Origin of the sequence: Dyella telluris (assembly GCF_014297575.1) — a bacterium.
Taxonomy (GTDB): Bacteria; Pseudomonadota; Gammaproteobacteria; order Xanthomonadales; family Rhodanobacteraceae; genus Dyella; species Dyella telluris.
The window spans coordinates 1,710,303-1,767,973 of sequence record NZ_CP060412.1; the positions used below are offsets into that span (position 1 = coordinate 1,710,303).

48 protein-coding genes (2 of these 48 cut by a window edge) are annotated in these 57,671 nt (G+C 65.2%); 30 read left to right on the plus strand and 18 right to left on the minus strand.

The window, feature by feature from the left end; genetic code table 11:
• A protein-coding gene (locus H8F01_RS07815) for an energy transducer TonB (protein WP_187058432.1) crosses the window boundary here: on the minus strand, window positions 1-652 show its 5' portion. 209 nt of this gene lie to the left of the window's left edge; 652 of the gene's 861 nt are visible here — the first part of the coding sequence; it begins with the start codon at window positions 650-652; the stop codon falls past the left edge of the window.
• A 184-nt stretch (window positions 653-836) separates the two neighbouring features.
• Here H8F01_RS07815 and folE point away from each other — a divergent pair, with 184 nt between their 5' ends.
• The 20 genes from folE (at window position 837) to H8F01_RS07915 (ending at window position 25,181) form a co-directional block, all read left to right on the plus strand.
• Window positions 837-1,439 (plus strand): GTP cyclohydrolase I FolE, encoded by a 603-nt coding sequence (folE, locus tag H8F01_RS07820; protein WP_187058433.1) that lies wholly within the window; start codon window positions 837-839, stop codon window positions 1,437-1,439.
• A gap of 7 nt (window positions 1,440-1,446) precedes the next feature.
• A complete protein-coding gene (locus H8F01_RS07825; RefSeq protein ID WP_187058434.1) occupies window positions 1,447-2,748 on the plus strand; it encodes a hypothetical protein in 1,302 nt (433 codons plus the stop codon).
• Entirely contained in the window at window positions 2,741-3,487 is a 747-nt protein-coding gene (locus H8F01_RS07830) for a hypothetical protein (protein WP_187058435.1), read from the plus strand. Before H8F01_RS07825 ends, H8F01_RS07830 begins: the two co-directional genes overlap by 8 nt.
• Window positions 3,480-6,272 (plus strand): AAA family ATPase, encoded by a 2,793-nt coding sequence (locus H8F01_RS07835; protein ID WP_187058436.1) that lies wholly within the window; start codon window positions 3,480-3,482, stop codon window positions 6,270-6,272. The genes H8F01_RS07830 and H8F01_RS07835 overlap by 8 nt, the downstream gene beginning before the upstream one ends.
• Window positions 6,269-6,616 carry an EF-hand domain-containing protein gene (locus H8F01_RS07840; protein WP_187058437.1) on the plus strand — a complete coding sequence of 116 codons (348 nt, stop codon included), beginning with the start codon at window positions 6,269-6,271 and terminating at the stop codon, window positions 6,614-6,616. Before H8F01_RS07835 ends, H8F01_RS07840 begins: the two co-directional genes overlap by 4 nt.
• A 190-nt stretch (window positions 6,617-6,806) precedes the next feature.
• Window positions 6,807-8,156, plus strand: a complete 1,350-nt coding sequence (locus tag H8F01_RS07845; RefSeq protein ID WP_187058438.1) for a TCR/Tet family MFS transporter — start codon at window positions 6,807-6,809, stop codon at window positions 8,154-8,156.
• A complete protein-coding gene (locus H8F01_RS07850; RefSeq protein ID WP_187058439.1) occupies window positions 8,153-8,659 on the plus strand; it encodes a DUF1993 domain-containing protein in 507 nt (168 codons plus the stop codon). Before H8F01_RS07845 ends, H8F01_RS07850 begins: the two co-directional genes overlap by 4 nt.
• An 83-nt stretch (window positions 8,660-8,742) precedes the next feature.
• Window positions 8,743-9,333 carry an NUDIX domain-containing protein gene (locus H8F01_RS07855; protein ID WP_187058440.1) on the plus strand — a complete coding sequence of 197 codons (591 nt, stop codon included), beginning with the start codon at window positions 8,743-8,745 and terminating at the stop codon, window positions 9,331-9,333.
• 62 nt (window positions 9,334-9,395) lie between these two features.
• Window positions 9,396-10,049, plus strand: a complete 654-nt coding sequence (locus H8F01_RS07860; protein ID WP_187058441.1) for a DsbA family oxidoreductase — start codon at window positions 9,396-9,398, stop codon at window positions 10,047-10,049.
• A gap of 141 nt (window positions 10,050-10,190) precedes the next feature.
• Complete coding sequence (locus H8F01_RS07865) at window positions 10,191-11,825, plus strand: NAD(P)/FAD-dependent oxidoreductase (protein WP_187058442.1); 1,635 nt, start codon at window positions 10,191-10,193, stop codon at window positions 11,823-11,825.
• A 464-nt stretch (window positions 11,826-12,289) separates the two neighbouring features.
• Window positions 12,290-15,133 (plus strand): TonB-dependent receptor domain-containing protein, encoded by a 2,844-nt coding sequence (locus H8F01_RS07870; RefSeq protein ID WP_187058443.1) that lies wholly within the window; start codon window positions 12,290-12,292, stop codon window positions 15,131-15,133.
• A gap of 234 nt (window positions 15,134-15,367) precedes the next feature.
• Entirely contained in the window at window positions 15,368-15,574 is a 207-nt protein-coding gene (locus H8F01_RS07875) for a hypothetical protein (protein ID WP_187058444.1), read from the plus strand.
• Window positions 15,575-16,027: 453 nt separating this feature from the next.
• Window positions 16,028-18,931 carry a TonB-dependent receptor domain-containing protein gene (locus tag H8F01_RS07880; protein WP_187058445.1) on the plus strand — a complete coding sequence of 968 codons (2,904 nt, stop codon included), beginning with the start codon at window positions 16,028-16,030 and terminating at the stop codon, window positions 18,929-18,931.
• Between the two features lie 254 nt (window positions 18,932-19,185).
• Window positions 19,186-19,806: a ParB-like protein gene (locus H8F01_RS07885; protein WP_187058446.1), complete on the plus strand. Its 621-nt coding sequence runs from the start codon at window positions 19,186-19,188 to the stop codon at window positions 19,804-19,806.
• 571 nt (window positions 19,807-20,377) lie between these two features.
• On the plus strand, window positions 20,378-22,480 hold the full coding sequence (dinG, locus tag H8F01_RS07890) for an ATP-dependent DNA helicase DinG (protein ID WP_187059208.1): 2,103 nt from the start codon (window positions 20,378-20,380) through the stop codon (window positions 22,478-22,480).
• A complete protein-coding gene (locus H8F01_RS07895; RefSeq protein ID WP_187058447.1) occupies window positions 22,477-23,031 on the plus strand; it encodes a HutD/Ves family protein in 555 nt (184 codons plus the stop codon). The genes dinG and H8F01_RS07895 overlap by 4 nt, the downstream gene beginning before the upstream one ends.
• 195 nt (window positions 23,032-23,226) lie before the next feature.
• Complete coding sequence (locus H8F01_RS07900) at window positions 23,227-23,805, plus strand: NnrU family protein (RefSeq protein WP_187058448.1); 579 nt, start codon at window positions 23,227-23,229, stop codon at window positions 23,803-23,805.
• Between the two features lie 80 nt (window positions 23,806-23,885).
• Window positions 23,886-24,083: a hypothetical protein gene (locus H8F01_RS07905; RefSeq protein ID WP_187058449.1), complete on the plus strand. Its 198-nt coding sequence runs from the start codon at window positions 23,886-23,888 to the stop codon at window positions 24,081-24,083.
• On the plus strand, window positions 24,084-24,677 hold the full coding sequence (locus H8F01_RS07910; protein WP_187058450.1) for a DUF938 domain-containing protein: 594 nt from the start codon (window positions 24,084-24,086) through the stop codon (window positions 24,675-24,677). It abuts the gene before it with no gap.
• Window positions 24,678-24,758: 81 nt separating this feature from the next.
• Complete coding sequence (locus tag H8F01_RS07915) at window positions 24,759-25,181, plus strand: YchJ family protein (RefSeq protein ID WP_222615734.1); 423 nt, start codon at window positions 24,759-24,761, stop codon at window positions 25,179-25,181.
• Window positions 25,182-25,295: 114 nt separating this feature from the next.
• On the opposite strand, the gene H8F01_RS07920 is transcribed toward H8F01_RS07915, so the two are convergent.
• The 3 genes from H8F01_RS07920 to H8F01_RS07930 form a co-directional block, all read right to left on the minus strand.
• On the minus strand, window positions 25,296-26,057 hold the full coding sequence (locus tag H8F01_RS07920) for an NRDE family protein (protein ID WP_187058451.1): 762 nt from the start codon (window positions 26,055-26,057) through the stop codon (window positions 25,296-25,298).
• Between the two features lie 75 nt (window positions 26,058-26,132).
• Window positions 26,133-27,002, minus strand: coding sequence for a methylglyoxal synthase (locus H8F01_RS07925; RefSeq protein ID WP_187058452.1), 870 nt, complete (start codon window positions 27,000-27,002; stop codon window positions 26,133-26,135).
• A gap of 14 nt (window positions 27,003-27,016) precedes the next feature.
• A complete protein-coding gene (locus H8F01_RS07930; RefSeq protein ID WP_222615735.1) occupies window positions 27,017-27,832 on the minus strand; it encodes a helix-turn-helix transcriptional regulator in 816 nt (271 codons plus the stop codon).
• A gap of 77 nt (window positions 27,833-27,909) precedes the next feature.
• Between H8F01_RS07930 and H8F01_RS07935 the strand changes: the two genes are divergently transcribed.
• Window positions 27,910-28,668 (plus strand): class I SAM-dependent methyltransferase, encoded by a 759-nt coding sequence (locus tag H8F01_RS07935; RefSeq protein ID WP_187058454.1) that lies wholly within the window; start codon window positions 27,910-27,912, stop codon window positions 28,666-28,668.
• Between the two features lie 100 nt (window positions 28,669-28,768).
• Here the strand turns inward: H8F01_RS07935 and H8F01_RS07940 are convergent, their stop codons facing one another.
• Together H8F01_RS07940 and gltB are read right to left on the minus strand one after the other, a co-directional pair.
• The gene (locus H8F01_RS07940; protein WP_187058455.1) at window positions 28,769-30,208 is read right to left on the minus strand and encodes an FAD-dependent oxidoreductase; all 1,440 of its coding nucleotides are present in this window, start codon (window positions 30,206-30,208) and stop codon (window positions 28,769-28,771) included.
• A complete protein-coding gene (gene gltB, locus H8F01_RS07945) occupies window positions 30,205-34,647 on the minus strand; it encodes a glutamate synthase large subunit (RefSeq protein ID WP_187058456.1) in 4,443 nt (1,480 codons plus the stop codon). The genes H8F01_RS07940 and gltB overlap by 4 nt, the downstream gene beginning before the upstream one ends.
• Before the next feature lie 365 nt (window positions 34,648-35,012).
• On the opposite strand from gltB, the gene H8F01_RS07950 reads away from it, so the two are divergent.
• Window positions 35,013-36,212, plus strand: a complete 1,200-nt coding sequence (locus H8F01_RS07950) for a murein hydrolase activator EnvC family protein (protein WP_187058457.1) — start codon at window positions 35,013-35,015, stop codon at window positions 36,210-36,212.
• Between the two features lie 142 nt (window positions 36,213-36,354).
• Complete coding sequence (locus H8F01_RS07955; protein WP_187058458.1) at window positions 36,355-37,731, plus strand: S41 family peptidase; 1,377 nt, start codon at window positions 36,355-36,357, stop codon at window positions 37,729-37,731.
• A gap of 1,289 nt (window positions 37,732-39,020) precedes the next feature.
• Here the strand turns inward: H8F01_RS07955 and H8F01_RS07960 are convergent.
• The 5 genes from H8F01_RS07960 to H8F01_RS07980 all read right to left on the minus strand — a co-directional run bounded on the left by H8F01_RS07960 (window position 39,021) and on the right by H8F01_RS07980 (window position 41,636).
• Window positions 39,021-39,497: a cupin domain-containing protein gene (locus H8F01_RS07960; RefSeq protein WP_187058459.1), complete on the minus strand. Its 477-nt coding sequence runs from the start codon at window positions 39,495-39,497 to the stop codon at window positions 39,021-39,023.
• Entirely contained in the window at window positions 39,494-40,258 is a 765-nt protein-coding gene (gene tatC, locus H8F01_RS07965) for a twin-arginine translocase subunit TatC (protein ID WP_187058460.1), read from the minus strand. The genes H8F01_RS07960 and tatC overlap by 4 nt, the downstream gene beginning before the upstream one ends.
• Window positions 40,245-40,637 (minus strand): Sec-independent protein translocase protein TatB, encoded by a 393-nt coding sequence (gene tatB, locus H8F01_RS07970; protein WP_187058461.1) that lies wholly within the window; start codon window positions 40,635-40,637, stop codon window positions 40,245-40,247. The genes tatC and tatB overlap by 14 nt, the downstream gene beginning before the upstream one ends.
• Window positions 40,638-40,652: 15 nt before the next feature.
• Window positions 40,653-40,880, minus strand: a complete 228-nt coding sequence (gene tatA / locus H8F01_RS07975) for a Sec-independent protein translocase subunit TatA (RefSeq protein ID WP_187058462.1) — start codon at window positions 40,878-40,880, stop codon at window positions 40,653-40,655.
• Window positions 40,881-40,946: 66 nt separating this feature from the next.
• Window positions 40,947-41,636, minus strand: coding sequence for a lipid-binding SYLF domain-containing protein (locus H8F01_RS07980; RefSeq protein ID WP_187058463.1), 690 nt, complete (start codon window positions 41,634-41,636; stop codon window positions 40,947-40,949).
• A 109-nt stretch (window positions 41,637-41,745) separates the two neighbouring features.
• Between H8F01_RS07980 and hemH the strand changes: the two genes are divergently transcribed.
• The 4 genes from hemH to H8F01_RS08000 all read left to right on the plus strand — a co-directional run bounded on the left by hemH (window position 41,746) and on the right by H8F01_RS08000 (window position 46,453).
• Window positions 41,746-42,810 (plus strand): ferrochelatase, encoded by a 1,065-nt coding sequence (gene hemH, locus H8F01_RS07985; RefSeq protein ID WP_187058464.1) that lies wholly within the window; start codon window positions 41,746-41,748, stop codon window positions 42,808-42,810.
• Window positions 42,807-43,664, plus strand: a complete 858-nt coding sequence (locus tag H8F01_RS07990; protein WP_187058465.1) for an alpha/beta fold hydrolase — start codon at window positions 42,807-42,809, stop codon at window positions 43,662-43,664. The genes hemH and H8F01_RS07990 overlap by 4 nt, the downstream gene beginning before the upstream one ends.
• Window positions 43,665-43,708: 44 nt before the next feature.
• Window positions 43,709-44,506, plus strand: coding sequence for a helix-turn-helix transcriptional regulator (locus H8F01_RS07995; RefSeq protein ID WP_187058466.1), 798 nt, complete (start codon window positions 43,709-43,711; stop codon window positions 44,504-44,506).
• 72 nt (window positions 44,507-44,578) lie between these two features.
• Complete coding sequence (locus H8F01_RS08000; protein WP_187058467.1) at window positions 44,579-46,453, plus strand: aspartyl protease family protein; 1,875 nt, start codon at window positions 44,579-44,581, stop codon at window positions 46,451-46,453.
• Window positions 46,454-46,545: 92 nt separating this feature from the next.
• On the opposite strand, the gene H8F01_RS08005 is transcribed toward H8F01_RS08000, so the two are convergent.
• The 7 genes from H8F01_RS08005 to H8F01_RS08035 form a co-directional block, all read right to left on the minus strand.
• Window positions 46,546-47,001, minus strand: coding sequence for an REP-associated tyrosine transposase (locus H8F01_RS08005; protein WP_187058468.1), 456 nt, complete (start codon window positions 46,999-47,001; stop codon window positions 46,546-46,548).
• A 98-nt stretch (window positions 47,002-47,099) separates the two neighbouring features.
• A complete protein-coding gene (locus H8F01_RS08010) occupies window positions 47,100-48,803 on the minus strand; it encodes a dipeptidyl-peptidase 3 family protein (RefSeq protein ID WP_187058469.1) in 1,704 nt (567 codons plus the stop codon).
• A gap of 160 nt (window positions 48,804-48,963) precedes the next feature.
• Complete coding sequence (locus H8F01_RS08015) at window positions 48,964-50,172, minus strand: ABC transporter permease (protein ID WP_187058470.1); 1,209 nt, start codon at window positions 50,170-50,172, stop codon at window positions 48,964-48,966.
• Window positions 50,169-50,903: an ABC transporter ATP-binding protein gene (locus H8F01_RS08020; protein ID WP_187058471.1), complete on the minus strand. Its 735-nt coding sequence runs from the start codon at window positions 50,901-50,903 to the stop codon at window positions 50,169-50,171. The genes H8F01_RS08015 and H8F01_RS08020 overlap by 4 nt, the downstream gene beginning before the upstream one ends.
• Complete coding sequence (locus tag H8F01_RS08025; protein ID WP_187058472.1) at window positions 50,900-52,486, minus strand: alpha/beta hydrolase; 1,587 nt, start codon at window positions 52,484-52,486, stop codon at window positions 50,900-50,902. The genes H8F01_RS08020 and H8F01_RS08025 overlap by 4 nt, the downstream gene beginning before the upstream one ends.
• 12 nt (window positions 52,487-52,498) lie before the next feature.
• Entirely contained in the window at window positions 52,499-52,735 is a 237-nt protein-coding gene (locus H8F01_RS08030) for a helix-turn-helix transcriptional regulator (RefSeq protein ID WP_187058473.1), read from the minus strand.
• Window positions 52,732-53,343 (minus strand): hypothetical protein, encoded by a 612-nt coding sequence (locus H8F01_RS08035; protein WP_187058474.1) that lies wholly within the window; start codon window positions 53,341-53,343, stop codon window positions 52,732-52,734. The genes H8F01_RS08030 and H8F01_RS08035 overlap by 4 nt, the downstream gene beginning before the upstream one ends.
• Window positions 53,344-53,810: 467 nt before the next feature.
• On the opposite strand from H8F01_RS08035, the gene H8F01_RS08040 reads away from it, so the two are divergent.
• The 3 genes from H8F01_RS08040 to H8F01_RS08050 form a co-directional block, all read left to right on the plus strand.
• Complete coding sequence (locus H8F01_RS08040) at window positions 53,811-54,377, plus strand: fimbrial protein (protein WP_187058475.1); 567 nt, start codon at window positions 53,811-53,813, stop codon at window positions 54,375-54,377.
• 71 nt (window positions 54,378-54,448) lie between these two features.
• Window positions 54,449-55,204 carry a fimbrial biogenesis chaperone gene (locus tag H8F01_RS08045; protein WP_187058476.1) on the plus strand — a complete coding sequence of 252 codons (756 nt, stop codon included), beginning with the start codon at window positions 54,449-54,451 and terminating at the stop codon, window positions 55,202-55,204.
• A protein-coding gene (locus H8F01_RS08050; protein WP_187058477.1) for a fimbria/pilus outer membrane usher protein crosses the window boundary here: on the plus strand, window positions 55,201-57,671 show its 5' portion. Its footprint extends 343 nt past the window's final position; the window shows 2,471 of its 2,814 coding nt (coding positions 1-2,471); it begins with the start codon at window positions 55,201-55,203; its stop codon lies beyond the right edge, outside the window. The genes H8F01_RS08045 and H8F01_RS08050 overlap by 4 nt, the downstream gene beginning before the upstream one ends.

Sequence of the window (57,671 nt, forward strand, 5' to 3'; positions counted from 1 at the left end):
CCCGCGCCACCCAGTACGGGTTGTCCACTTCAGGACCCTTGGTGGGCAGGTTGAAGGTCCACTGCCGCGCTGCCGCCAGCGACGCATCGGCCAGCAGCTTGCGGTAACGGACCATGCCCGCTTCGCGGTCGTACTGGTCCAGGTTCACCTGCTCGGCGATGGCCTCCTGCACGGTGCCGTCGCGGCCGATGCGCAGCACCAGGTACACCGTGCCGCTCACGCGCGCATTGATGGCTTCCCTGGGATAGGCCGGCGGCGAGCGATCCTTGCCGGATACCTGGTAACCAAGCTCTCCCGGCGTGCCGAACGAGGCGCCCTGCACCGCCACCGCGAACTGGCCGTCGCCGACGGGCTTGGCCACCACGCGCAGGTTCATCTTGGTCTTCACCACATCCTGGGACGGCCCGGAGAGGTGGAACACCCACGCGTTCACCGTCTTGCCGACCACGTCGACCACGCTCGGCGGCAGTTTCTCGGGCGTGTCCAGCGCATAGCCGTGCAGCGAACCGTCGGGATTCACCTCCACCGTGCCGGTCACCACCATGCCGGCCTCGGCTGTCTTGCGGACGTCCTGGGCCGTGCCTGCCTGCGCGATGCCTGCCATGCAGGCCAACAACCAACCGGACATCCAGACCATCGAGATACGCTTCATAACCCCTCCTTGTCGCAGCGTGAACGGAGTCTAGCCGGGCCCTGGGGTCCGCTTGAAGTCCCGGTCGGAACGGCGCCCCGATCACAAACCCCTGATCCGGTTGGCCTCAAGGGCCTATGCGGGGCCAAAGCTTGACGGGGGCGTTACACTGACGCGTCAGCAAGCCGTACCCGAAGGAACCCGCATGAGCGAGCGTCAAGATCCCACCGAAGTCACCCGCGAACAGGCCGAGGAAGCCGTGCGCATCCTGTTGCGCTGGTCGGGCGAGGATCCCGGTCGCGAAGGCCTGCTCGATACGCCCAAGCGCGTGGTGAAGGCGTACAAGGACTGGTTCTCCGGCTACGACATCGACCCGGGCGAGTACCTGCGTCGCACCTTCGAGGAAGTGGCCGGCTACGACGAGATGGTCGTGCTGCGCGACATCGAGTTCGAAAGCCACTGCGAGCACCACATGGCGCCCATCATCGGCCGCGCCCACGTGGGCTATCTGCCGACCAACCGCGTGGTGGGCATCAGCAAGCTGGCGCGCGTGGTGGATGCCTATGCCCGCCGCTTCCAGGTGCAGGAGAAGCTCACCGCGCAGATCGCTCAGTGCATCCAGGAAAACCTGCACCCGGCCGGCGTGGCCGTGGTGATCGATGCCAGCCACGAGTGCATGACCACCCGCGGCGTGCACAAGCGCGGCGTGTCGATGGTGACCAGCCAGATGCTGGGCGCGTTCCGCGACGACGCACGCACGCGTTCGGAGTTCCTGCAGTTCATCGGCATCCACGGCGCTGGCCGTTGATCGCTTGATGCAGGGAATCGAAACGCAGGACGCCGACGAGCGCCTGCAAGACGTACTTCGCGAAGGCATCACCGCCGAGGATCTCCCGGCGGCGTTTCCGTTGCTGCGCGGCCGTTCGCTGCTGCGCGCTTTCAGCGCCCTGTTCCACGGCGGCGAAACCCAGGTGCTGCTGCGCCTGCTGGTGTTGCGCACGCTGGGCGCACGCGCCCATGCGCCGGAGTGGACGCCCGCCGAGATCCGCGACCAGCTTGCCTTTGTCGAGCCGGTGAAGCTGGAAACGGTGGTGCAGCGCCTGAAGGAACACGAGCTGCTCATCTGGGACAACGAAACGCTGCGCTATCGCGTGAGCCCGCTGGGCCGCAAGGCGCTGGCTGCCGTGTCCACGCTGCTGGAGTTCGAGCGCGACGACGAAGACGGCCTCGGCTACATCACCGCACAGCTTGCCGCGGGCCAGGCGGTGGGGCGCATCTCCGCCGATGAGCTCGGCCATCTGCTGTCGCGCCTGTCCGAGCTGAAGGAAGACTTCGACCGCGCCGTGCTGTCCGGCTCCGAACACCGCATCCGCCGCGCGGCGCAGCGGCTCGACGCGGTGTGGACGTGGGTGGAGAAAGGCACGGAAGTGGTCAGCGCCATCGCTGACAGCGAGGACCTGGACGTGGCCACGCATCGCCTCGCGCAGGCCGTGGGCCGCGCGCAGAGCGCGCTGCTGCGACAGGCCGGCGTGTTCCAGCGCGAGCTCAACAAGATCGACCAGCATCGCGTGCACTTGGGTCGTACCGGCCTGTCCTCGTCCGACCTGGTGGCCTGGCTGCGTTCGCTCACACCCGACGCACTCGCCCAGCATGCGGACGAAGCCGCGCAGCTGCCGGTGCAGCCACCGTTCCTTCAGGACCAGATCGCGCTGGACGTGGCCGAGTACGAACTGCTGGAGCGCGAACGCGCCGCCGCGGAAAGCACCGAACTCCCGGATGCCGAAAACAACCCCACCACGCACGACCTGCCCATCGACGACGAAGACCTCTCGCCGCTGCTGGCATGGCATGGCGAACTGGCCACGCTGGCGGACCCGATGGAACTCAGCGACGCCCTGCGCGGCGACGACTACGCGCTGAGCGCGTATCGCCTCTCGCTGCTGGGCCTGGTCGGCGATCCGGAATCGTCTGCGCTGCAAGGGCCCACGGCGGATCTCGCCCGCCTGCCGCTGACGCTGGAGATCGAACCGCGCCTGGTCGACCCGGGCCTGGCATCCATCGCGCTGGTCAGCGCGGGACGCCTGCATCCTCGCAAGGATAAAAAAGATCATGCATGACGAAACCGCCGCGCTGGTAGCGCGCCTGTTGTCCCAGCGCTGGCTGCCTCGCCACGACACGCAGGCACGCAAGGCGCTGCTCGACGAAGCCTTCCGCGAAGAACTGGACCGCCGCCTCGCCGCGGTGGGCCTGGAACTGCGCGAACACCCCTACTCCGCCTATATCGGCGTGGCCGTGGCGCGCGCCAACGAGAAGCACGTGTTCGGCGGCAGCGACAGCTGGATCTCCAACACGCTGCAGCTCGATCGCGATGCGATCGCCTTGCTGGTGGTGCTGTGGGCGTTGATCGTGCTGCCCAAGCGCCAGCGCCAGCTCGAACGCCAGCAGGCCGAGGCGGATGCCTCGCAGACGCTGATGTTCGCGGAGGCCAAACCGATTTCGCGCGATGCTTCGCTGTCGCCCATCGTGGCCGAACGCACCCTGCTCGCCGACTTCGGCGACAAGCTGGGCGGCAAGACGCGCGTGAACTTCAACCTTGGCCTGCTCTCGCGCCACGGCTTCATCGTGCGCCGCAAGGGCGAGCTGGCGGAAGGTCCACTGCTGGACCTGGTGTTCGACTACGAACGCACCGCGCGACGCATCCTCGACGGCGCCCTGAGCGACCTGCTTGCCGGCCTGACGCCGCGCGACGATCTGGGTAGCGACGATGACATGTCCGACGAAGACGGCATGTACGACGACGCCGATGGCGACGTGAATGAAATCAGTGACGACAGCGAAGTGACCCACGATGTTTGATTTCCGCAGCCTCGAAGTCATCCACTGGGACTACTGGCAGCGCTTCAGCCTGCCGCTGGATACCAACATCGTCACCGTGGTCGGCCCCAACGGTTCGGGCAAGACCACCCTGCTCGATGCACTGCGCACGCTGCTCACCATCGACTGCGCAGGCAACCGCGACTACAAGAGCTATCTGCGCCACAACGGCAAGCCGTTCGCGTGGCTGCGCGCTCGCGTAGGCAACATCCCGGGGCCGCGCGGCGAACGTCCGTTCTTCCCCATCATGGACAGCGAAGTGACGCTGGCCGTGCGCATCCAGAAGAAGGGTGGCGAATGGCAGCGCCAGTACGCCGTGATGGGCGGCGACGTCAGCGTGGACGAGATCGAGGCGCGCAACGACTTCCTTGGCCTGCGCGAATACCGCGTGCGGCTGGAAGGCGCCGGCCTGTCGCAGGCGATCCGTCGCGTGCTGACGCTGGAACAAGGTGCCACCGACAAGCTCTGCCAGTTGCCGCCCAAAGCGTTGCTTGACCTGGTTTTCGACGTGTTCGGCGACAAGACCGTGCTGGAGGATTACCAGCGCGCGCGCAACGAACAGGCCGAGGCCGACCGCGAACTCCACGGCCTGGAGCACCAGCTCTCGCTGATCGGCGTGAGCCTGCAGGAAGCCGAAGGCCGCGTTCGCTCGTGGCAGGAATGGGATGCACTGAAGCACGAGCATGCCGACCTGGTAGCCGAGACGCTGCCGCGCACCGAACTGGCCGACCTGCACAACGCCATCCGTGGCGCGCGCCCTCAGCTGTTGGGTCTCAAGCGCAAGTGTCGCGACCTTTCCGCGCGCGACGTCGAACTGCAGCTGGGCCTGCAATCGCTGGATGCCAACGAAGAATCGCTGCGCGGCGACCAGCACGTGGCCGACCAGGGTCGCCAGCAGGCGAAGCAGCAGCTTGATGATGCCCGCCGCGCGGAAACCGAAAACGCTACCTTGCTCAAGCAGGAAGCGCATCTGCGCAAGCTGGTCGCCGAGCAGGATGGCGCAGACCACGAGAAGCAGGGCAAGCAGCTGGTAGAGGCACGCAGCCAGCTTGGCCGGCTGCAGAACGATGAAGCCCGCCTGCGCGAGCAGCTGTCCACGCTGACCGCTCAGCTCGCCGCCTGGCGTCGTGGCCAGCGCTACACGCCGGAATTCGAGCAGTCGTTCCGCCGTGCGCTGGACGACGCCAACATCGGCCACAGCATGCTCAGCGAAATCGTCGAGATCAGCGAACCGCGCTGGCAGGCGGCGGTGGAAGCGGTGCTCGCCGGCTATCGCCACGTGGTGTTGCTGGATCATCCACGCGACCGCGAGGCAGCGTGGCGCCTGGGCGAGGAACACCGCTACAAGCACTTCGTGGTCGCCGAACGCGCACCAACGACGGCACCCACGCGCGGCTCGCTGCTGGAAGTGGTGGATTTCACCGCGCCCGCACCGGAATGGCTGCTTCGCCAGCTCGACCGCATCCGCCGCGTGGAAGACGTGGCCGATGGCGCGAAGCTGGGCAAGGAACAGGACTGGATCACGCCGCAGGGCTACTTCCGCGAACGTCGCGGCGGCCGCCACCTGGGCGTGGACGATGTCTACTTTGGCAGCGCCGCGCGCGAGCGCCAGCTGCGCGAGGGCGAGGACAAGCTGCAGCAGATCGAGAAGCAGCTGCGCGCCATCGGCGACAAGCGCAAGAGCTGGCAGGAACAGGCCAGCGATGCCGAGAGCCTGCTGCGCGGCGCCAACGCCAGCGGCCAGCTGGCCGACCGCGCCGACGAATTTGCCGCCGCGCACGAAGCCCAGTCCGCCTTGCAGGATGACGTGCAGCGCTGCGCCGACAGCTATGCCGCGGCCGAAGCCCACTACGAAGCCGTCCGCGAAAAGCGCCAGCAGAACTCGCGCCAGCGCGACAACGAAGCCCGCGAACATCGCCAGGCACAGCAACAACTGGCTGACAGCGCGCGCCAGTTCGCCCAGTTCCGCAACGAACAGGTCGACCGCCTGAAGGCTTTCCGCCACAAGCGCAGCCACGTGCGACCGCTGCATCGTACGCGCAGCGCCATGCTGGAGCTGCGCGAGCGCTACGAATCGCCCGCCGCCGTGCGCCGCGAGATCGACCGCATCGAACGCCGCATCAACGAAGGCCACTGGGAAACCGACGACGCCGTGCTGCCGCTGCGCGACAAGTACGCCAACGACCACGACGGCCTGAAGGACGACCTGCAGCGCCGCCGCGTGCACCTGGAGCGTGCCGCGCGCATCACCACGGAGGCACGCGGTGCGTATCTCAACGTGCTGCGCAATACGGTGAAGCGCTACGCGCGCAACCTGAAGGTGCTGGCGGACCTGGCCGGCATCGGTGTGGAAACGGATCTGCCGGAGCTTTCCAACGAGGATCTGGCACTGGCGCAGGCCGGCCTCAACGTGCGCTTCGAGTTCGACAAGAAGGGCTGGATCGGCATGGACGACGGCGAAGCCTCCGGCGGCCAGCAGGTGATGAAGTCGCTGCTGTTGCTGGTGGCGCTGATGCGCGACGAGGATAGACCCGGCGGCTTCGTGTTCATCGACGAGCCGTTCGCGCACCTGGACATCTTCAACATCGACAAGGTGGGCGCCTTCCTCAAGTCCACCCGCGCCCAGTACATTCTGACCACTCCGGCCACGCACAACATCAACGTGTTCCAGCCCAGCGACCTCACCCTGGTCACCAGCAAGCGACGCCCCGGCGCCACGTGGGCGCAGCCGCTGGCCGTGTTGCGTCGGCGTACCGAGGCCGCATGATCATGCGCCGGCCCATCCGTTCCGTGATGCTGGCCGGCCTGTGGTGCATGCCGATGCTGGCGTGGGCGCAGGCCACGCCAGCGGAGTACCTGCACGAGTTCGACACCGATGGCGACGGCCGGGTGAGCGAAGCGGAATACGTCGCGCATCTCAGTGAAGGCTTCCACCGTCTCGACCTCAATGGCGACGGCATACTCGAAGCTGACGAACTGCCCGGCGGGCACGGCAAGCCCATCACCCTCAAGCAGTACCAGGACAACCTGCGCCGGCAGTTCCACAAGCTGGACCGCAACCACGACGGTTACCTGGATGCCCGCGAGCTGACGCAGCCGCCGCAGGGTTGATCGTCCCTCAGCCACCTTGTAGGAGCGCACTTGTGCGCGACCGCGGCGTCACCCAGCCGCCTCGCCAGCGGGCTGTCGCGCACAAGTGCGCTCCTACATGGACTCGGGGAGCCCTTGAAGCTCTACCGCACTGCACACACACCGTCACCTGTAATCGGCTATCGTGCGCCTCTTGCCGTCGGTCACGTCCATGGATCAGACACTTCATCCCGAGCTGCACCCGCGTCGCCGCGCCGCACTGGCGTTCATCTTCGTCACCGTGGTGCTGGACATGCTGGCCTTCGGCATCGTCATCCCGGTGCTGCCGCATCTGATCGAGCAGCTCGCCGGTGGCGGCATCTCCAATGCGGCATGGTGGGTGGGCGTGTTCAGCACGGTGTTCGCCATCGTGCAGTTCGCCTTTTCGCCGGTGCAGGGTGCGCTGTCGGACCGCTTCGGACGGCGCCCGGTCATTCTGATTTCCAACGCGGGACTGGCCATCGACTTCTTCGTGCTGGCGATGGCGCCCACGTTGTGGCTGCTGTTCGTGGCGCGCGTGGTGCTGGGCATGACGGCGGCCAGCTTCACCACGGCCAATGCCTACATTGCCGACATCACGCCGAAGGAAAAGCGCGCGGCGGCCTACGGCATTCTTGGCAGCGCATTCGGCCTGGGCTTCATCATCGGCCCGGGCCTGGGCGGTTTCCTTGGTGATATCCACCTGCGCCTGCCGTTCTGGGTGGCGGGTTCCCTGGCCGCCTGCAATTTCCTGTATGGCCTGTTCGTACTGCCCGAGTCACTGCCAAAGGAACGCCGCACGCCGAAGTTCGAGCTGCACAGCGCGCACCCGCTCGGCTCGCTGAAGCTGCTCATGCGCTATCCGCTGGTGCTGCGGCTGGCCGTGGTGATGTTCCTGGTGTTCCTGTCGCACTACGTGCTGCAGACCACCTTCGTGCTTTACGCGGACTACCGCTACCAATGGGGCCCGCGTGCCGTGGGTTACGTGCTGATGCTGGTGGGTGCCTGCGATGGCCTGGTGCAGGCCGTGCTCACGCGCAAGCTGGCACCCATCTTCGGCGAGCGCCGGCTGATGCTGGCCGGCATGCTGTGCGGCATCGGCTCGTTCCTGGTGATGGGCCTGGCCGACACCGGCTGGGTCTTCCTGCTCGGCATCCCGCTGATGGCGCTGTGGGGCTTGTCTCAGCCGCCTATCCAGTCGCTGATGACGCACGAGGTGGATCCTCACGAACAGGGCCGCCTGCAGGGCGCCATCGCCAGCCTGCAGAGTTTCGCCGGCATCTTCGGGCCATTCCTGTTCGCGCAGGTGTTTTCGTATTCGATTTCGCCGGCATCGCCCTTCCACCTGCCCGGCCTGGCCTTCGTGCTGTCCGCGGTGTTGCTGGCCATCGGTGCCTACATCGCGCTGCGGGCAACGCGGCACATCCAGGACCTGGCCAAGGCCGACAGCCCCGTGGCCAACACCCTTCCGGGCGAACCGTCGTCGGTCGTCCCGCTGCAAGCTGCCATCACCCCCAACGAACCACCGGAGCAATCCCCATGACCCTGTCGATGTACCAGGCCTCCGTTCCCGTCTTCCTGCGCGCGCTGAGCAATCTCCAGCACGTGCTGCGCAAGGGCGAGGCGCATGCGGAAGCACGCAAGTACGACCCGAACTTCCTGCTGCAGGCGCGCCTGACGGTGGACATGCTGCCGCTGACCCGCCAGGTACAGATCGCCACCGACATGGCCAAGAACGGCTGCGCCCGCCTGGCCGGCGTGGATCCGCTGAAGTTCGAGGACAACGAAAGCACTTTCGCCGAGTTGCATGCGCGCATCGATCGCGCCGTCGACTACATCAAGAGCTTCAAGGCCGACCAGATCGACGGCAGCGAGACGCGCGCGGTGACCATCAAGACCCGCAGCGGCGAGCAGCATTTCGAGGGCGAGGGCTACCTGCTGCACTTCGTGATTCCCAATCTGTTCTTCCACTGCACCACGGCCTACGCGATTCTGCGCGAGGCCGGCGCGGACCTGGGCAAGACCGACTTCATCGGCAAGCCGTAAGCGGTACGCGCGACACACGGGGCGGTGCGGGGCGCCAGGCGCCCCGCACCGCCTTTTTTTATGACGACGTCCAAGGAACATCCATGACCGCCAACACTGCCGAGCGCGTGCGCATCAACAACGTCGCCATCCTTTCCGACAACTGGTACGTGCTGCGCAAGTTCACCTTCGACTTCCGCCGCAAGAACGGCCAATGGCAGACGCTGGAGCGCGAGGCGTACGACCGCGGCAACGGCGCGGCCATCCTGCTCTACAACAGGGCGAACGGCACGGTGATCCTCACGCGGCAGTTCCGCCTGCCCGCCTTCGTCAACGGACACGACGGCATGCTGGTGGAAGCCTGCGCCGGCCTGCTCGACAAGGACGACCCGGAAACCTGCATCCGCAAGGAGACCGAAGAGGAAACCGGCTACCGCATCGCCAATGTGCGCAAGATTTTCGAAGCGTTCATGAGCCCGGGCTCGGTCACCGAGAAGCTGCATTTCTTCGTCGGCGAGTACCAGGCCAGGGACAAGGTGAGCCACGGCGGCGGGCTGGAACACGATGGCGAGGACATCGACGTGCTGGAGATGACGCTCGACGAGGCGCTGGCCATGGTCGACCGCGGCCAGATCATGGACGCCAAGACCATCATGCTGCTGCAGTACGCCCGGCTGCATGACCTGCTGGCCTGAGCCGGGACTTGATCGGGCGCGGGCGCACCCATAGATAGAGGGATCACACTCAGGATCTGGACATGACTGCTCCCGCCCCCATCAAGATCGACTTCGTCTCCGACGTGGTCTGCCCGTGGTGTGCCATCGGCCTCAAGTCGCTGGAACAGGCGCTGCGGAAGCTGGGCGACGATGTGGCGGTGGAGCTGCATTTCCAGCCGTTCGAGCTGAATCCACAGATGGCGCCCGAGGGTGAAGACATCGGTGAGCACCTGGCGCGCAAGTACGGCAGCACGCCGGAGCAGATGCGCCAGAACCAGGAAGCCATCCGTGAGCGCGGGGCCGCCGTGGGCTTTACCTTCAACATGGACAAGCGCAGCCGCATCGTGAACACCTTCGATGCCCACCGCCTGCTGCACTGGGCGGCGCTGGAGGGTAGCCAGGCCGAGCTCAAGCAGGCGCTGCTGGCCGCCTATTTCACCGAGGGTCGCGACGTGAGTTCGCGCGACGTGTTGGTGGACGTGGCGTCGGCCATCGGCCTGGATGCCACCGAAGCCCGCCGCGTACTGGACGAAGACCGCTACGCACAGGACGTGCGCGCGCAGGAGCAGTTCTACCAGACGCAAGGTATCCGCGCCGTACCGTCGGTGATCGTCAACGACCGCTACCTGATCCAGGGCGGCCAGCCGGCGGAAGTGTTCGAGCAGACGCTTCGTCAGATCGCGGCCGAGGGCTGATGAGCCAGAAGTGAGTGGAGAGGAGTCAGAAGTGAGAGTGGGGCTGCCTCAAGCCGCGCTCGCTCTCACTTCTGACTCCTCTTCACTTACTCCTCGTCAGGCATGCGAAAATGGGGGACGACCCACCCGTTCTACGCCCGCATGATCCGACTGACCGACATCAAGCTCCCGCTGGACCACGCCGAAGGCGCCCTTGAGGCCGCCATTCGCGCCAAGCTGGGGCTGGGCAAGGACGGCCTGCGCAGCTTCACGGTGTTCCGCCGCGGCTACGACGCCCGCAAGCGCGGCGCCATCGCGCTGATCTACACGCTGGACGTGGAGGTGGCCGACGAAGCCGCCATGCTCGGTCGGCACGCCGACGACAAGCACGTCCAGCCCACGCCGGACACCAGCTATCACTTCGTGGCGCAGGCGCCGGAAGACCTGGGACAACGGCCCATCGTGATCGGCTTTGGACCCTGCGGCCTGTTCGCCGGCCTGCTGCTTGCGCAGATGGGCTACCGGCCGATCATCCTGGATCGCGGCAAGGCCGTGCGCGAACGCACCGTGGACACCTGGGGCCTGTGGCGCAAGCGCAAGCTGGAGCCCGAATCCAACGTGCAGTTCGGTGAGGGCGGCGCGGGCACGTTCTCCGATGGCAAGCTGCACAGCCAGATTTCCGACCCGCACCACCATGGCCGCAAGGTACTCACGGAGTTCGTGAAAGCCGGTGCGCCGGAAGAGATCCTCTACGTCAGCAAACCGCATATCGGCACCTTCCGCCTGGTGACGATGGTGGAGAACATGCGCGAGACGATCCAGTCGCTGGGCGGCGAGATCCGCTTTTCACAGCGCGTGGACGACCTGCTGGTCGACACCGATGCGGACGGCAAGCGCCAGCTGCGCGGCGTGGTGCTGAACGATGGCGAGCAGCTGCTGAGCGACCACGTGGTGCTCGCCGTGGGACACAGCGCGCGCGACACCTTCTTCATGCTGCACGACCGGGGCGTTTACCTGGAAGCCAAGCCGTTTTCCATCGGCTTCCGCGTGGAACACCCGCAATCCATCATCGACCAGGCGCGCTTCGGCTCGCAGGCCGGGCACCCCATCCTGGGCGCCGCCGACTACAAGCTGGTGCACCACTGCAAGAATGGCCGCTCGGTCTACAGCTTCTGCATGTGTCCCGGCGGCACCGTGGTGGCCGCGGCCTCCGAGCCGGAGCGCGTGGTCACCAATGGCATGAGCCAGTACTCGCGCAACGAGCGCAACGCCAACGCCGCCATCGTGGTGGGCATCGAGCCCAAGGACTACGCCGCCTTCGACGACAGCGGCAGCCCACTGGCCGGCATCGCCCTGCAGCGCGCACTGGAATCACGCGCGTATGAACTCGGTGGCCGAGACTACAGCGCGCCCGGCCAGCTGGTGGGCGACTTCATCAAGGGCAAGCCCTCGGCGGAATTTGGCCAGGTGCAGCCCTCGTACAAGCCCGGCGTGCACCTGACCGACCTGGCGCCTGCCCTGCCCGACTACGCCATCGAGGCCATCCGCGAAGCACTGCCCGCCTTCGATCGCCAGATCAAGGGCTTCGGCATGCACGACGCCATCCTCACCGGCGTGGAAACCCGCACCTCCTCCCCCGTGCGCATCCGCCGCGGCGAGGACTACCAGAGCCTCAACACCCGCGGCCTCTACCCCGCCGGCGAAGGCGCGGGTTACGCGGGCGGCATCCTCTCCGCCGCCGTGGATGGCATCCGCGTGGCGGAAGCGGTGGCCAAGGACATCAATGCGTCGCGTTGAGCCTAGCCAGCCCATGGTGCGATGAGCGTCGCCAATGAAGATGGGCGTTGCGCCCAATGCTCATACCAAGAACTCCGACAGCGCATGTCTAATATGTTGTGAAGAAGAGGCTCTCGCGCCTGTCATCCTTTCCTTGAATCTGCTGTCTATAGACGCTGAAATGCAGGCGGCGATGGGATGAATTCATAGAATCATCCATCGAAATGCACTTGCATATTTGCAATGCCGGTCGACAACCCCACCGCCCCACGCTATCCCCTTAAAGCAAGATCAGTCCTCCCTTACGCAACTCGCACACGCACGCATTCTTGCAAGTGCCGCTGCACATTTGCCTGAGGCGAACCCACAGCTAAAAACGGCGTCGCGGCTCAAGATCTTGCGGCCGTAGAGGCGCGCTGCCGGCGCGCGAAGCAGATGGCATCCCAGGTAAGCCATCGACAGCTGTCATTGCGTGGGGAGAGAACATGCAGAAGAAGATGATATCGGCGGCGGTGCTGGCCGTATTGATGCTCAACAGTGCACAGGCGCTAGCGGCCTCAATGTCAGGTGGCATGCAGGAGACGCCCGCCACTCAAGATGGCCTGTCGAATCAAAGCAAGAAAGCCAAGAGTCTCGACACGGTAACGGTCACGGGTTCTCTGATCCCGCAATCACAGGTGGAAACGGCAACGCCGGTCTTCACCATCACCGGCGATCAGATGAAGGCTCAGGGCTTTACCTCCGTCGCGCAGGCGCTCCAGGCCTCTTCGTTTGCCACGGGCAGCGTGCAGGGAAACTCCACTTCGGCAAGCTTCACCCAAGGCGCTGAGACCATGAGCATCTTTGGTCTTGATCCCGGTTACGTTAAGTACCTGATCGATGGCCGTCCCATGGGAAATTTCCCTGCGCTCTACAACGGATCAGGCGCCTTCAACAATCTCACCAGCATTCCCGCGGCCATGGTCGACCACATCGACATCCTGCCTGGTGGCCAGTCCTCATTGTATGGCTCAGATGCCATCGCCGGCGTGGTCAATATCGTGCTGAAGAAAAAAGTCGATGCTCCCGTCGTCGATGTACGTTATGGCTGGTACGGCGATGGCGGGGGCTCGGACCGACGGATCTATCTTGCCGATAGCTTCACTGCGGGCAAGTTCAACATCACGACTGGCCTCCAATACGAGAACGTGAGCCCGATTTGGGGCACCGACCGCGACCTCACCAAACAGTTCTATACCAATGGCACCAGCCCTGCCGTCGCGTCTCGTGACTTCCTGGTCAACAGTTCCACCAAGGTGCGCAACAGCTACGTCGACCCCAACAAGCTCGTACCCGGCGCGTGCGGCAGCACGACCGGCCTGTTCGGAGGAACTGAGGGGTACCAATACCGAAAGAACAGTGGCAATTACTGCGGCTCGTTCGATTCGCCCGGCTACCGCACACTTAAGAACGACAAAGAAATAGCAAATCTCTATACGCACGCTACGTTTGACGCGACTGACAACCTGCAGCTCTACGGGGACTTGCTCTACAACTATGACCAGGAAAAGTACGCAACTGGTAGCAGCTATACCTGGTGGGGAACGTCTGCCGATTTTGGCGCGTTCTACGACCCTAACCTGAAGGATTTGGTCAACCTCCAGCGCGGCTTTGCACCGGAAGAGGTCGGCGGATACAACTCGATCATGAACAAGACGATCGAGAATTCCTACATGTTGACGCTGGGCGGCAAGGGCGTGATTGGTGAGTCCAACTGGGACTACGACATTAACTTCACGCATTCGGATGATCATCTGAACGAGCGCAAATTCGCCCGCTGGACTGATTCTATCGACGGATATTTCGAAGACCGCGTACTCGGCCCGCAACTCGGGACGTTCAAGGGGTATCCGATCTACGCACCAAACTACTCGGCTTTCTACCAACCGGTACCGGTATCTGATTTCCGAGGTTTTACCGGGTATACCACCACCAACTCCAAGACATGGGACAACATCATCCGCGGGCAAGTCACCAACACGTCAGCCTTCAAGGTGGGCGGCGGTGACGCTGGTGTCGCACTGGCATTGGAGGGTGGCAACCAGGGCTGGGATTATTCGCCTGACGCACGCCTGATGGACGGCGGTGTATGGGGAACCACGGCAGTGCAGGGCGCCGGGCATCGTTCCCGTTTCGCGGGTACTGCCGAACTGAGCATGCCGTTGCTCAAGGAACTTGTGATGGACACATCGCTTCGCTACGACAATTACAGCGTCAGCGGCAAGCACGTCGACCACACGACCTACAACGTCGGCCTGGAATATCGCCCGATAGAATCACTGCTGCTGCGAGGCAAGTACGGCTCAGCCTTCAAAATGCCCACGCTTCCTGATGAATATCAGGGCATGAGCGGCTACTACAACACCGTGACGGACTATTACAACTGCGCGCAAGCTGGCTACGCTGGCGCCAACATCGGCAACTGCCCCAACAAGTACTACAACTCGCAATTCTTCGGCCAGAAATCCGGAAACACCGCACTTAAGCCCATTACCGCCACGGTATGGAACTATGGCTTTGTATGGTCACCGATCACCAACATGTCGTGGAGCGTTGACTACTACCACTTTGACATCCGCAACGAAGTGGATCAGCAGGACGCCGATGTTCTGTCTCAGCAGGAATATCTGTGCCGATCGGGGGCTATCGACATCAACTCGGCGAGCTGCCAGCAAGCGTTGTCGCAAATCGTCCGCCTTCCGCAAACGACGCCCGAATTCCTGGGCGATATCAGTACGATCTATACGCCCAAGGTCAACGTTGCCCGGGAGCGGCTGAATGCCCTCACTTCCAGTTTTCAGTATCTGTGGAAATTGGGCAGCTATGGCGCCCTCGCGCTCAATGCGTCTTATAGCGACATCCTTCGACATGATCGCCAGCCGTATCCCGGCGACCCTATGATCGATTTGCTTCGCAACCCTTACTACAGCACGGACTTCAAGACCAAGGTCAACGCATCGGCAACCTGGTCCATCAACAAGTGGAGCACGACGCTTTACGCGAACCGCTACGGAAGCACACCCAACTACCTGGCATCCACACTGAATAACTACACTTCTGAGGGAACAGGCAAGCTCGCCCCTTGGTTCCAGTACAACGCAAGCGTGACTTACAACGCCATGGATAGCCTCGCGCTCTCGTTCGTGGTGAACAATTTGTTCAACACGATGCCACCTGAAGATGACAGCTATCCCGGCACGTCAGGATCACCGTATAACGGAACGAACTACAACGTATATGGCCGATCGTTTTACGTCCAAGCCACTTATAAGTTCGGAAAAACCCACTAGTCCTGCTGAGCCCGAACAAACAGCCCCGCACCTCGCGGGGCTGTTTGCTTTAAAGCCAACGCCGCGAGATTTGCGGACAGGCAAAGCACAGGGGTCCAGAAAGTGCGGCGCGGCCCTGTAACTGCCGACACGACCAGAGATGCCCCGAGGGCCGAAACAGGCCATTGACCAGCGCACGGTGATGTTGCGTACTCCGCCCGCCCCCCTGACGCAAGGAGGCGTTCTGCACTCGACTTGAAGCCGAGCAACCGGATCCCTATCTGCGGGTTTCCCAAGAACGCCCATGGCAACTTTGAGCATCGCATTAGGTGGCCGTTCTGGCAGGCGCCAGCCAAGGAGCGCGGGCGCTACCTGAGTCCGCGCAATCCGGCGATCGCCGCCAACAGCCTCAACGACGCCGTGCTCACCGACGTGGAAGCCCGCGCTTTCACCTGTGCTTAGCAGGCGCAGCGAGGAATAGCAGAGCCTTACCACCCTCGGCATCTAGCCCTAGGGCGAACGCGCCGGCCATGCCGGCAGCAACCTATCCACCCCCGTGGATGGCATCCGCGTGGCGGTGGCCAAGTGCGTCAGCCTGACACCCGTACCCTTTCCGGTTGAATGGAAGGCCCCGAATCCCCTATGGCAACAAGCATTTGGCGGGTTCCGCGCCCTGCCGGAGTGTCATCGCAAGCCCGTCAGCTGTAGTCCAGCACCACATGACTTCCTACCTACCTTCGTAAGAAACTACCGATTTCGTCAGTTTGGCGTAAGTTCATTGTGATCATATCGCAACAACTTGCTCACATCCCCGTAGCAAGTTGCGAACCCCAAGCTGGCATCAGTTCACCCGGGGAGCGGGTGACGTAGCGCGATGTCGGCGCCGAAAAGACCCACACCGTAGGGAGGCGGTCAATGAAATTCACTTCGTCTTACGCCCGTAATCTTCTCGCTCTGGCCTGCATGGCAGCCATCGCCGGTCCGGCCATGGCCCAGACCGACGGCAACACCGATGCCGATGCCAAGAAGGCGTCCAATCTCGAAGCCGTGACCGTTACCGGCTCGCGCATTTCCAACCCCAATGTGATCTCGCCCACGCCCATCAGCGTGCTGTCGGCGGCCGAGATCAAGGCCACGGGCGCCATCAACATCGGCGACCTGATGACGACGCTGCCGCAGCTGGCAACCTCGTTCACCATGGGCAACTCCAACCGCTTCATCGGCACATCCGGTGAGTCGTTCCAGGATCTGCGCAACCTCGGCACCAGCCGCACGCTGGTGCTGGTGAACGGCCGCCGCTTCGTCGGTGCCAGCGCGGGCGACACCGCGGTGGACGTGAACATGATCCCCGCCGACTGGGTCGAGCGCGTGGAAATCATCACCGGTGGCGCCTCGGCCGTGTACGGTGCCGACGCCGTGACCGGCGTGGTCAACTTCATCCTGAAGAAGGACTACCAGGGCGCCAACCTGCACGCCCAGCTTGGCAGCTCCGAGCACGGCAACTTCAACAAGGGCCTGGTGTCGCTGACCGGCGGCATGAACTTCGCCGACAACCGCGGCAACATCGCCGGCTCGGTGGAACATTCCGAGCAGGACGAGCTCATGTTCCACGACCGCTTTGGCGACAAGGCCTACGCCTCCATCCTGACGCCGGACGGCCCGTACGATGCCGCGCTGTACAACAACGGCGGCGGCTATACGAACTACGCCGGCGGCACCTTCTCCACCGGCAGCGCCACGGCGATCAACAAGCGTTACGTGTTCAACCCGGATGGTTCGGTGCGCCACCAGAATTTCTACGGCGCGTATGACAACACCGGCCGCTGCAACGCCTGCGATCGCACGGACGTGAACCAGGTGATCCAGCTGCAGCCGAAGTACAAGCGCACCACGCTCAGCGGCGTTGCTTCGTTCGACATCACGCCCGAGCAGCACCTGTACGCGGAAGGCAACTACAGCCACGTCGACGTGACCAAGACCGGTCAGCCGGCCTTCGGCAGCGGCGGCAGCGCATACATCATCACCCGCGACAACGCCTACATCGACCCGACGCTTGCCGCGGTGATGGACGCGAACAACCTGAAGTCGATCAAGGTGGCGCGCTTTGACGTGGACGCCGGCCTGCGTGGCGAAGACACCAAGCGCAACACCACGCGCGGCGTCATCGGCGCCAACGGCGTGATCACGGGCGACTGGCAGTACGACGCCTCGCTGGTCTACGGCTGGACCGATGAAACCCGTCACAACTTCAACAACCGCATCAACGATCGCTTCTACGCCTCGATCGACGCGGTGCGCGACGGCAACGGCAACATCGTCTGCCGTTCCACGCTGAACCCCAACTCGACCAACCCGAACGCCGGCGGCGTGCTCGATCCGATCGCCCTGGGCGGCGGTTGCGTGCCCACCAGCATCTTCGGCGCGGGCGCGATCAACCCGGCGGCGGCGCAGTGGTTCAACACCACCACCACCACCACCTCGCGCCTCACGCAGTTCGTGGGCGGCGGTACCGTCACCAACAACAACCTGTTCCAGATGCCGTTTGAGGCGGGCGCTGCCAGCCTCGTCGGCGGCGTGGAATTCCGTCGCGAAAGCAGCCGTCAGGTCACCGACCCGCTGGACGTCGCCGGCCTGACCTTCCTCAACGCCATTCCGCCGTCCAGCGGCGCGTATGACGTGAAGGAAGGCTTCGTCGAAACGGCCATGCCGCTGTTGTCGGGCCGTCCGTTCGCCGAGAACCTGACCTTCGACGCCGCGGCACGCTTCTCCGACTACAGCACCGTGGGCCACACCAAGGCCTGGCGCTGGGGCCTGGACTGGGCCATCGACGGCAACGTCCGCCTGCGCGGTACCGTGTCCGCTGCCGTGCGCGCGCCGAACATCGGCGAACTGTTCGGCGGCCAGTCGCAGAACTACTTCACCATCACGGACCCGTGCTCGGCGAAGCAGATCAAGAACGGTCCGGATCCGTCGGTGCGTGCAGCCAACTGCGCGGCGCTGGGCATCCCGGCCGGCTGGACCTCCAGCAACTCGGCCACCATCGCCGGCGTCTCGGGCAGCAACCCCGACCTGAAGCCGGAGCATGGCCGCACCTGGACCGGCGGCATCGTGCTGACCCCGGAATTCATGCCCGGCTTCGGCCTGACCATGGATTACTGGAACATCAAACTGACCGATGCCATCAGCGCGCCCAGCGGCACCGACATCGCCAACCACTGCGTGGATTCCACCACCGGCATCAACAACATCTACTGCAGCAATGCCCAGCGCGGTGACGACCACGAGTTGAACTTCATCAACTCGATCAACCAGAACATCTCCGCACTGAGCACGTCGGGTATCGACTTCGGCGCTTACTACTCGCACGAGGTCGGCCCGGGCAAGCTCGGCCTGAACCTTGATGCGACTCGCGTCATCGCCTACACCGAGCACCCGTTCCAGGACGACCCGAGCAACACCGTGCAGGACAACGGCGTGATCGGTTACCCGAAGTGGAAGGGCATCCTGCGCGCCACGTATACGATGAACAACTGGTTGTTCAACTGGAACACGCGCTACTTCTCCTCGATGCTGCGCGTGAGCAACGAGAGCTACGAGTCGAACCCGACGCAGGCCACGCCGATCAAGGCGGGCGCCGGCTTCTTCAACGACGTGAAGGCCAGCTACACCTTCGGCAAGAGCGGTTGGCAGGCGTATGCCGGTGTCACCAACGTGTTCGACCGCGATCCGCCGGTCAACATCTTCGGCAACACCTTCGGTGGCGGTCTGTACGACGCGATCGGCCGCGCTTACTACGCGGGCTTCAACTTCAACTTCTAAGCCTGGGTGGCAGCCCGGAAATTGGGGTTGAAAAGGGCCGGCATCTGCCGGCCCTTTTTTTTGCGCATCCGCAAGCACGCAAATCGCAACTCGCTGCGATCGGTGCGTTCCCATGCTTTCTTGCTGCCTGCTGACCGCGACCGCCGCGGTCAGCGTTCACCACGCGACCATGGTGTAGCCTCGGGATCACATTCGATAGTGCATGCGACTTCGTTTGCGCGTGCATCGACGTGTCATCGCGGAGGAGCGTTCCCATGTGGTCCATTCGAGAGCCCGTGCTCAAACCGGTTGCCATCAAGAAGCTGCGGCCGACACAGATCACCGTCGGCATGCGCGAAGTGAAGGAAAAGCGCGAACACTGGCGTCGCCTGCCCGACAAGGAGAAGGTGGATTTCCTCGGCCACCACATGATTCCGGTGATCCATGGGCCCAAACAGCGCGACTACATCATCGACCATCACCACCTGACCCGGGCGCTGCTCGACGAAGGCGCCGAGCATGTGTTCGTGGTCACCGTGGCCGACCTGAGCAGCCTGGATCAGGAGGCGTTCTGGACCTTCCTCGATCACCATGCCTGGGTCTTTCCCTATGACGCCAAGGGCAAGCGTCGTGGCTACAACGAGATTCCGCGCACCGTTGCCGAGCTGAAGGATGATCCTTACCGCAGCGCCGCTGGCGAACTGCGACGAATCGGGGGCTACGCCAAGGACACGACGCCTTTCAGCGAATTCCTCTGGGCCGACTTCCTGCGCCGACAACTGAAGCTCTCGCAGGTGGAGAAGGACTTCACCGCCGCCATGAAGAAAGCCTACAAACTCGCACGCGGACCGGAGGCCAAATACCTGCCCGGCTGGTGCGGTCCCATTGGCGCGTGAGTGTGGACGCCAGTGCCATCCCGCCGACCGCTGGTGACCCCAAAAGAAAAGACCCCCTTGCGGGGGTCTTTGTTGGGGAAGGGCCGGGGCTAAGGGGAGGGACCCGGCCCTTTGCCTCCGCGACATATGGGGATGAAGACCGGAGGCAGGAACAGGTTACCCGGTGCCGCAACAGCACTCTGTCGTCCTCTTCCGATGCTGGTGTCACCCGATAGCCCGCGGGGAAATCGGCGCCGTTTCTGCAATTGAGAGCGGTCCGATAGCCCGAAAGTGCACGCATCGGAACAATACCGCTTACCCCACATGCGCAAGGAATGTTGTATGGGCCCGCGGTGACGCGCGCGACGAATCCGGGGATTAGGCCGCTGAGTGCTCAGCAGCCTGGATACGTAGGGGCTTTCAGCAAGCTTGGTGTAGGGAATTCGCGGATGACCCTGTCATCCGCCTTTTTTTGTCCGCTGTTCAGTGGGTTGCCGCTTTCAGGGCAAGCGGACTCCGGCCGTCCCGGCAGACGGAGGGCGGGCATGCGAGAATGGCCGACCGACGCGACGCCTCGCGCCTTATCCGCTCCATGCTGACCGATACCACCAAAGACGCGATCCGCGCTGCCTATACGCGCCTCAAGGACGGCCTGCCCGGCTTTCGTGCGCGCGCATCGCAGGGAAAGATGATCGCCGAGGTGGCAAAGGCGCTGGCGCAGGAAGGTGGCGCTGCCGTGATCGAGGCGCCTACCGGCACTGGTAAGTCGATGGCTTACCTGATCGCCGGTGTCGAAGTGGCACGCGCGCAGAAAAAGAAGCTGCTGATCGCCACCGCCACGGTGGCGCTGCAGGAGCAGCTGGTCCAGCGCGACATCCCGCTCTATCTCAAGCTCAACGGTACCGAAGCAAAAGTGGCCTTGGCCAAGGGCCGTGGCCGCTACCTGTGCCCGCGCAACCTCGCCATGGCCAGCAACAGCCTCAACGAAACCTCACAGATGGGGCTGGGTTTCGACGCGGATCTGGCGCTGTGGACCAAGCCGCCGCAGGAACGCGACAAGAAAGCGCTCGCCAAGCTGATGGACCTGTTCGACCGTCACGAGTGGGACGGCGATATCGATGCCGCGCCCGAGCCGGTCAGCGACGTGCTGCGCCCCATGATCACCACCAGCGCCGGTGGCTGCACCAGCCGCAAGTGTGCGCACTTCATGCAGTGCCCGTTCTTCGCGGCGCGCCGTGCGGTGGGCGATGCCGAGATCATCGTGGCGAACCAGGACCTGGTGCTCGCCGACCTGACCATGCCGCGCGAGGAAGAGGGTTTCGGCGGCGTGATCCTGCCCAAGCCGGACGAAACGCTGTACATCTTCGACGAAGGGCACCACGTGCCGTCGAAGGCCATCGACCGCGGCGCCGCCGAGGTGTACATGAACGCGGCGGTGCGCCAGCTGAGCCGCCTCGGCCGCCAGATCCATGCCGCCTATTCGCTGACCGACAAGGAAGTGATCGGCAAGCTGTCGCTCGATGCGGGCGACCAGAAGCTGCAGGATCTCAGCAACGGCCTGGAAGAACTGGAGAAGGAAATCCGCCTGGGCTGGCTGCCTTCGCCCGACGACCGCGAACCGATGTACCGCGGTTCGCTGGGCCAGCTGCCGGAAGCCTGGGTGGAACACGCGCGTGCACTCTACGTGTTCACCGGCGAAGTGGAACGCTGGATAGGCGCGGTGCGTCGCGCCGTGCTGGAAATGACTGAAACCGGCCCCACCCACGAGGCGCTATCGCGCGAATTGGGCATGGCGCTGGAACGCATCGACCGCCAGGTGCGCACATGGCGCGCATGGTCGGCCACCGATGGTGACAACACGCCGCCGCTTGCTCGCTGGGTCACGCTGAGCAACGACCAGCAGCTGGTCTGTCACGCGTCATCGGTATCTGCCGGCGGACTGTTGCGCAGCATTCTTTGGGGCAACGCGAGCGCCGTGGTGATGACCTCGGCCACGCTGAGCGCCGGCGGCAACTTCCGCGGCTTCGCCGACGCCGTGGGTCTGCCCGACGAGTCGGTCACGCTGAGCCTGCCCTCGCCATTCGATCTCGCCGCGCAGGCACGGCTCGAAGTACCGGCCATGCGCTCGCTGCCCGATGCGCGCGAAGAGCACGTGCAGGAAATCTGCGACTGGCTGGCCGACCACCTCGACTGGAACGCCGGCAACCTCGTGTTGTTCACCTCGCGCGCCAAGCTCGACCGCGTGCTGCAGAAGCTACCCATCGAGTACGTGCGCAAGGTGCGCGCGCAAGGTTCGCTGGGCAAGGCGCAGCTGGTTGCCGAGCATATTGCCGATGTGGAAGCGGGCAAGGGCAGCACGCTGTTCGGCCTGGCCTCGTTCGGCGAGGGCCTGGATTTGCCTGGCAAACTCTGCGAAACCGTGGTGATCACCCAGTTGCCGTTCGCCGTGCCGACCGACCCCGTCGGCGCCACGTATGCGGAATGGCTGGAGTCGCGCGGCCGCAATCCTTTCATCGAAGTGACCGTGCCGGAAGCGACGCGCCTGCTCACGCAGTATTGCGGCCGACTGATCCGCACGGAAACCGATCGCGGCCGCATCGTGCTGCTGGATCGCCGCGTGGTGCTCAAGCGCTACGGCGAGCGCATGCTCAAGTCACTGCCGCCATTCACCCGCGTGATCGAGAAGGTCGCATGAGTTTCCATATCGTCCGAGGCGCCGACATGCAGCCCCAGCCGTGGAAGAACGGCATGGGCGTCACGCGTGAAGTGGCGCGCTTTCCGACGGATGCCGGCGGCGACGATTTCGTGTGGCGCATCAGCGTGGCCGAGGTCAACAGCGCTTCGCCGTTCTCCACCTTCCCCGGCATTGACCGCCAGATCGTGCTGCTCGATGGGGACGGTTTCACCATGACGCTGGATGGCAGCCAACCGCATGCGCTGACTACGCCGCTGGAACCCTTCGCGTTTCCCGGTGAAGCGCAGGTGGACGTGGCCATGGCCGGTGGCGCGACCCGTGATTTCAATCTCATGGTGCGGCGAGCCCGTGCCAGCGGCCACGTGCGCGTATGCCGCGAAAGCGGCAGCCACGTGCCCGAGCCCGACTGCGTGCTGGTTTATGTGGCACGCGGTCGTGCCATGACCATCGACGGCGAACTCAAGGCCGGTGATGCCTGGCTGCCGGACCGCAGCCCGTTCGAACTGGCCGACGGCAGCGTGGTGCTGATGGCGCTGGTGCAGCCACGTTAACGGCCGCTTGCTCGCTGTAGGAGCGCACTTGTGCGCGACACACCAGCACACCCACGGGCAAGCCTACTGAGTGCATAGCCTTGTGGGCTCGTGGTCGCGAACAAGTGCGCTCCTGCAGTAGGCAGACGTGCCTTCACTTCTACGATAGCCATACCGCTTATCATCGCCTCGTTCCGCCCTTCCCAAGGTGAGCCCATGGCGTTGCTGATCCTCGGTCTGGTGCTGTTCCTCGGCGTCCACTCCATCCGCATCTTTGCCAACGACTGGCGCACCCGACAGCGCGCACGGCTGGGCGAAATGCGATGGCGGGGGCTCTACTCCCTGGTGTCCATCGCGGGCTTCGTGTTGATCGTGTATGGCTTTGGCCTGGCTCGCCAGCAACCGGTGGTGCTTTACGTGCCACCGCTTGCACTACGCCACCTCAACGCGCTGTTCACCCTGCTGGCGTTCATCCTGGTCGCCGCGGCCTACGTGCCCGACAACCACCTGAAGTCCCGGCTGGGCCATCCCATGCTGGCTGGCGTGAAGGTGTGGGCGTTCGGCCATCTGCTGGCCACCGGCATGCTGCATGATGTGCTGCTGTTCGGTGCGTTCCTGCTGTGGGCGGTGGTGGATTTCGTCAGTGCCCGCCGCCGCGATCGCGCGGCCGGGGTCACCTATCCCGTGGGCACCGTGAAGGGTGACGCCATCGCCCTGTTCGGCGGCATCGTGCTTTGGGCGGCGTTCGCTTTCTGGCTGCATGGATGGCTGATCGGCGTGAACCCCATGGGGTGAAATCAGTCATCTGTGCCGCCCGGCGGCGCTGCGTTAGAGTGGCGCCGTTTCCGGCATGAGGCCGGCATGAGGATCGAGCCATGGTCGCTTTCCTGCTCTGGTTGTTGCTCCTGGTGTTCTGCTGGCCGATCGCGCTGCTGGCGATCGTGCTCTACCCCATCGTGTGGCTGCTGATGCTGCCGTTCCGCCTGATCGGCATCACCATGACCGCGGTGTTCTCGCTGCTCGGCGCCATGCTGATGCTGCCGGCGCGCGTGCTGCGCGGCCGACCGGCCTGAGTGGAAAAGCCCAACGCCCCGTCGTGCGAGCGCAATCGCGCCCCGATCCTCGACGCGGTGCGTGCACCGTTCGCCGACAGGCGGCATGTACTGGAGATCGGCAGCGGCACCGGCCAGCATGCCGTGTATTTCGCTGCAGCCATGCCCTGGCTGCAGTGGCAATGCAGCGAGCGCGAGGAACATCTGCCGGGCATCCGCCAATGGCTGGATGAGGCCGCACTGCCCAACACGCCTGCGCCTTTGGCATTGGATGTGAACGGGCCGTGGCCCGCCGAGCGCTACGACGCCGTCTTCAGTGCCAATACGCTGCACATCATGGGCTGGAACGAAGTGGAGCAGCTGTTCGCCCAACTCCAGGCGGTCACCACGGCGGACGCGAAGCTCGCCATCTACGGCCCTTTTAATGTTGGCGGTCGTTACACCAGCGAAAGCAACGCCGCGTTCGACGAATGGTTACAGGCACGCGGCGCGCACATGCGCATCCGCGACGCGGAGGCCGTGGATGCGCTGGCCCAAGCGGCGGGTTTTGCGCTGACCGATGACGTCGCCATGCCGGCCAACAATCGCCTGCGCTTCTGGCAACGCCAGCGCTGACCCGTCGATCGTTGGCATTTTTGCCCCGTTGGCGTCAGGATGCGAGCCAGAGGGCGCTCCCGGCCGCGCCCAACCCACGCCATGCGACCCTACGTGCAAGCCATCGACACGCTTACGCCCTGCCCCTGCGGCAACAGTGACGGCTACGGCCGCTGCTGCGGACTACTCCACGAAGGCGCCGTGGCGGCAACGGCAGAGCAACTGATGCGCTCGCGTTACAGCGCTTACGTACTCAAGCGCGAGACCTACCTGCTGGATACCTGGCACCACAGCACGCGCCCTGCGCACCTGAAACTGGCGACGCAACAACCTGCGCCGACCTGGCTGGGATTGACCGTGAAGCGCCATGAGAGCGAAGGCGACCGCGCCATCGTCGAATTCGTGGCGCGCCTGCGTTACGGCGGCGGCAAGGCGCAACGCATGCACGAAATCAGCCGCTTCGTGCGTGAAGACGGCCGCTGGTTTTATGTGGACGGCGAGTTTCCGGAGAAGTCGGGCGACTGAGCCGCCTCGCGCTTTTCCTGTAGGCGCGCACTTGTGCGCGACCGACCAGGCCATGCGCCGCTAACCCTTGGCATCTGTCGCGCGCAAGCGCGCTCCTACAAGGGCGGGCTCCACTTACGGCGAAAACGGAATCGCCGTTTCGCCTTCTTCCACACCGTTGGGCCCGAAGCGTCGCTCCACCACCACGCCACGTCCATCGTGGCCGATCGCCACGACGGTGCTTGCGCGCGTACCGTAACGGTCGCCACGGATGAAGGCCGATGACAACCAGCGCTCGCGCTCCAGCCCCACCCCGGTGTCGGGCAGTTGATCGTCCGGATAACCACGCGGATCAGCCAGCGCAGCGAACAAGGGCGCGAATTCGTCGTCATGGCCTGCGTCGATCCACGCACGCAGCTGCTGCATCAGCGCACGGGTTTTCGGCCAGGGCGTATTGAAATCGGCGTTGGACAGGCCGTGCACGCCGGGTTCCACCGATTGCGCACGCGAGTCCGGGCGATTGCCGATATAGAACGCGTGACTCTCATCGAAAGTCAGCAGATTGAAAGGGCGATAGTCTGCTGCCGACGCAAGCAACGTCTTTGCATGCGCCACGGCACCGCCCTCGCCGGCCAGGTAGTCCAGCGACAGCAATCCGCGCGAACGCCCCAGTTGCGGGTCGCGCGGATCGCGTACGTTGGTCACCACGCTGCAGCGACCGTCGTCGGTTACGCCCAGCCAGGTGCCGCCGGCTTCCAGATCCTTGCCGGCGACGATGGCAGGTGTATCCCAGCGCGCCAGCGGAAGACTGGGACGCGCGTGGAATTCGTCGCGGTTGCCGATCAGTACCAGGCGCCAGCGCGGATGCGCATGCCAGGCGAATGCAATCACACACATGGGGGCCATCTCCGCACGGTAACGGTGTTCACCATGAAGCCAGGCGAGCGCACAGTATGCGCCCGCCGCCCGCGATCAGCCGCGGGCACGCAACGTCGCGGCAGCCGCCCAGCGAGCCGCCACCTTGGGCGAGGTCATGCATACCGCATCGTCAGTGCGCGTGGTCACGGCACGTTCGAGCAGTTGGATATCGGCCTCGTGCTGGCGGGCCACATGCGGATCTTCGAAGAAGATCGCGCGCTGGCAACGGCGCTCGAGCACCAGATCGGCGATCTGCGCATCGCCGCCCATCGGGCCGCTCTGATAACGCTCCACCCACGCCTTGTCGGTCGGCCAGCCGCGACTCCACGCCAGCTCATTCAGGCGCTGACCGGTGGTGCCGGTGCCCACGCGATGCGAGAAGCGCGACAGCACGTCGAAATGCTCGGCGGCATAGGCCAGCATCTGCGGCTTCATCGCGTCGTGGGCGATCAGTGCCAGCGTCTGCGACTCCAGATCATGAAAGACGTTGGCGCCCGGATCAGCCTCGAGGCCGGCGTGTATGCGCTCCATCTCGATCCAGTCGCGCGCCGTGGCTACCGTGGAAATGAAAGGCTTGCCGTGGATCACGCACTGGCGCTTCAGTGCAATGGCCTCGGGGAAGATCGACGACGGATCGACCGGATCCATCAGGTAGATCGCGCCGTCGAGCACGCGGTCGTCGCCCAGCCCCACCACCTCGGCCACCAGCTTCATCAGGCCGCCTTCGCGACCATACGGGTAGCGTCGCAGCGGCAGGTAGCGATCCAGATAACCCGCGCGGTGGATCGCATCGTAGGTACGTCCCACCGCGTGCAGGCCCAGCTCCAGTTGGCGAATACCGACTTCGCAGGCACCCAGCCAGCGAAACAGCGCGGCATCGGCGTGGGCGTGGTGCAATTGGTTGGCGGCAAGGCCAAGGCGCATGTTCTATGACTCCGTCAGAGGGGTGTCCCGCCACCGTCAGGCAGCAGCAGGACGAGTTTCCAGTCGTTGTATCCGGCCGGCACCAGGGTCACCTGCGTATAGGCGACATGGCCGAGCCGGGGATGATTGAAGGTGCGCAGGCCGCCCTCGCGCGCGAGCACGCCCTGCGCATTCCAGTATTCCTCGAACGCCGGACTGCCATGGCGCAATGCGTCCACCAGGTCCAGCAGTGTGACATCGTCCGGATACAGCGCCGTGTCAGCGCGAAATTCCGCCACGATGCGCTGCGCGCGATGCGCCCAGTCGGTGATCAGCGTGGGCGCCGATGCATCAAGGAACACGTAGCGCAGCAGGTTGTCGTCACCGCTGTCCGCCCATGCGGCGAACAGTTCGGCAGCGGGCGCGTTCCAGCTGCGTCGCCGCCAGCCGCGGTCCAGCAGATAGGCCGGCATGGGCACGCTGGCCACGGTGCGCTGCAGTTCTGCCGGCACGGGAGCATCCGTACCGGCGCCTTGCGGCAGGGGATCCCGACGACGTGCCAGCTCGAACAGGTATCCGCGTTCCGCCGGTGACAAACCCAGGCCATCGGCCAGTCGCGACAGCGCTTCTGCCGACAGGGCCACGTCGCGCCCCTGTTCCAGCCACGTGTACCAGGTAGTGCTGATGCCCGCGCGCTGTGCAATTTCCTCGCGGCGCAGGCCCGGTGTGCGCCGCCGTCCCCGCCCCTCGCCCAGCGACGCATCCGCCGTCGCCGCTTCGCGACGGGCGCGAAGAAAGCGGGCGAGCAGGCGATGCGGGTCGTTGGAGGAGTCCAGGGTGGTACCTGTCATACCGGGATAAGTGCACAACTTACACCGGACCATGACCCTGCTGACAATGCGTACGTCATCCCACCCGAGAGAAACGCATGAATACGTCGCAGCAGCACTTCGTTGCCGGACAGTACGAACCGCGCGCACAGGATTACGTGAGCAGCGAAGTCCATCGCCAGGGCCCCGACCTCGATCAGATCGAGGCCGAACTGAGCCGTTTGCCGCCCGGCAGCGTACTGGATCTCGGCTGCGGCGGCGGCCATGTCACCTACCGCGTTGCCCCGCTGGCGCGCGAGGTGGTGGCCTGTGACGTCACCACCGGCATGCTCGAGGCGGTACGCCGCACCGCGACCGAGCGCGGCCTGCGCAACGTCACCGTGCAGGAAGCACCCGCCGAACGACTGCCGTTTGACGATGCCGCGTTCGACGTCGTGGTGGCCCGTTACACCACGCATCACTGGCACGACCGCGACGCCGGCCTGCGCGAGGCGCGACGCGTACTGAAGCGCGGCGGGCGTGCCATCTTCATCGACGTGACCTCACCCGAACACGCGCTGCTCGACAGCTGGCTGCAGACGCTGGAGCTGCTGCGGGATGTCTCCCACGTACGCAACTATCGGCTTACCGAATGGATGGCTGCACTCGCGGCAGCGCGCTTCGACGTGGATGGCATCACCCGGCGACACCTGCCGCTGCGCTTTGCCGACTGGGTGGCACGTACCCGCACGCCGGCACTGAACGTGGAGGCCATCCGCGCCCTGCAAGCCACGGCGCCCGATGAAGTGCGAGAACACTTCGCCATCGAGGCGGACGGAAGTTTCGTGCTGGACACCGTCACCTTCACGGCGAACTGATACCGGCTGAAGCGCCCACTGTGGGAGCGCACCCTGTGCGCGACGCTTTCGCAAAGGCACGTCGCGCACCGGGTGCGCTCCCACGGGGTTTTGGCGTGAATCAGGCGTGCGCCTCGACCGCCACGTCTGACGTCTGCAACAGCTGCACGATGGACGCTGCCGCCTCGCGGCCGTCATACACCGCGCGCACCACCAGGTCGGCGCCGCGCACGTTGTCGCCGCCCGCGAAGATCTGAGGGTGGCTGGTCTGGTGCGGCAGCGAGCCGCCGGCGCCCGTGACGACGCGGCCGGTCTTGTCCAGCGCCACGCCATGCGAGCGCAGCCAGTCCGGCGGGCTCGGCAGGAAGCCGAACGACTGGATGACCACGTCCGCGTCGATCACATACTCCGAGCCCGGCACATTCTGCGGACGCATGCGGCCGGAGCCATCGTCGACCAGTGCCGTTTCCACCACGCGCACGCCACGCACGTTGCCGCGCGCACCGCCCAGGATTTCCAGCGGCTGGCGCTGGAACAGGAAGTTGACGCCTTCTTCGCGGCTGTAATTCACCTCGCGCGCGGAGCCCGGCATGTTGGCTTCGTCACGGCGATACACGCAGGTCACGCTGGCCGCGCCCAGGCGGATCGCCGTGCGGTTGCAGTCCATGCCGGTGTCACCACCGCCCAGCACCACCACGTGCTTGCCACGGAAATCGAAGGCCGGCGGCGGCGCTTCGTCGCGCAGCAGGCGCTCGGTGTTGGCGATGAGGAACGGCAGCGCGTCGTGCACGCCATGCAGCTCGCGACCCGGCAGTTGCGCATCCACGTAGGTGTAGGCACCGGTGCCCACGAACACGGCATCGTACTCGTCCAGCAGCTGGCCGAATTCGATATCGCGACCCACCTCGCGGTTGAGCAGGAAACGCACACCCATGCCTTCCAGCAGCTGGCGACGGGTGCGCACCACGCTCTTGTCGAGCTTGAACGGCGGGATGCCGAAGGTCAGCAGGCCACCGATCTCGCTCTGGCGATCGTAGACATCCGCGGCAATACCCGCGCGACGCAGGCGGTCCGCACAGGCCAGGCCGGCCGGACCCGCGCCGATGATGGCCACGCGCTTGCCGGTTTCCTGCACGGCGGACAGGTCAGGCTGCCAGCCCTGGCGCAGCGCTTCGTCGGTCACCCAGCGCTCGATGCTGCCAATGGTCACCGCGCCGAACGCGGTCTGTTCCAGTGTGCACGCGCCTTCGCACAGCCGATCCTGCGGGCACACGCGGCCGCAGATCTCCGGCAGCGGATTGGTTTCGTGCATCAGCGTGGCCGCTTCCATCAGGCGGCCTTCCTGCACCAGCTTCAGCCAGTTCGGGATGTAGTTGTGCACCGGGCACGCGTGCTCGCAATACGGATTGCCGCAGTCGATGCAGCGCTCCGCCTGGGTGCCAGCCTGTTGCGAGGCGAAGTCGCCAGCGATCTCGCCGTAGCCCAGCACGCGGATGGATACCGGCACGGTGCGCGGCGTTTGTCGCTGGACGTTGAGAAACTGGAAGGTCTTGTCACTCATGCCGCGCTCCTCAGCTCGTCCGCCAGCGCAGCAAGGCTTGCCGCCTTCGGTTTCACCAACCAGAACTTGTATTGCAGGCCACGGAAGTCCGCGAGGATGCGACGGCCCCAGTCGCTGCCGGTGAGCTCCACATGGCGCGCAACCAGGCCGCGCAGGTGCTGCATGTAATGCTCCATGCCTTCCGGCGAGATGCGCAGGATGTCCACCAGCTCGTGGTTGTAGCAGTCGACAAAGGTGCGCTCGATATCGAGCACATAGGCGAAGCCGCCCGTCATGCCGGCACCGAAGTTGAGACCCACCTTGCCCAGCACCGCGACGACGCCGCCGGTCATGTATTCGCAGCAATGGTCGCCCGCGCCTTCCACCACGGCGAGCGCGCCCGAATTGCGCACCGCGAAACGCTCGCCCGCGCGGCCTGCCGCAAACAGCTCACCATCGGTGGCGCCATACAGGCAGGTGTTGCCGATGATGGACGCCTCGTTGGTGGCGAACGGCGAATCCGCCGGCGGCCGCACCACGATGCGCCCGCCCGCCATGCCCTTGCCCACGCCGTCATTCGCTTCACCGACGAGGTCGATGTGCACGCCGCCTGCATTCCACGCGCCCAGGCTCTGCCCGGCCGCGCCGTTGAGCTTCAGCAGGATGGGCTTCAGGTCCATGCCGTGGTCGCCGTAACGACGGGCCACTTCGCCGGAGAGACGTGCGCCGACCGCGCGATCGGTATTGACGATCTCGAAGGCGAACTCGCCACCGGTACGGTTCACGACTGCGTCGCGCGTGGCTTCATCGATGCGCGTGGCCAGTGCGGCCTCGTCACGCATCGGGTTGCGCGGCAGCGTGCAGGCGAAGTCCACCTTGGAACCGAGCGTGCCATGGCCGAGCAGCGGTGCGAGATCGAGCTTGTGCTGCACCGGCGTGGTGCCGTCCACCTGCTCCAGCAGGTCGGCGCGGCCAATGATCTCCTCCAGGCTCCGCACGCCGAGCCGGGCAAGGTGTGCGCGCACGTCTTCGGCGATGAAACCGAAGTAGTTCATCACCATTTCCGGCAGGCCGGTGAAGTGTTCCTTGCGCAGCACGGCATGCTGCGTGGCCACGCCCGTGGCGCAGTTGTTCAGATGGCAGATGCGCAGGTACTTGCAGCCCAGCGCCACCATCGGGCCGGTGCCGAAGCCGAAGCTTTCCGCACCGAGCATGGCGGCCTTGATCACGTCCAGGCCGGTCTTCAGGCCACCGTCGGTCTGCAGGCGCACGCGGCCGCGCAGGTCGTTGCGGCGCAGCGTCTGCTGCGTCTCGGCCAGGCCGAGCTCCCACGGCGTACCGGCGTACTTGATCGAGGTGAGGGGGCTTGCGCCGGTACCACCGTCGTGACCGCTGACGGTGATGAGATCCGCGCCAGCCTTCACCACGCCCGCCGCCACCGTGCCCACGCCCGCATGGCTGACCAGCTTCACCGAGATCAGCGCCTCGGGATTCACTTCCTTGAGGTCGTGGATCAGCTCGGCGAGATCTTCGATGGAGTAGATGTCGTGGTGCGGCGGCGGCGAGATCAGGCCGATGCCGGGCTTGGCATAACGCAGCCGCGCGATGGTGCTGTCCACCTTGTGACCCGGCAGCTGGCCGCCCTCGCCGGGCTTGGCACCTTGCGCCACCTTGATCTGCAGTACTTCGGCATTGACCAGGTACTGCGGCGTGACGCCAAAGCGGCCGGAAGCGACCTGCTTGATCTTGGACATCTTCTCGGTGCCGTAGCGCGCCGGGTCTTCGCCGCCTTCGCCGGAATTGCTGCGCGCGCCGAGCCGGTTCATGGCAATGGCCAGCGCCTCATGCGCTTCGGGCGACAACGCACCCAGCGACATGCCGGCCGAATCGAAACGACGCAGGATGTCCTGGCTCGACTCGACTTCTTCGAGCGGAATGGCCTCGCCCAGCGCACGCGGTGACAGCAGGTCGCGCAATGCCGACGGCGGTCGATGGTCGACGAAGTTCGCGTAAGCGCGATAGTCACCGGGATTGCCGGTACGCACGGCCTTCTGCAGCGTGCCGATCACGTCCGGGTTGTACATGTGGTATTCGCCACCGACCACGTACTTGTAGATGCCGCCGGCGCGCAGCGACGAAGCCTCGCTCCACGCTTCCGCTGCCAGCACCTGCTGGTCATGTTCCAGTTCGGCAAAACCCGCGCCCGAAACGCGCGACGGCGTGCCGGGGAAGCACAGCTCCACGACCTCGCGCGACAGGCCCACGATTTCGAACAGCTGCGCACCGCGATAGCCGGCCACGGTGGAGATACCCATCTTGGAAAGGATCTTCAACAGGCCCTTGCGGATGCCGCGGCGATAGCTGCGGCCGATCTCAAAGCGGTCGCTGGCGATATGGCCTTCGCGACCCAGCTCAAACAGGCTCTGATAGGCCAGCCACGGGTAGATGGCCGTCGCGCCGAAACCGAGCAGGCAGGCGAACTGGTGCGGATCACGCGGCGTCGCGGTTTCCACCAGGATGTTGCATTGACATCGCAGCGCCTGGTCGATCAGGTGCGCATGCACGGCACCCACCGCCAGCAGCGAATGGATGGGCAACAGGCCCTGCTGCGGATAGCGGTCGCTGAGGAAGACCAGCTGGCAGCCTTCGCGCACGGCCTTCTCCACCTCGCGGCAGAGACGGCGCAAGGCAGCTTCCAGTCCCTCTTCCGGCGCGTACATCAGGTCAAAGCGCGGCGTGCCGGTGAACTGCGGCAGCGCCAGCAATTGGCGCAGCTTGCGCTGCGAAAGCACCGGCGAGTTGATCAGGATCTGTTTGGCGTTCTCTGCCGTCAGATCGAACACGTTCGCTTCCGGCCCGATCTGCGTCACCAGCGACATCACCAGCTTTTCGCGCAATGGATCAATCGGCGGGTTGGTCACCTGGGCGAAGCCCTGGCGGAAACGGTCGAATAGCGGACGCACCTGTCGCGACATCGCGGCGATGGGCGTGTCGTCCCCCATCGAACCGGTGGCTTCCTGCTCCAGCTCCACCATGGCCTTGAGCACGGTCTCGCGTTCTTCGCGCGAGAGGCCGTACAGCTTCTGGTAGCGGCGCAGCTCCTCGGTGGGCAGCGGCTCGGCGGCCAGCGAGGGATCGATCAGGTCCGACTCCAGATAGCTCACGCCCGCGCGCAGCCAGTCGCGGAACGGCGCACGCTTGCGATTGATGTCGTCGATGTCCGCATCGCGCAGCAGACGGTGCTGCTGCAGGTCCACGGCGATCATCTCGCCCGGCGCCAGGCGGCCCTTGGCCACCACCTGCGACGACGGCACGTTCCACAGCCCGGCTTCGGACGCGACGATGAGATGGTTGTCCGCCGACAGCGCCCAGCGCGCGGGGCGCAGGCCATTGCGGTCCAGCGTGCACGCGGCGTAGTGGCCATCGCACATCACCAGGCCCGCCGGGCCGTCCCACGGCTCGCTGTGCAGCGCGTAGTACTCGTAGAAGGCGGCGAGGTCTTCGTCGATGCCTTCGCGCGCGGCAAAAGCCGGCGGCACCAGCACGCGCATGGCGGCGAGCAGGTCCAGGCCACCGGCGATCAATACTTCCAGCGCGTTGTCGAGGCTTTCCGAATCCGAGCCGGACTGGCGCACCAGCGGACCGATATCGGACAGATCGACCAGCGGCGACTGCAGGATGGATTCGCGCGACTGCATCCAGCGGCGATTGGCGCGGATGGTGTTGATTTCGCCGTTGTGCGCCAGCAGGCGGAACGGCTGGGCCAGTCGCCACTGCGGCGTGGTGTTGGTGGAGAAGCGCTGGTGGAACACCACTGCATCGGTGCTCAGTGCCGGATGGGTGAGATCGGCGAAAACATCGCGCAACCTGCCCGGTGCAGCCATGGCCTTGTAGCCAACCACCTGCGACGACAGCGTGACCACATAAAAGTGTTCATCGGCGGCCAGCGCGGTTTCCGCGCGACGGCGCGCACGGAACAGCGCGCGCTCGAACGTGGCATCGTCCATCGACGGTGCCGGTTCCACGAATACCTGGCGCACGTGCGGCTTGGCTGCGGCAGCGAGCGGGCCACAGGCGGCTTCGTTCACCACCACGTCGCGCCAGCCGGCCACGCGCAGGCCTTCTTCGCGCAGGTGATCTTCCAGTACGGCCGGTGCATCGCTGCCGAAGGGATCGAGGAACACCACGCCGGCGGCGAAACGCCCGCCCAGTGCAATGCCGGCTTCATCGGCAAGCGCTTTCAGCCAGCCCAGCGGACGATGGAAGAGCACACCGCAGCCGTCGCCACTGACGCCGTCGGCATTTACGCCACCGCGATGGGAAAGTTTGGCCAGCGCATCGAATGCGGTGTCCACTACCCATGCGCTTGCCCGACCGTCGATCTGTGCGACCAGACCAAAACCACAGCTGTCGTGCTCGAACGCAGCGTCGTAAAGCGTCGCTGGAACTGCCTGCGCCATCTCGCCTCCCCAGGCCGATGGTTAGAGACGCGTTGTCCCAACGGCTCCGAAGGCGCCGCTGTCACGCGTCCATAGTGTGGATTCGAATAAAGCACAGTTTGGTGCGCCGCGTCAAAGACATCTTTACGTCCAAATGAAAGTTTCATTTGGAAGTTTTTTTGGCTTGGCAGCATCTCGTGCGTGATCTGCAACTCATTCCCGCCACGCGATAAACCCGAGGCGCGAACCGGTTCCGCCATGCAGGCAGGGCCGCGCGATGCATACCAGTCATCGCACTGGTGTTGCGATGATCGGCGCCTGACCGGACACAGCGCGCGGCGGCGGCCGGCTCGCGCGCCGTCATCAGCCTCTGTGATAATCGGCCGATGCCAATACCACTCCGTCGTGCCCGCCCCCTCGCCTGCGCCGCCATCAGCGCACTCGCCCTTGTCGTCGCGGCCCAGCCCGCGTGGGCGCTGCAGGACAGCAAGACCAAGGCCGAGCAGGCCGAGGCCCAGAAGAAGCTGTCGGACGTGCGCAGCAAGATGGAGGCTCTGGCCAAGGAGCAGGCCGACACCGCCGCCAAGCGTGACAGCGCCACCACCGAGCTGGCCAAGCAGGCCAACGCCGTGGCCAGCGCCGCCAGGGCGGTGCGCGAGACGGATACCCAGCTCGCCGCCAAGCAGAAGCAGCTGGCCGACCTTCAGGACGAGCGCACCGAGCTGCAGAAGAACCTGGAAGGCCAGCGTGCCGCCATCGCCGAGCTGCTGAGGGCCACGTATGCCCTGGGCCAGGGCTCGGACCTGCGCCTGCTGATGGGCGACGACGACATTGCCCGCATCGCCCAGGCGCTGGCCTATTCCAAGTATTTCCAGGAAGACCGCGTGGCCCGCGTGCAGAAGCTGATGGGTGACCTGGCCCGCCTGCAGGACCTGGAAACCCAGATCACCGCCGAGCAGCAGGCCCTGCAGACGGTTCGCGCCCAGCGCGAGACCCAGTCCAAGGCGCTGGAGCAGCAGCGCGCCGCCCAGGCCAGGCTGGTGGCCGACGCCGATGCCCAGTACAAGGACCAGGGCAGCCGCCTGGCCGCCCTCAAGCAGAACGAGGCCTCGCTGAACTCGCTGGTCGCCACGTTGCAGAAGGCCATCGACGAGGCCGCCCGCGAAGCCGAACGCGCCGCCAAGGCCAGCGAGGGCAAGGCTGCGCCGCCGGCCGGCAAGGGCCTGGCCAACATCCGCGGCAGCCTGCCCTGGCCCGCCCCCGGCGTGGTCAATACCTACGGCAACGGCGTGCTGATCAAGGCCCCGGGCGGAAGCGAGGTCAAGGCCGTGTCGTCAGGACGGGTGGTCTACGCCGCCTTCCTGCGTGGCTACGGCATGCTGGTCATCGTCAGCCACGGCGGTGGCTGGATGAGCATGTACGGGAACAACGAGACCATCCTGCACGGCGTGGGCGACCAGGTCAGCGCCGGCGAAGCCGTCGGCACCGCCAGTGCCCCCACCGGCACCAACACCGGCGTGTATTTCGAGCTGCGCCAGAACAATCAGCCGGTGGACCCGCGCACGTGGTTGTCCAGGAAGGGCTAAGCGGACATTGACGCCGCCTGCGCGGCGTCGCACGCTAACCTTCTTGTAGCGCATTGAATTTTCGCAATATCCGGCGGTCAAAGCGGCCATGCGACGCGGCCGCCGGCCACCCCCTAACACGCTTTACCGGAGTCTCCCATCCATGCGGCTTTCCACCTTGAGCCTGGCCGTCCTGCTGCTGGCGGCGCCCATGGCGCAGGCGCAGACCGCGCCAGCCAGCACCCACGGCGCCAAGCCATCGGCCGGTAGCGCGCCCGCTGCGGCCTCGTCCGTGCCCGACCAGGTGGACCTGGACGACGTGCGCAACTTCAGCCGCGTGTACGAGATCGTCCGCCAGGCCTACGTGGAGCCGGTGGACAACAAGACCCTGATGAAAGCCGCCATCAGCGGCATGCTCACCGGCCTGGACCCGCACAGCGAGTACCTGGACAAGGACGGCCTGGCTGAACTGAACGAGGACACCACCGGCCAGTACGGCGGCCTCGGTATCGAAGTGCTGCAGGTGGACGGCACGCTGCGCATCATCGCCCCCATCGACGACACCCCCGCCTCGCGCGCCGGCATCAAGCCGGGCGACACCATCGTGAAGATCGACGGCAAGACGGTGGAGCCGGAGGACATCGACGACATGTTCAAGGCGCTGCGCGGCGACCCGGGCAGCAAGGTCACGCTGACCATCCTGCACGAGAAGAGTGACAAGCCCATCGACATGCCGCTGGTGCGCGAGAAGATCTCCGTGACCAGCGTGAAGACGCGCGAGCTCGAACCGGGCTATGCCTATATCCGCATCAGCCAGTTCCAGGACGATACCGCGCCGGATCTGGAGAAGAAGCTCGGCGAGCTGATCCGCAAGAACGGCGCGCAGAAGGGTGCCGTGCTGGACCTGCGCTCCAACCCGGGCGGCCTGCTTACCGCCGCCGTGGGGGTGAGCGATGACTTCCTCAACGCCGGCACCATCGTCACCACACGCGGCCGCCTGCAGGATTCCAACCTCAGCTTCGAAGCCCATCCCGGCGACCTGCTCAACGGCGCCCCGATGGTGGTACTGGTGGACAACGGCACCGCATCGGCGGCGGAGATCGTCTCCGGTGCGCTGAAGGACAACCGCCGCGCGCTGATCGTCGGCCGCCGCACCTTCGGCAAGGGCGTGGTGCAGACCGTGCTGCCGCTGGACAGCGACCACGCGGTGAAGATCACCACCGCGCGCTACTACACGCCCAACGGCACCTCCATCCAGGCCGAAGGCATCAAGCCGGACATCGCCCTGGCCGACCTCGCGGTGAACAAGGCCGACAGCGCCCCCAGCCTGGTCAGCTCCGAAGCCGACCTGCCCAATCACCTTGCCAATGAAGACGGCACGTCGAAGGGCAAGGACATCGACAACGATGGCAGCGCAGAGAACGCCAAGCTCGCCACGCAGGACTATGCGTTGTCGCAGGCGCTGAATGTGTTGAAGGGGCTGGCGCTGAATCGCGCGCCGTATGGCCCGGCGGCGGCACCGGCTCCGACCAAGCACTGATCGGCCGGCGAAGGCTTGCCGCATTTGCTCCCTCTCCTTTTCGGGGAGAGGGTTGGGGTGAGGGGTGGGTGCTCGCGGGAACGTTTCGACAGCGTCATCCCGGCGCAGGCCGGGATCTAGGTTCCGTAGTGGTCGGCAATCGCCCCAGCGTTTCATTCTTTTGACCGTCATCCCAGCGAAAGCTGGAGGCGCTTTTCAACCGCCGTAGGGCGGGTCATCCAGTGCCTTTGCTCTGCGCCTTCGGTAGTCATGCCGGCGCCAGGTTGCCGCTTACGCAGCGGAGGCGTTTCGACCTCCTGCCGGAGGCCGAGTCACTTTTCTTTTGCTGGCCCAAAAGAAAAGTAACCCAAAGAAAATGGCCTTAAAGGCTGGCAGCATGCCGGTGGGATAAGCCCGAGCGGCTGAGGAACGCTGTTGCTTGGCAACCTCCGCCTCTACACAGCGGGTACTTCCAAGCGCTTCGCAACGCGCCAAAGCGAAGAGGACTTAACGCGGAGCGTCGTGCCGCGAAGCGGCACATCCTTCCTTGCCCCTAGGTGGTTCACGTTGAACATCACCTATGGCTCGTCCTCTCCCGTTCGGGAGAGGACTGGGGTGAGCACTGAGGCGAGAAAGAAACGGGCTTCACACGGTGCGAGACACCCCTGTAGGAGCGCACCTTGTGCGCGACCGCAGCGCCATGTCGATACCGCTCCGTCAGGTGGTCGCGCACAAGTGCGCTCCTACAGACAAGCCAAGCCGGCAAGCCATACGCCGTCGCACCATGCGACGCGATGTGCAGCGCAGCTGCACGAGCCGTCCGCTTTTGACCTACCCCTCCCCTTGAGCGGCGGTGAGGGGCGGACGACAGGCCCGCAGGGGGATCGGCAAGGATGCCGATCCCTTTTCGACAGGACAGGGACGTCCTGTCGAAAAGCCCGGCCGTCCCTCACGCACTGGCCGGCTTCACCGGCCAGCGCCGCGATGGGGGTGCCTTTTCTTTTGGTTACTTTTGACGCGAAGCTAATCCCCGTGGGACTTTGGGCAAGCAAAGAAAAGTGACCCGGCCTCCGGCAGGAGGTCGGAACGCCCGCTGCGCAAGCGGCCAGGTCGCGTTAGCGCCAACCCCGAAGGCCAAGAACAAAGTCACTGGCCCCCGGCCCTTGCTCCCCTTTTATGGCGTTCGCAGAGGTGACGGCTCGTTTGAGGTGGCGCGGCTAGGTTGCCCCCTCACCCCAGCCCTATCCCCAGCAGGCACTGGGAATCAGGCGCTAAGCGTGTCTCTCAACCCCTCAGCGCACAAATAAAACTCAAAAACTGATCTCCGGCACCAACCCCGCCAGATGCGCCGCCAGCGGATCATCCTGCGCCAGCAACTCGAACCCCTCGTACTGGAACCCCGGCGCCACCAGGCACGTCGCCAGCGCATACGCGCCCAGCGGCCGTGCCGCCTGCCATGCACCGGCCGGCACCACCGATACCGCCTGCATGCCATCGGTCAACGGCCCCAGGGTGCAACGATCCAGCCGGTTCGTCACCGGGTTGTAGATCAGCAGCTCCAGCGGTTCGCCTTCGACGAAATGCCAGGCTTCCTCGGCGTCCACGCGATGCCAGCTGCTGCATTCGTCCGCTTCCAGCAGGTAATGGATGGCGGTCATGGCGTGACGCGCGCCCACATGCTCCGCGCCTTTGGACGGATGGAAACGGTGATAGTGACCACCTTCGACATGCGGCTGCAGCCGCAGCGAGGTTTTCAGTTCCTCGATGCGGGCCGCCGTGTCGTTCATGCCGTGGTCTCGGTCTTGGCCGGATGCAGCAGCCAGCGCACCGCCAGCACGCCCAGCTCATAGAGCAGGCACATGGGTATGGCGAGCATGATCATCGAGGTGATGTCGGGCGGTGTGATGAAGGCTGCGATGGCGAAGGCACCGACGACGGCGTAACGGCGGCCGTCGCGCAGCTGCTGCAGGTTCACCACGCCAATGGCCGCCAGGATCACCACCGCCACCGGCACTTCGAAGCACAGGCCGAAGGCGAAGAACATCAGCATCACGAAGTCGAGGTAATGCGTGATGTCGGTCATCATTTCCACGCCCTCCGGCGTCACCGCCGTGAGGAAGCGGAACGCCGCAGGCAGCACCAGGAAATAGGCGAAGGCGCAGCCGACATAGAACAGGAACAGCGCCGCCACCAGCAAGGGGCGGGCCAGGCGTTTCTCGTTGCGGTACAGGCCGGGGCTCACGAAGGCCCACAGCTGGTACACGATCATCGGCATGCTGATGAGCAAGGCCACGTAGAACGCCAGCTTGAGCGGTGTCACGAACGGGCTCGCCACTTCGGTGGCAATGAGGTGCGCGCCCTGCGGAAGGCGCGCCACCAGCGGCGCCGCCAGTTCCGCATACAGGCGGTTGGCGAACGGCATCAGCGCGCCCAGCACCAGCAGCACGGTGACGATGGCGCGCATCAGCCGCGACCGCAGCTCGATCAGGTGCGAAAACAGACCCTGTTCCAGGTCGGACTCGGGGCCGTCGAGCTCAGGCGCCGCCATGCGGAGCTTCCTTGGTCGAAGTGGCGTCGGCCGTAGCGGTTTCGGCGGTGGCAGTTTCGGCGGTGGCCGGGGCCTCCGCTACCGGCTCCACGGCGGGCGACGGGCTGGAGGGCACCCCGCTGGGGCGCATCTTGCGCAGCGTCTCGTCCAGCTCGGCCTGGGCGGCCTCCGCTCGCGCGGCAGCCTCCTTGGCCTGCTTGCGGATCTCCTCGACCTGCAGCTCCCGCTCCACTTCCGCCCGCACGCTGTCCCAGCCGGTGCGGATGCGGCGCATGAAGACGCCCGCGGTACGCGCGGCGTGCGGCAGCTTTTCCGGGCCGAGCACAATCAGCGCGATAAGCGCGAGCAATACCAGCTTGCCGAAGCTGATCTCGATCATGCCAATGAACCCGAGTTACTTCTGCTCGGTTTCGTGCTGGCTCTGGTTCTGGGCGTTGCCAGCCGGCGGATCGGCGCGCAGGCGCTCGTTCGGATCGCTGGATTTGTTGGCTTCGTCGCCGTCCAGACCCTTTTTGAAGTCGCGCACGGCGCCGCCAAGGTCGGAACCGATGTTGCGCAGCTTCTTGGTGCCGAAGATCAGCACGACAACGACCAGCAGGATGAGTAGATGGGTGATGCTCATGAAATCAGGCCTCAGGGATGAAAGTGGCGGAACGAAAACGTAACGCTGCCGCGCCGCCGCTCCACATCATCGCTGAGTGTACTCCTCAAGGCGATCCCTGAAATCGACCACCTGGGCAGGAACATTGCTTACCCCACCCTCGAAGATCCGGCGCGGGGTGATGCCCTTGCCGTAAATGGCCTCGTTGGCGTCGTAATCGATGCGCAGGGCGGAGCCGTCCAGCGCCACGCCGGCGAACAGGCCGCGGGAGCGGGAGTAGGAGTAGATCTCGGCCTTGAAGTTGCTGTCGGTGGAGGCCTGGGCGGTACGTCCCACCGGACCGGCCGCGGCCGCGGCATCGGCGCCGATGGTGAACTTGCCATTGACGATCTCATCCACGCCGCGCTGGGTACGGAATACCAGGATCACGTCGGTGGACGAGGCGCCGGCCTGGAAACCCACGCTGCCGCCGGTCATGGTGACGAAGCTGGGGTTGGACCAGGTGCCGTCCGGGCCCTTGACCGAAATCACGCCCTCGCCACGGCGGCCGCCGAAGACGAAGCCCACCTTGAGCAGGTCAGGGATCACGGCGATGGCTTTGGCTTCCTTCAGCAGGTCGGTCGGGATCGACTTGTCCGGCGCCTGCATGATGTCGTTGAGCACGCGCACGGAGTTCTGGGCGCGCACCAGCGGCGGATCCTCCGCGTGGGCGGCCATGGCCGGTACCAGCAGGACCAGGGCTGCGAGCAGCAGACGATGCAGCGACGTTTTGATCATGACGACTCCTGTGCAGATGATTCGGTGTGGCAGCCTGCGGCGATCCTCGCCACGGCGCCGGTGACGCCTTGTGGCAGACTTTGGGGCGGTAACTTACGTCAGCGCCACGATGCCACGCAGCCATGACTATACCGGCGTTGCCGGTTCATCCAGAGACCAGCCTGTTCAGGCTGCAGTGCTGTTGGTGAACCTCGGCACACCGGAAGCACCCACGGCACAGGCCGTGCGGCCGTATCTCGCCGAGTTCCTGGGCGATCACCGCGTGATCGATTACCCGCGCTGGCTGTGGTGGCTGATCCTGCATGGCGTGATCCTGCGCGTGCGTCCGGCGCGCTCCGCGCATGCTTACCAGCGCATCTGGACGCCCCAGGGCTCGCCCCTGCGCGTGGGCAGCGAGGCGCTCGCGGCGCGACTGCAGCAGAAACTGTCGGAAGCGTGCGCCGAACCGGTACGTGTGGCACTGGCGATGCGCTATGGCCAGCCCTCGGTGCCCGCGCAGATCGCGCAGTTGCAGCGCGAAGGCGTAAGGCGACTGCTGGTGCTGCCGCTGTATCCGCAGTATTCGGCCACCTCGACCGGCTCGGTGATCGATGCCGTGGCCCAGGCGATGCAGTCGCTGCGCTGGCCGCCGGAACTGCGCCTGATCAACGACTATCACGACGATGCCGGGCATATCGACGCGCTGGCGCGCAGCATCGAGCAATGGTGGGCCACGAATGGCCGCGGCGAAAAGCTGCTGCTGTCATTCCATGGCATCCCCTCGCGCTATGTGCGCGAAGGCGATCCGTACCTGGAGCAGTGCCAGGCCACCACCGAGGCCTTGCGCCAGCGGCTGGGCCTGGATGAAACCCAGCTGCTGATGAGCTTCCAGTCCCGCGTGGGTCGCGAGCAGTGGCTGCAGCCGTACACCGATGCCACCGTGCGCGAACTCGCCACGCAGGGCGTGCGAAGGCTGGACGTGGCCTGCCCCGGCTTCGCCGTGGACTGCCTGGAAACGCTGGAAGAAATCGCCATGCAGAACCACGACTTCTTCCGCGAGGCCGGTGGCGAAACGTTGCGCTATATCCCCGCGCTCAACGACACGCCGGAACAGGTCGACAGCCTTGCCGCGCTGGTGATGCGCCAGGCCGGCGGCTGGGCCGAGTTTCGTCCGCACGCCGGCGTTACACCATGAACGCCCCCGTCGAACGCGAGGTGCGCCTGCCGCACCTGCGCCTGCGTGCCCAGGTGTGGGGTGACCAGGCCGCACCGCCACTGCTGACGCTGCACGGCTGGCTGGATAATGCCGGCAGCTATGCACGCCTGGCGCCCCTGCTGGCCGAACGCTGGCAGGTGATTGCGCTGGAACTGCCGGGCCACGGCCATTCCGACCACCTGCCGCCAGGCGCGCATTACCACTTCGTGGAATACGTGCGCTCGGTGCTGGAAGCCATCGACGCGCTGGCGCTGGAGCGCTTTCATCTGATGGGCCACTCGCTGGGCGCGGGCATCGCGTCGCTGGTTGCCGCAGCGAAGCCCGAACGCATCGACCGGCTGCTGCTGATCGAAGGCCTGGGCCCTATCGCGGATGACGGCCACCACACCCTGCGCCAGTTCCGCGACGCCATGGCGAGCACCGCCACCGGGCGCTCGCTGCGCGCCTTCCCGTCCGTGGACATGGCGATCAGTGCGCGCACCATGGCCAGCGGCCTGCCCGCCGATCAGGCGCGACCCATCGTGGAACGCGGGCTGCGCCAGACCGAACATGGCTGGCACTGGCGCAGCGATGCGCGGGTCAACCGCCCCTCCTCCATCCGGCTGGCGGAAACGCAGGTGCGCGCGCTGCTGCGCGGCATCGAAGCGCCCACCGCCTTGCTGCTGGCGCAGCCGGACACGCCGTACCTGCCTGGCACGCGCATGCGCGAGCGGGCGGCCTGCGTGAGCGACATTGCGGTGACGCCCATGGAAGGCGGCCATCACCTGCAACTGGAACACCCCCAGGCCGTGGCCGACTGGGCCCACGCGCATCTGGATGGCCGGAAGGCCTGACCGACGGCACATGCCCCCGCGCGCAGGCGGCCTAGACTGACCCCATGCAGCACCTCCAGCGCAGCAACTACGGCCAGCCCGAGCAGCTCAGGCAACTGGGTGGCCTGCTGATTTCCGCGACGCCTTATGCAGGCGACAGCGCGCTGCCCTGGCATGAGCACGACGAGGCGTACCTGTGCCTGGTCGCTGCGGGCGGCTACACCCAGCATTCGGGCAACGGCGACATCGACTGCCGGCCGGGCCTGCTGCTGTCGCATCCACAGGGACATCGTCACGCCAATCGCTTCAGTCCATCGGGCGCGCGCTGCATCAGCATGCATCTGGGCGACACCGCGGGCGCGGGTGTCACGCGCTTGCTGAGTGAGCACCGGCAACTGCGCCTGCCTGAGGGCGACCGCCTGCTCGCCCGTATCGAGCGCGAGCTTCGCGCCACGGACGATGCCGCACCGCTGGCGCTGCATGCCGCCGTGCTGGAACTGGTGGCGCTGGCCTGTCGCGCTGACGATGAGCGGCGCCCGGCATGGCTGCAGCGCGTGCTCGATCGCCTGCATGACGATCCACTGGCTACGCCCTCGCTACATGAACTGGCAGCGCTCGCCGGCGTGCATCCTTCGCACCTGGCGCGCAGTTTCCAGCGCGCCAAGGGCACATCGGTGGGTGAATACCAGCGCGGCCTGCGCATCGCGCTGGCGCGCAAGGCGCTGACCGAAACGCATGACTCCATCGCCGACGTGGCCGCGCTCGCTGGCTTCACCGACCAGAGCCATTTCGCCCGCGTGTTCCGACGCATGACCGGCGAGACCCCGCGTGACTACCGGCACAGAGCGCAAACGGCGTGCTGATACGCCACGCGCGTCCTAGACCCGGCACGTGCACCCATCGACCATAGCCACACCCGATCAAGGAGTGTCGCCATGTCGTATCCCGCCAGCCCCCTGCTTGCCCTGCTGCTCGCCGCCTGCCTGGGCCAGGCACTGGCCACGCCTGCGGGCGATGGCAACGCGGTGCTGGACACCATGCGCCAGGCCCACGGCGCCGCGCGCTGGAACGACGTGGCGGGCCTGCAGGCCACCGGCAAGGAAGACGGCGACGGGCTGTCGGGGCCGTGGCAGACCGCCGTGGACCTGCGCAACGGCCAATACATCGCCCGCATGCGCAACGACGTGTTCGGCGCGGCCCAGGGCATCGATGCGCAGGGGCAGTGGCGCGAAGACATCACCGGCATGGTGCATCCGCTCGATTCGGACGAAGCCCGCGCGGTGGGCGTGACCGAAGGCTGGCTGCGCCGCTTCGGTTACCTCGATTCGCAGGCAGCCGTTACCTACCACCGGCTGCCCGATGCACAGGACGGCGGCCACATCTACCAGCGCATCGAGACCACGCCGCCGGGCGGGCGCACCGTGACGCTGTGGATCGACGGAACCACTCACCTGGTGGATCGCGCGATCTATGCCACCTCGTTTCTCGTCGCCACCGAACGCTACGCCGACTATCGCAAGGTCGACGGCCTCACGCTGCCCTTCCGCATCACCAGCGCGCGCGCCAACCTGGCCGGCAACAGCGACGGCGAAAGCGTGGACACGGTGGAGCAATACCGCCTGCTCACCCGTGCGCCCAGCGCTGCGCTGCAACGCCCGGAGGGCAAGGTGCTCGACGTGAGCATGGCCAACCAGGCCCACGACGCAACGACCACGCTGCGCGTGGAAGGCGGCATCGTGATGGTCGACGTGAGCATCGATGGCCGGCCGCCGATGCCCTTCATCCTCGATACCGGCGGCCACGCCATCCTCACCGTCGATGCGGCGAAAAAGATGGGTTTCCAGACGCAGGGGCAAGGCGTCAGCGGAGGATCGGGCTCGGGCACCATGAGCACCTCGTACACCAGGGTGCACGACACCGCGCTGGGCGATGCGCACATCCGCGACCTCACCTACACCGTGCTGCCCTATCCCTTCAGCTTCTACGACCGCGGCGACGGCGCACCGATCGCCGGCATCCTGGGGCTGGAGATGTTCGAGCGCTTCGCCATCACCTTCGACTACGACCATCACCAGTTGCGGCTGCAGCCATACGATCAAGGCGAGGCACCGCCCGCCATGAAGGGCGATGCCGTGACATTGCGCTTCACCGATGACATGCCCCTGGCGCAGGCCAGCCAGGATGGTCACGCCGGCATGTTCGGCATCGACACCGGCAATGCCGGCTACCTGCTCACTTTCCCGCAATGGGCCGCGCGCAACGGCATCGCCAGGCGCTACGAAGCGGGCCTGCCCATTCCCACCGGCGGCGTCGGCGGCCTGTTCACCGCACACGTCGCGCACGCCAGAGCGTTCACCCTGGGCTCGCAGACCCTGGACAACGTGGCCGCCATGCTCACGCGTACCGATGCCGGCGCCACCGGCAACCCCAGCGAAGCCGGCAACATCGGCCAGGACATCCTGGCGCGCTACAACGTCCACTTCGACTATCGCCGCCAGCAGATGGTGCTGATGCCACGGGCCCAGCCGCCCGTGTGGCACTACGGCATGGCAGGCTTTCGGGCCGAGAAGCACCAGGAGCACCCGGATCGCTTCAACGTCATCAACGTCATGCCCGGCAGCCCCGCGCAGGATGCGGGACTCAAGCAGGGCGACGCCATTGTCGCGGTGAACGGCAAGCCTGCCCGCACGCTGGGATTCGGCCAGCTGCGCGACCTGAGCAGCCATCTGCCCGAAGGTACGCCACTGGTGCTGAAACTGGCCGATGGGCGGGAAGTAACGATGGCGATGAGGGATATGGCGCCGAAGTGAGGCAAGGCCCATCAACTGTAGGAGCGCACCCTGTGCGCGACCGCGCCCTGATCACCGCCCAGTTAGCCGGTTGTCGCGCACAGGGTGCGCTCCTACAACCAGGCGCTGTTCCAATAGGGATAGTCGAGCACGTTGTCCACGAGACCGGAGCGCAAGGGGTTCGCGACGATGTAACGCGCTGCGCGGCGCTCATCCTCATCGCAACGAAGCGCCCGATCATGGAACCCACGTGCCCAGACCAAGCCTGTCTGACCACAGTGCAACTGCTTGGCAGTCCTTGCCTTGAAGCGGTTCATGACAAGGGCCAGCGAGTCACTTTCACCCAAACGTATCAGTCCATGCCAATGATCCGGCATCAGCACCCAGCAGAGAAGTTCGGCATCACCCCAACTTAGTGGATCGTGGATGCATCGACTCGTTGCGCGCGCGATGTCCAAGTTCTTGAACACCGGTCTGCGAAATGCCGCAACGGCCGTCAATAGATAGGTATGGTTCGGCAGGGAGACCCTGCCTTTCCGTAATGCATGATGCCCCGATATCTGTCGCATAGCCTGAACTTCGCACCGTTCGGACATGCAAAACACCGGCGCATCGCGCAAGCACCTGTAGGAGCGCACCGCGCACAGCTGGCGTGCGCGCCGTGCCCTCAGGGCTTGCGCAACCCCAACACATCCAGCCCCTGCTCGAAGGTGATGTCCACCGGGATCTTCGCCTGATCCAGCCGCTTCAGGTCGCCGGCCAGGGTGGCATCCACGTTGCCCATGCTGTCGGTGAGTTTCTTCGCGGCGTCGTAGTCGCCGTCGCCCTGGATGGTGAGCAGTTTGGCGGACAGTGCGTTCATGGCCGCTGTCATCTTGTCGAAGTCCACGCGATAGCGGCCGGTGGTTGAATCACGGGTGAAGGCGCCCTGCTGCTGGAAGAAGTTGAAGCGCACCATGTTGGCCTTGGCATGCGCGTCGCTTGCACCGAAGCGCACCGAGCGCAGGATGCCGGCAAGGAAGGTGACGTAGTTGTCCATCAGCTTCGACTTGTCGAGCTCGCCCTTGTCGGCCAGCTTGGAGACCATGTACAGGCCAAGGATGTCGGCCTTGCCTTCCTCGAAACTGGAGGCCTGGTCCTTCAGCGCCGTGCGCACCATGCCCTTGCCGTCCAGCGTGTTCTTGATGCCCAGGCCATGCGCCACTTCGTGGAACATGGTGTTCTCGAAGAAAGCGTCGAAAGTCAGGTGCGATTGCTGGTCGTCGGCAATCAGCTCCTTCGCGATGGGCAGCATGATCTTGTCGAACTTCGCCTGCATCACGTTTTCCAGCTGCAGGCGGCGCGTGCCCTTCTTCAGCTGCACTTCCTCGTCGTTGGGCAGGTTGATGGCGATGGTCTTGGCGCCGACGTTGGCATCACCCGCGTAGTACACGGCGAAGTAGGCGTTGAGGTCGGCGTCGCTACCGGGCTTTTCGGCCTTGTACTTGTCGTCCACCGGCAGTTCGCGCTGCAGCTCGGGCAGGTACTTGGCAAAGCGCGCGAGCTTCGCGCTCCACGCCTGATCCTTCACCAGCACGTAGCTCTCGTAGCTGGCCTTGTAGCCGTAGAGCTGGTCTTCATAGGTTTCGATCGGGCCGATGACAATGTCGACGGGATTGTTCTTCATCGACATCCAGGCGAAATCGCTGGGGCGATAGTCGTCACTGAGCAGCGCATCGGCGCGCTTCTTCAGGTAACCCGCGAATTCCTTGTCGGCCGAGAGATCGGCCGCCTGACGCAGCAGTCCGGCGGCTCGTTCCAGATCGGACTTGTAGGCTTCGTGGTAGGGGACGGTCACCAGCTTGTTCTGCGCATCGCGGCGCAGCAGGGTGTAGAGACCGGTCTTGTCCTTGAGGTCGGCCTTGTCGAACTCGTCCTTGGTCATGTCGGCCGGATAGAACTGGGCGCCCGCCGGGCGCGGACCCACGCCGGCGACAAACGGCTGGTCGTTGTCCAGGCGATCCCACGGGCCGTAGTTGATCTCGGCGAAACGACGGGTGACGTCATCGGGGATGCGCGCCATCAGTGCGGCCTTGTCGCCCCAGGACTGCTGCCAGTAGATGTCGTTGGTGACGTCGGCCGCCTCGATCAGCAGCGCAATCATCTGCTTCTGCTTGTCGTCGAAGCTGGACAGGTCGGCGCTGAGCTTGACCGACGCGTAGTTCGCCATGCGCTGTGTGGCGATGTCGGCATCCGTCGACGGCGGCGGCACGGCGGGTGCGGTGCTGGCCGGCGCCTGGGAAGCGCCCTGTTCGGCAGGTGCGTTGTTGTCGTGCGAGCTGCAGCCGGCCAGGACGGCGAAAAGACTCAGGGCAAGGAGATGGCGGCGCATGGGGCTTTCTCGATGACGGAAAACGACATGGTACCGCGAGGCGTCACAGGCTCGCCTGGACTCGGCCTTCCGTCGTTCCGGCCTACGCCGGAACGACGGCCGGTGGAGATCTCGCAAGGGCGGCTCCTCCTCTCCATGAGAAGAAGCCACCCGCGATGCATCAGCCCGAAATCGCCAACCGCTCCGATTGGTAAAGACGCGCCGTCGCCAGCACCGCCACCAGCGCAGCGGCGACGCTGCCTGCCAGGCATAGTCCGGCCTGCTGCGGAGTGAGACCATCGCCGCGCAGCAGCTGCATGATGCCCAGGTGCTGGCCCAACAGCGGCACCGCATACATCCAGCCTTGCGCCTTCACCGGCATGGTAGAGAGCAGGATGCTCGGAAGCACCGGCACGAACATGAGCAGCGACAGGTAGGTCTGCGCCTCGCGATAGCTCTTGGCGAAGGCGGCCACCATGGACTGCAAGGCTGCCAGCAGCGCGATCAGCGGCACCATCAGCAGCAGCACCTGGCCGCCGAAGCGGGGGCCCAGATCCAGTTCCATGCCCAGCTTTTCCGTGGGAATGAACCGCCCGACCACACTGAAGGCCAGCAGGCTGATCAGCAGGCTGGCCGCGGAGAAAGTGCAGATGGCCGCCAGCTTGCCCGCCAGGATCTTCCAGCGCGGCACTGGATTGGCAAACAGCGGTTCCAGCGACTGTCGCTCACGTTCGCCCGCGGTGAGATCAATGGCCAGGTACATGCCGCCGACAAAGATGGTGAGCACGAAAAAGTACGGCAGGATGGAGAACATCAACGCCGCGCGCGCCTGCGCCGTGGCCTGGTCACGCCTGGCGGCAACCACCGGCCACGCCGTGCTCGGCGAAAGGCCACGCGCCACCAGGCGCATCGCACCCTGCTGGCGCGCGTAGGTTTCCACTACTTGTGTCACGCGTTCCACGGCCGCATTGGCGTCGCGCTGCGAGGAGTCATAGATCAACTCCACCTGCACGGCCTCGCCCTTGCGCCACGCGTCGGCATAGTCGGGCGAAATGCGCAGCACCACGTCGGCATCCTGCTTGCGCACGGCAAGTTCCGGGTCGCCGATGGGCGCCTTGGGCACGATGCCCGAGGCCTTCAGCGCGTTGATCAGGTTGGGCGCGTGCGCGGCGCCAATCACCGGCACCGGCAAGGGCTTCTCGGCCTTGTCGAACTGACGGTTGAGCGTCACGTTGAGCATCATCACCAGGATCAGCGGCCCCAGCAGTGGTCCGGTCAAGAAGGCGCTGATGATGGTGCGGCGATCGCGCAGGTTTTCCTTCACCTCCTTGAGGAACACGGTGAGGAAGGCCCGCGTGCGCGTCATGGTGTTCGTCACGGGCTTGTTCATGCGGCGAGTCCTTCTTCGCTGCCGATGATCTTCACGAAGGCGTCCTCCAGATTCGCCTCGCCGGTCTGCTCGCGCAGCGCCTGCGGCGATTCGTCAGCCACCACGCGGCCGTTGGCGATCACCACGATGCGATCGCACAGCGCGGCGACCTCCTGCATGATGTGGCTGGAGAACAGCACGCAGCGGCCTTCGTTTTTCAGGCGCTGCATGAACTGGCGTAACGCACGCGTGGCCATCACGTCCAGCCCGTTGGTGGGTTCGTCGAGGATCACGTTGCGCGGGTCATGGATGAGCGCGCGCGCAATCGCGGTCTTCACGCGCTGGCCCTGCGAAAAGCCCTCGGTGCGGCGGTCGCCGATGTCTTCCATCTCCAGCGCCTTCACCAGCGCCTCCCGCCGACTGGCGATGACCTCCTCGGGCAAGCCGTGCAGGCGCGCGAAGTAGTCGATGTTCTCGCGGGCAGTCAGGCGCTTGTACAGGCCGCGCGCGTCCGGCAGCACGCCGAGCTGGCGACGCACGGCGAGTGCGTCCTTGGCGGCGTCGATGCCGTCCACCAGCACCTGTCCGCGGTCGGGCACCATCAAGGTGTAGAGCATGCGCAGCGTGGTGGTCTTGCCCGCGCCGTTGGGGCCGAGCAGTCCGGTGATCTCGCCGTCGCGCGCCTTGAAGCTCACCCCATCCACGGCCTTCACGACGCCAAACGCCTTGTGCAGTTCCTTTACCTCGATCATGGCGTCGCTCCGTTGAAATCGATGAACGTGGGCGTGACCTGCAGGCGCTTCAGGCAGGTGGCGTCCAGCGCCTTGGGGTTGAGGTCTTCGATGAAGTGCTTCACCAGCTGCGGTGCGCATCCGGCATTGATCACGTTGTGGCCCTGGCCGGTGAGCACGAAATGGCGCGAGTTGGGCAGGTTCTTCGCCACCTGCTCGCCATAGCGCGGCGGTGTTACCGGATCGAGCTGGCCTGAGAACAACAATGCCGGGGTATCGGTTTTCAGCGGCTCGTGGAAATCCGCCGGGCGCGAACCCTTGGGCCACACGGCGCAGGTAGTGCGCAGCGTATCCACCATGCGCGTGCCAAGAATGGTGTGTGCGTCTTCTTCGCGAGAGGTCAGCAGGTCCGCATCTTCACTGCAGATCACCGACAGCTGCATGCCGCCGTTCATGGTGTCCGACAGATCACCCGAGAGCAGCTTGGCCTGGCCGAGCAAAGGCCCCACGTCGCCATGGGCGGCGGCGTCGATGGACAACGGCAGCAGGGCTGCGGTGAGCGGCGAATAGGCAAACATGCGCACCACGCTGGCCAACGAGTACTCGCTCAGCGTGCGCTGCACGGTCTGGTAGTTCTGCGGGTCGCGGAAACTCACCTTGTGCGGGTTGGCACGCAGCGCGTCGCGCAGCTGGTAAAGCGTCTGGTACGGGTCGCTGAAGCGCTTGCGGCAGGCCTCGTTGGCGGTGCACTGGGCAAACTGCAACTTCAGTGCGTCATCGAGGTTGCGCGCGAAGTCCTCGCCCAGCACCAGCTCATTCGGCACCACGCCGTCCAGCACCAGGCTACGCACGGCCTGCGGATAACGCATGGCGTACTGCTGCGCCATGCGCGTGCCGTAGGACACGCCGACCAGGTCGAAGGTGGGCGAGCCCAGCGCCTTGCGCACGTCTTCCAGGTCCTGCGCCGCAATGGTGGTGGTGTAGTAGCGCGGATCGGCGTGGTCTTCGAGTTGCTTCAGGCAGCGCAGGGTTTCCTGCTTCTGCCGGTCCGCGCTGGCGTCGATGTCTTCCGAACCGCCTTCGGTGCCCTCGCCTTCGTCCTTGCAGGTCAGCGGATGGGATCCACCGGTGCCTCGCTGATCGAGCAGTACGACGTGACGATGCGCGGTGAGCGGTTGCAGCGCCGCCGATACGCCCGGCCACGATTCGGTGGCCGCCTGGCCGGGACCGCCCGCCAGCATCACCAGCATGTCCTTGCTGGCGACCTGGGCGCTGCTGCGGATGACCGCGAGTTTCAGCGCGATCTTGCGGCTGTGCGGGTCATCGCGGTTCTCCGGCACCTCGAACGGCGCGCACCAGGCCGCCGTCGAGAGGCCACTGTTGGGCTGCCCCAGTTCGCAGGGGGTCAGCGTGAGCGAGCCGAGTTTCCATGTCGGCGGAACCACCGGCGTTGACGGATGATCGACCGGTGCACTTGTCGTAGCGGTGTCGGCAACATCGCTCGCCGGCACGCTGGATGCCGGATGGAAATTCTTCCATCCCAGCGCGGCCAGTCCGATGACTACTGCGCCGATGCGCAAGGCCGTTCGGCCCTTGATTGCCATGGGTGTTCTCCCTCACTCCATTGGATGGCGCGAAACCGCGGGCGGAACCACCGCCTGCGCCTCGGGCTCGAAAATCGATTCGATGGACAGACCGAACAGCCGCGCGATCTTGAAGGCCAGCGGCAGGCTCGGGTCGTACTTGCCGGTCTCGATGGCATTCACGGTCTGGCGCGACACGTCCAGTCGTTCGGCCAGGTCGGCCTGCGACCAGCCGCGATCGCCGCGCAGTTCACGGATGCGGTTGATCATTCGCGGCGCGCACGCATGACCAGGAAGGCACGAACCACGCCGTAGACAACACACAGCGATGGATACACGAAAAGCAGCACCAGGCCGCCATCCAGCACCAGCAGCCTGGCCGCGCACAGAAACCCCAGCGCCATGCTGACCATGCTGATGATCGATGCGCTGATGGCGATGGCGTCCAGATGCTGCTGGCGTTCCATTTCGTCGCCGGCCAGCACGTAGCGCACGCAGGCCACGATGGCCCAGCCGATGGGCAACATGGGCGAAAGCACCAGCAACAGCTTCAGCGCCCCGGGCGGCATGCCTTTCTGCAGCGGCCACAGATAAAGCATGACCACCATATAGGTGAGCATGGCCGGCAGGAATTCGCGCATGTAGCGGCGATCGGCCGGGCGACAGCGCTCGCGTCGGATGGCCTGGCCGATGCGCATCATGAACATGAGCGTGGCCGCGAACACCGCCAGCCCGATCAACCGAGGCAGCACGGCCTGCTGGGTCAGCAGCCAGAAATCGGCCGCCATGGCGATACCGGCAAGCAGCGCCGCCGTCCAGCGCCCCCAGGCCGGCCAGGCATCCATCGCGCCCCAGGCCCATCCACGTGGCGCGCTCACGGCGCACCTCTTGTCTTAACAACGCGTTCCATGCCGCCTCCCGCCACATGTCAAGTTGCCTTGACACCAAGCTACGCTCAGGGCCGAAACGTGTCAAGCACGCTTTACACGCGCACCGGTTATCGACCATCCCGGCCGGAACTTGAGGGGCCTTGGAACGAAACCCTCCCCAAAATGTGACGCAATTTGCACATTGCCCCGTCCTTGGGCAGCGCGAAGTGACCAAGCGGGGCTCACCTGGTCATCACATAAATTTAACGTTGACCTCTCATTTCGGCCTGCGACGCGGGTTTGCCCAAACCCATACGCATTGGCACGTGGATTGCTTAATGGGTCGTCAAGCAATCGGGAGCCAGCCTTGCAGCCGGCGGCCCGATAGCCAAAACCGCGCAATCGGGGGCCCACGCCCACGGTCCGGAAGCGCATCAAAAAACGATGTATCCACTAAACGTTTAAAGGACTTGGGTATGAAGAAGCTTCTCCTTTCCGCTGTTCTCGTCGCCTCGCTGGGTGCCGTGGCCGTGGCCAACGCCGCCGGCACCAGCACCGGCACCATCACCGTCACCGGCACCGTGGTCGCCTCGACCTGCACCGTCGCCGTCAACGGTTCGCAGAACCCGACCGTGCCGCTCGGCAACATCATCGCCAGCATGCTGCCCGCCGGCGGCACCGCTGGCTGGCAGCCGGTCAACATGGTCATCGGCAACTGCACCGCTGTGTCTGGCTACAACAATGTCATCCCGTACTTCAGCGGCAGCGGCATCGACACCACCAATGGCTATCTGAAGAACACCTTCGGTACCGGCGCCAGCAACGCGGAAGTTGCACTGTCCACCAGCCAGTCCGCCGGTGGCGTGCTGACCCTGCAGAACGCATCGGGCAGCCAGGGCGCCAGCTCGATCGCCCTCAGCAACCAGGGCGGCAACTCGGCCACGATCACCTACTACGCTGGCTTCGTGAACCCGACCGTCTCCACGGCAACCAGCGCCGGTGGCGTCAACGCCACGGTTCAGTACGCACTGAACTACCAGTAATCCGGGACTGCGTCGCTGCGGCTGGCCTGTCGGCCGCAGCGCCTTCTCCTCTCTCTCTTCCGGGATTCCCCATGAACAGCACGATCCGCGCCCTTTCCGGGGCGTTGCTGGCCGCTGTGTGCGTATTTGCCGGCACCAGCCACGCCTCGGTCATCATTACCGGCACGCGCGTTGTTTTCCCCGCCAAGGCGGGTGAGGTCACCGTACGCCTGACGAACCAGAATTCGTCGCCGGCGCTGGTCGAATCCTGGATCGACGATGGCGACGCCCAGTCCACCCCGGACAAGGTGAACACCCCGTTCCTGATCACGCCGCCGCTGTTCCGCATGGAACCGAATCGTGACCAGAGCCTGCGCATCATGTTCACGCACAGCGACCAGCCGTTGCCGGCCGATCGCGAAAGCGTGTTTTACCTCAATGTGCTGGAAGTGCCGCCGAAGCCGAACATGCTGCAGGCGCAGGCCCCGGCCAATTACATGCAGTTCGCGATCCGTTCGCGCCTGAAGCTGTTTTACCGTCCCGATGGCCTGCAGGGCGACCCGGCCAAGGCGCCATCGCAGGTGACCTTCAAGGCAGCCATGAAGAATGGCAACGCCGAGCTGGTCGTGCACAACCCCACGCCGTACTACGTGACCATCAGCCACGTGTCGGTCACCACCGGCGGTGCGGCACACAAGGGCGACAGCGGCATGGTTGCGCCGATGGCCGACCTGCACCTGGCCATTCCCGGCCTGACTCAGGCGCCCGCCGCAGGCAGCGCCATTGAATACGGCAACATCAACGATTTCGGCGCGGACACGACCCTCAAGGGCACCGTCTCGCCATGACCCATCGCCACGCCACCCACCAGCGCAGTGCACGCTGGCCCGTGGCGTGCACGCGCGCGCTACTGTGTTCAGCGATCACCTCGGTATTGCTGGGTTGGGGCAGCCTCGCCATGGCAGCGGCGGCCACCGGTGCCGATGCGGCGCCGGCAACAGGTGCTGACGCCAGTGCGGGTGGGTACGCGGACTTCGACCGTTCGCTGCTTTCCGGCGCCGGCCAGAACACCTCCGACCTTTCGCGCTTCGAGCACGGCAATCCCGTGCTGCCGGGCAACTACAACGCCGACGTCTATATCAACAACGCCTGGGTGGGTCGCAGCGACATTCGTTTCGTAGCGACGGATGCAAAGAGCAACGCCGCAGCCTGCGTAGACCGCAAGCTGCTGGAGCAGTTGGGCCTGCACCCGGCCGACCTGTCCGAGGAGCAGAAAGCCCAGCTGGCGGATCCCAACGCCTGCGTCCGTTTCGACAGCCTCATTCCTGGTGCGACACTGACTTTCGACATGAGCCAGCTGCGCCTGGACGCCAGCGTGCCGCAGATCTACATGAGCCGCTATGCGCGCGGTTACGTCAGCCCGGAGTACTGGGATGCCGGTGTCCCCGCAGCGCTGCTGAACTACAACTTCAATGCGTACCATAGCAGCAGCAGCGGCGTGAGCCAGTCCACCGCCTATCTGGGCGTGAACGCCGGCCTCAACGTGGGTGCCTGGCACCTGCGCGAACAGGGCACCATGCTGTGGGCTTCCGGCATTGCCGGCACACCCGCGCATACGCAGTGGCAGAACATCCAGACCTATCTGCAGCGTGACATCGCCTCGATGCGCGCGCTGCTCACCATCGGCGATAGCTACACCGATGGCGCCGTGTTCGACAGCTACGGCATCCGCGGCGTGCAGCTGGGCACCGACGACCGCATGCTGCCGCAGTCGATGCAGGGTTACGCCCCGCTGGTGCGCGGTGTGGCGCAGACCAACGCGCGCATCAGCGTGCGCCAGAACGGCGTAGAGATTTACCAGACCACCGTCGCACCCGGTCCGTTCTCCATCAACGATCTCTACCCCACTGGTTACGGCGGTAATCTCGACGTGACGGTGACGGAAGCGGACGGCCGCGTAAACACCTTCGTGGTGCCCTATGCGTCGGTGGCCCAGTTGCTGCGTCCGGGCATCACACGCTTCGATATCGCCGCCGGCGAACTGCGCGCCAACAGTATCAACAGCCACCCGGCGGTGGCTCAGGCCGCGATCCAGCACGGCTTCAGCAACCTCTTGACCGGTTATGCGGGCATCGCTGCCTCGCAGGGCTACGGCGCCGTATTGGTCGGTGGCGCAGTCGACACGCGCTACGGCGCCCTGGCGCTGGATATCACACAGGCCAACGCGCATATCCCGGGCTACTCGACGCAGTCAGGCCAGAGCTACCGGGTGACCTACAGCAAGATCATCCCGTCGACGCAGACAACGTTCTCCGTGGCGGCGTATCGCTATTCCACCGGTGGCTTCCTGACCTTGACGCAGACTGCGCTGGCTCGTCAGTACGCACGCGATGGCCTGGATGCTGCGGGCGCGCTCGCCGCGCAGAACGTACCCACCATCGATGGCGTGCCGGTGCAGAGCGTGTTGACGCCCGCGCAACAGGCTGCGCTGTCGGGCTCCGCGTTCACCACCAACCCCATCGTCTCGGCCACTGGCGTGCTGCGCCAGCGCAGCAATTTCACGCTGTCGCTCAACCAGGTGCTGGGCAAGAGCGGTGGCTCGGTTTATGCCAATGTGAGCGCCAGCGATTACTGGAACCAGAGCCGCAACCAGACCCAGTTCCAGCTTGGTTACAACAATCACTTCCGCCAGCTCAGCTACAACCTGTCGGCCACCCGCTCAGCGACGCCGACGGGGCGCTACGACAACCAGTATTTCCTGTCTTTCAGCATTCCGCTGGGCTCGGGCGCGCACGCGCCGAACCTGGCGCTGAACCTGACGCACGACGAAGCCGGCACCTCGCAAGAGCAAGCCATGCTCAATGGCACGCTGGGCAGCGATAACCAGTTCAACTACGGCGCCAGCGCCACGCATACGTCGGGCAGCAACAACGGCAGTAGCAGCGAAGGCAATTCGGGCAGCGTCTACGGCGGTTATCGCAGTCCGTACGCGGTAGTCAACGCCAGCTACGGCAACGGCAGCAATTATTCGCAGGCTTCGGTGAGCGCATCCGGCTCGGTGGTGGCGCACCCGGGCGGCGTCACGTTCGGCCAGCCAATCGGCGACACCGTGGGCATCGTGTACGTGCCTGGCGCGGCAGGCGCCACGGTGAACGGTGGCGCCGGTGTGCGCATCGACCGCTTCGGTTACGCCGTGCTTCCGTTCCTCGCGCCTTACACCATCAACTCGGTCGAGATCGACCCCAAGGGCCTGCCACTGGACGTGCAGCTCGATGCCACCAGCAACCAGGTGGCGCCCTATGCCGGCGCGGTGGT

Coding starts and splice junctions, on each gene's coding strand:
- H8F01_RS07995 (WP_187058466.1), top strand. CDS start 43,709: ATGCAGCACCTCCAGCGCAGCAACTACGGCCAGCCCGAGCAGCTCAGG.
- H8F01_RS07925 (WP_187058452.1), bottom strand. CDS start 27,002: ATGCGCCTTGGCCTTGCCGCCAACCAATTGCACCACGCCCACGCCGAT.
- H8F01_RS07920 (WP_187058451.1), bottom strand. CDS start 26,057: ATGTGTGTGATTGCATTCGCCTGGCATGCGCATCCGCGCTGGCGCCTG.
- H8F01_RS07880 (WP_187058445.1), top strand. CDS start 16,028: ATGAAATTCACTTCGTCTTACGCCCGTAATCTTCTCGCTCTGGCCTGC.
- H8F01_RS07870 (WP_187058443.1), top strand. CDS start 12,290: ATGCAGAAGAAGATGATATCGGCGGCGGTGCTGGCCGTATTGATGCTC.
- H8F01_RS08025 (WP_187058472.1), bottom strand. CDS start 52,486: ATGGCAATCAAGGGCCGAACGGCCTTGCGCATCGGCGCAGTAGTCATC.
- gltB (WP_187058456.1), bottom strand. CDS start 34,647: ATGGCGCAGGCAGTTCCAGCGACGCTTTACGACGCTGCGTTCGAGCAC.
- H8F01_RS08020 (WP_187058471.1), bottom strand. CDS start 50,903: ATGATCGAGGTAAAGGAACTGCACAAGGCGTTTGGCGTCGTGAAGGCC.
- H8F01_RS07895 (WP_187058447.1), top strand. CDS start 22,477: ATGAGTTTCCATATCGTCCGAGGCGCCGACATGCAGCCCCAGCCGTGG.
- H8F01_RS07900 (WP_187058448.1), top strand. CDS start 23,227: ATGGCGTTGCTGATCCTCGGTCTGGTGCTGTTCCTCGGCGTCCACTCC.
- dinG (WP_187059208.1), top strand. CDS start 20,378: ATGCTGACCGATACCACCAAAGACGCGATCCGCGCTGCCTATACGCGC.
- folE (WP_187058433.1), top strand. CDS start 837: ATGAGCGAGCGTCAAGATCCCACCGAAGTCACCCGCGAACAGGCCGAG.
- H8F01_RS07980 (WP_187058463.1), bottom strand. CDS start 41,636: ATGATCAAAACGTCGCTGCATCGTCTGCTGCTCGCAGCCCTGGTCCTG.
- H8F01_RS07940 (WP_187058455.1), bottom strand. CDS start 30,208: ATGAGTGACAAGACCTTCCAGTTTCTCAACGTCCAGCGACAAACGCCG.
- hemH (WP_187058464.1), top strand. CDS start 41,746: ATGCCACGCAGCCATGACTATACCGGCGTTGCCGGTTCATCCAGAGAC.
- tatB (WP_187058461.1), bottom strand. CDS start 40,637: ATGATCGAGATCAGCTTCGGCAAGCTGGTATTGCTCGCGCTTATCGCG.
- tatC (WP_187058460.1), bottom strand. CDS start 40,258: ATGGCGGCGCCTGAGCTCGACGGCCCCGAGTCCGACCTGGAACAGGGT.
- H8F01_RS08005 (WP_187058468.1), bottom strand. CDS start 47,001: ATGCGACAGATATCGGGGCATCATGCATTACGGAAAGGCAGGGTCTCC.
- H8F01_RS07835 (WP_187058436.1), top strand. CDS start 3,480: ATGTTTGATTTCCGCAGCCTCGAAGTCATCCACTGGGACTACTGGCAG.
- tatA (WP_187058462.1), bottom strand. CDS start 40,880: ATGAGCATCACCCATCTACTCATCCTGCTGGTCGTTGTCGTGCTGATC.
- H8F01_RS07825 (WP_187058434.1), top strand. CDS start 1,447: ATGCAGGGAATCGAAACGCAGGACGCCGACGAGCGCCTGCAAGACGTA.
- H8F01_RS08040 (WP_187058475.1), top strand. CDS start 53,811: ATGAAGAAGCTTCTCCTTTCCGCTGTTCTCGTCGCCTCGCTGGGTGCC.
- H8F01_RS07960 (WP_187058459.1), bottom strand. CDS start 39,497: ATGAACGACACGGCGGCCCGCATCGAGGAACTGAAAACCTCGCTGCGG.
- H8F01_RS08010 (WP_187058469.1), bottom strand. CDS start 48,803: ATGCGCCGCCATCTCCTTGCCCTGAGTCTTTTCGCCGTCCTGGCCGGC.
- H8F01_RS07930 (WP_222615735.1), bottom strand. CDS start 27,832: ATGACAGGTACCACCCTGGACTCCTCCAACGACCCGCATCGCCTGCTC.
- H8F01_RS07990 (WP_187058465.1), top strand. CDS start 42,807: ATGAACGCCCCCGTCGAACGCGAGGTGCGCCTGCCGCACCTGCGCCTG.
- H8F01_RS07865 (WP_187058442.1), top strand. CDS start 10,191: ATGATCCGACTGACCGACATCAAGCTCCCGCTGGACCACGCCGAAGGC.
- H8F01_RS07905 (WP_187058449.1), top strand. CDS start 23,886: ATGGTCGCTTTCCTGCTCTGGTTGTTGCTCCTGGTGTTCTGCTGGCCG.
- H8F01_RS08000 (WP_187058467.1), top strand. CDS start 44,579: ATGTCGTATCCCGCCAGCCCCCTGCTTGCCCTGCTGCTCGCCGCCTGC.
- H8F01_RS08015 (WP_187058470.1), bottom strand. CDS start 50,172: ATGAACAAGCCCGTGACGAACACCATGACGCGCACGCGGGCCTTCCTC.
- H8F01_RS07950 (WP_187058457.1), top strand. CDS start 35,013: ATGCCAATACCACTCCGTCGTGCCCGCCCCCTCGCCTGCGCCGCCATC.
- H8F01_RS07855 (WP_187058440.1), top strand. CDS start 8,743: ATGACCGCCAACACTGCCGAGCGCGTGCGCATCAACAACGTCGCCATC.
- H8F01_RS07915 (WP_222615734.1), top strand. CDS start 24,759: ATGCGACCCTACGTGCAAGCCATCGACACGCTTACGCCCTGCCCCTGC.
- H8F01_RS07935 (WP_187058454.1), top strand. CDS start 27,910: ATGAATACGTCGCAGCAGCACTTCGTTGCCGGACAGTACGAACCGCGC.
- H8F01_RS07955 (WP_187058458.1), top strand. CDS start 36,355: ATGCGGCTTTCCACCTTGAGCCTGGCCGTCCTGCTGCTGGCGGCGCCC.
- H8F01_RS08045 (WP_187058476.1), top strand. CDS start 54,449: ATGAACAGCACGATCCGCGCCCTTTCCGGGGCGTTGCTGGCCGCTGTG.
- H8F01_RS07830 (WP_187058435.1), top strand. CDS start 2,741: ATGCATGACGAAACCGCCGCGCTGGTAGCGCGCCTGTTGTCCCAGCGC.
- H8F01_RS07885 (WP_187058446.1), top strand. CDS start 19,186: ATGTGGTCCATTCGAGAGCCCGTGCTCAAACCGGTTGCCATCAAGAAG.
- H8F01_RS07840 (WP_187058437.1), top strand. CDS start 6,269: ATGATCATGCGCCGGCCCATCCGTTCCGTGATGCTGGCCGGCCTGTGG.
- H8F01_RS08030 (WP_187058473.1), bottom strand. CDS start 52,735: ATGATCAACCGCATCCGTGAACTGCGCGGCGATCGCGGCTGGTCGCAG.
- H8F01_RS07845 (WP_187058438.1), top strand. CDS start 6,807: ATGGATCAGACACTTCATCCCGAGCTGCACCCGCGTCGCCGCGCCGCA.
- H8F01_RS07860 (WP_187058441.1), top strand. CDS start 9,396: ATGACTGCTCCCGCCCCCATCAAGATCGACTTCGTCTCCGACGTGGTC.
- H8F01_RS07850 (WP_187058439.1), top strand. CDS start 8,153: ATGACCCTGTCGATGTACCAGGCCTCCGTTCCCGTCTTCCTGCGCGCG.